Source organism: Streptantibioticus rubrisoli, from assembly GCF_024436055.1.
Classification (GTDB): domain Bacteria; phylum Actinomycetota; class Actinomycetes; order Streptomycetales; family Streptomycetaceae; genus Streptantibioticus_A; species Streptantibioticus_A rubrisoli.
In genome coordinates, this window is sequence record NZ_JANFNH010000019.1 from 57,672 (window position 1) to 100,043 (window position 42,372).

Genomic DNA, 42,372 nt, shown 5'->3' on the forward strand with positions numbered 1-42,372 from the left:
CCATCGCTGCCCCGGGGAGTGCCCGCACTCGTGGCCGCGCTGGAGCTGGAACGGGAGCTGCGGGGGCCGTTGGTGCGTCGCATCGGACCGTTCGAGACCGACTTCCTGCTCTCGCTGGTGAGCACGACAGTCAACGGGCTGTCCGATGGGATCGGCATGCCAGCGGTCGACGCGGTCAACCGGATGCTGTTGCTCGGCGAGGCCAGGGCCCGACGTCAGGTGTGGGAGGGACGTGAGCGGGACCTGTGCCCGGGTCCGAACTGCGTGCCGCACACCAGGCCGCCGAGGCACATGCGCGGCAGGGCCCGGCCGCCCGGCCCCGTCGAGCAGTGGGAGCAGTTGCTGGCGCCGTTCGCCCCGCTCACTGCGGCTTCGGTACTCGTGCTGACCGGTAGCCCTGGACGGGCGGCGGACGCGTTGCTCGCCGCCGTGCCGCGGGCCGCACGCTACGGCCGAGAGGGTTTCGCCTCGGCGGTCGGACGCGACCTGGCCCGGCGCGGCGTCGTACCGCTCGACCCGTCGGTGCTCCGCCTGCTCGACCTGGTCTCCGCCATCGTGATCGACTCCGACGTTCTCCTCGACGGCCAGCCAGTCGCCGAGCGCAGGCTCAACCCGCTGGCCGCCTCGGTACTGGTCGCGGCGCGCTCGGGCAGGGCGCGGGTCGTGCTCACCGATGACGACCGCATCGGGAATCTACTCTCGGCGGCCGACCAGATCACCGATCCCGCCGAGCCCCTCGCCGACCGGGTACGCGACCTGCAGCGGCAGGGCGAGGGCGTGCTGGCGGTCTCGGGCACGGACGCCGAGGCACTGGCCGCCGCGGATGTCGCCGTCGCGGTGCCCGAAACCCCCGGCGCCGAGGCCTCGTGGTCGGCGGACCTGGTCTGCGCGGCCGGCCTGGAGGACGTGTGGCGCATCCTGCGCGCGGTGGCGGCGGCCGACCCGGTCTCACAGCGCTCGGTACGGTGCGCGCTGGCGGGGTCCGCGTTCGGAACGCTGTTCGCCCTCGTCGGGAGGCGGCGAGGCATTACACACGCCATGACGCCTGTGCACACAGCAAGCCTGATCGCCCTACTGTGGGGGGCTACGACTGGCCGCCGCGCCACCCGAGGGCCTGCGCCCACTCCTGGCGTTTCGAGGAGCGCCAACCGGGAGGACACAAGCCGCCGCTGAGCCCGTCTTTTCCTGTCGCCGCTAAACGCTTGCTTCCTGCCCGAACCTCATGACCAGCAACACCTAGGTCAGCGCGATCGACGAGGCCGAGGAGTCAGAGGGCGCCGGTACGTTCGTACCGCCGCGAGGAGGACAAGGCCGTTCTTCCCCGTCAAGCGGAGAAGAACCTCCTGCTAGCCCTACCTGACTCGCCGTCACCTCTGGCTCCCAATAGTGCTGCTCCCAAACGGGCGAAAGCTATCCAGGGGTGATGGGCGTGACACAGGACGATCCTCTCGCCTGCGCCTCCGACGACCGTTGCGCTGTGGAAGGTCCGGGGGTACGCCTGTTCCTCCACCTCACCCACTTTGCCTCCGGCGAGGCGGGCAGCGGCATACAGAGCGGCGCGGAACGCCCGCAAGTCAGTCTTCGGGAGCGGGCCCTCCTTCGTCGCCCCCCGCGGCAGCGCCTCTGTGACGGAGCACAGGATCAGACGAAGCCGCCTTCATGTCCGCCGAACCGCGAAAGCACTGATCAAGTTCGGGACGCGTTCGATGCCGGACCTTAAGCAAGGACCTTAAGCAACAAGCTACTGTGATCCGGGTTTTCAGGCAGAGCTTCAGCGGGCGGATGTCGACGTCAGAGTCCGGCGGGGCGGCACGTCCACCGGGCCGGTGCTACCGGGCGGAAGGTTCCTCCCAACCACACGGGTCAGACTCGCGCCCGCCCCCTACCCGCGTCGGCCAACGCCTGTGCCCGCCCACCAAGTTCGGATCGCGGCCGGGGCACAGGATGGATCCGATGAACGTCTCCGGGTGGATTGCGGGTAGCGGCGCGGAGGCCTCCACGGTGGCGTTGCAAGGCATGGACCGGCCACCGACCGTTGAGCCCTTGGCCATTGGTCCATGTCATGATCATGGGGCAGCCGATCCTCCAGGGGGACCATGCCCATGCGAACCATCAGCGTCATCACCGCCGTACACAACGGCGGCCACCAGTTCCTCGGTGACGTCTACGAATCCCTCCGCGAGCAAAAGCTACCGGACGACTGGCAATGGCAATGGTGTGTGCAGGAGGACGGCACATCCGGTATTCCCGCGAACAGCCTCCCCGATGACCCCAGGATCACGCTGGGCACAGGACTGCCAGCGCGCATCGCGGTGACGCGCACTCACGCCCTCGCCCGCGCGACAGGAGAACTGATCCGGACGCTGGACGCGGACGACATGCTGCTGCCGGGTGCGCTGGAGCGGGACATAGAGACGCTCGAACGCGTTCCGTGGTGCGTGTCCGCCTGCGTCGACCTCCATGAGGATGGCAGCACCGCACCCGGCCCCTACGATCCTCCGGGCGGCCCGGTGGAGCCCGGGCGTTTCTACCGTGAGGTGATGGAAGGCCGCCTGTCCGTCCAGGCGGTCACATTCGCCGCCCACCGGCGCCTAGTGCTCGCGCTGGGCGGCTGGCAGGCGTTGTCCGGAGCCGAGACCGTGGCCCTGCTCCTTGCCGCGGAAGCCGTGGCACCCGGCGAGTTCATAGCGGAGCCGAGCGTGCTGTACCGCAAGCATCCCAACCAGACGACGGCGTCGGACCACTACTGGGAGCCGACTGAAGCGGCAACTCGAATAGAGGCCCTTTTGCAACGTGCCAGCGCGCTACGGGAGTTGGGCTGGGCGTGGCATTAGCCGTGCCGTTCTCTCCTGGTCGTTCGCTGCTTCGCGCTCGTTCGCGGCTGTCCGCCACGCGGTGCCGCCGACCCGCACGGTCGCCCGGTGGCAGGGCGGTGGCGGCGCCCGGCGTGCGCCACGTCGAGCGCGGACCAGGCCTGCGGCCCGGTCGAGGGAGGAAAGTCTGCGAGGCGCCCGGGCATAGGCGAGCCCCGCCCCAGCAGGACGCGACTGTGCACGGCCGCCCGACACGTCCGAGTATTGAAGGGTGAGGGATGACTGCCACGGACGGCATGAGCCCGGCCCGGAGGACCTGGTAAGGGCCGCGTGCGCTGCTGGCGTAGCCGATGAGCACGTCCTCGAAGCGCTACGCCGTACCCCGCGAGCCGCCTTCGTCCCCGCCACCCACCAGGCCATGGCGTACCAGGACGTGCCGGTCCCCCTCCCCCACAGCCAGGTGACCACCCAACCTTCGCTCACCGCGCAGATGGTCGCGGCCTTGCAACTCACCGGCACCGAACACGTGCTGGAGGTCGGCACAGGCTATGGGTTCCAAACCGCGCTCCTCGGCTGCCTCGCGGCCGAGGTCGTCAGCGTGGAGCGGTGGCCGGACATGGCCGAAGAGGCCCGCCGCGCCCTGGCCGGGCAGGGCCTGGAGAACGTCGAGATCATCGTCGGCGACGGCACGCTCGGCGTGGCGGCCCGCGCTCCGTACGACGCCATTGTCGTTTCTGCCGCCTTCCCGCATGTACCGCCGCCGTTGGTCGAGCAGCTTCGGATCGGCGGACGGCTCGTTCAGCCGATAGGGCCGGGAGGCCAGGAGGCGGTCGAGCGGTACGAGCGCGGTGCGCACGGCCTGGGATCTCCGCGGTTCATCACCTCGGCGTGCTTCGTACGCCTCTATGGTGAGCACGGCTACCCGCCATGAACAGGCCGCGTGCAACACACGACAGCCGCCTGCTGCTCCGCCACCGTGGTCGGGTGGTTCTGATGCCGCTCGCATCCTCACACCTCCGCCAAGCATCGGGGCTGGGCAGCGATCAGCTGTGCAGCGATCCCAAATCAACTCCGCGTCCGATGAAGGGCGTTGGATGCGGGGCTTGCAACGGGCGTTGCGAGAGCGCCGATCGCGATGCGTCATGCGTAAGGTGGTGAACCATGGCTGGCGAAAGTGATCTGCAGAAGTTGCTGAGCGGCATGCGCCCTGAGCTGAATCCGGGCCGGTATGTGTTCACCACGGTCGAGGGCCGAGTGCCGTCCGGCGTCCCCCCTGTGGTCACGGTTGCAGAGCAGGAGGGGCTGACCGTGGTCGCCCACCAGGAAGAAGCGGATGCGGCTGGGTTGGCGTACGACTACGTATCCGGGTGGATCACATTGCGTATCCACTCCGCGCTTGAGGCGGTCGGGTTGACCGCCGCAGTCTCGAAGGAACTAGCTGCCGCCGGTCTGAGCTGCAACGTCGTGGCCGGGTTCCACCACGACCACCTGTTCGTGCCCTACGAGAACGCCGACGAGGCGGTAGCCATCCTGGAGACTCTGGCGCGGCGCTCCTCCTGACCCGCCGTGCGCCGGATGGGCTGTCGAGGGGCGGCTGCTGGAGAGATGTCCAGCAGCGCAGGAGTGACAGGGAACCGAACACAGCACCCGCGGCAGGCACCATCACGGCGGCCGTCCCGCTGCGGCGCTTGCCCTCCTCCATATGCTGGTCCCATGGCCGACACACACAGCTATCAAGTCACGGTCGAGTGGACGGGCAACCTCGGTTCGGGAACCGGCAGTTACCGCTCATACAGCCGCGATCACGAGATCCTGGCAGACGGCAAGACGCCGATCGCTGCCTCATCCGATCCGGCCTTCCGTGGTGACCGGAAGCGCTGGAACCCGGAGGAGTTGCTGGTTGCGTCCGTCGCCCAGTGCCACATGCTCTGGTATCTCCACCTCTGCGCCACCGACGGCGTGGTCGTCGTTGACTACGAGGATCGCGCTCACGGGGTCATGACCATGGACGAGAGCGGCGGGGGCGGCCAGATCACAGAGGTTGTTCTGAGTCCTGAGGTGACCGTCACTGACCCATCGATGGTGGAGAAGGCTCTCGCGCTCCACGGTGATGTGCACTCGGTGTGTTTCATCGCCCGGTCGGTGAACTTTCCCATCCGCCACAGCCCTGTGATCCGGGTTCAACGCGACTGAGGCGTGTTGCCGAAGGGACCACGCCACGCAGAAGTCGTTGCGTGCTGGCAGCTTCTCACCGGCGTTTACCCTCGGGCACGTCATCGAAAGACAGCCGCCGCCCGCGGTCGATCCCACCTGCTTCGAGGACGATCACTCCCATGACTGCCGTCGACCCCTTCGGCTCTAGCCACCTCCCTTGAGTCCTGGACCTCTGCTGGAACGAGGGGTGGTTCACCTCCCCGCCAATCCGGAACTCGCAAGGCCAGCCTGACCGCACCAGGCGTGCTGGCGCTCGTCGCGGTCGATGGCAGGCGGGTTGTCGGCTACGAAAGACGGGCGCTGGCCTCGATTCGTCTGTACGCCCTCGCTACGCGCAGGCGTACCAGTGGATCGGCCGACCGCACCGCCCCATGGGCTCACCGCCCGCTGGATCGACGGCGAAGTGACGCGGGTGTGAGGCGCGCCTGCGCTTCGTACAGGTGGATGATCTCGTCGACCGAGAGCCCCTTCGTCTCCGGCAAGAACATGTAGATGAAGCCGACCGCCATGACGGCCAGGCCCGAGAAGCAGACCAGCACCCAGGCCAGGCCGATCCCGCTCTGCCAGGTGGGGAACACCTCGATGACGGCGAAGTTCGCCAGCCAGTCCACAGCCGCCCCGATAGCGGCCGCGCGGCCGCGTACCGCTGTCGGGAACGTCTCGCCCTGGATGAGCCACCCTGTGCCGCCGACACCCACCGCGAAGGAGGCGATGAACAGATTGAGCCCGACCATCACCACGATGATCTGCGCCGTACCGTGCAGACGCCCCAGTCCGAAAGCGGCGATCAGGGCTGATACCGCCATACCACTGTAGCCGCCCATCGACATCAGGCGGCGGCCGAGCCGGTCGATGTACTTGAACCCGAAGTACGTCGCACCGACGTTGAGCGCCGACATGATCGCGGTGACCTCCACCCCGGCGATCGCCGAGTCCACCGTCGCTCCGTGGCCGCCCGACTGGAACAGCGGTGCCAGCACGTGTGGGCCGTAGTAGAGCGGCACGTTGATGCCGGTGATCTGCTGGAAGGTGAAGAACCCGCAGATCACCACCAGCGCCCGGCGCACTCCCGGAGTCCAGTCGCTGATCCGGGCGTCTCCCTTGCGGGCCTGCTCCTCCACACGCAGTTGCGCCGCCGTACGTTCCACCTGCTCGATCGTCACCTCGACGCCCAGTTGCCCCATGGCCTTCTTGACGCCGGCGTAGCGCCCCTTCTCCAGCAGCCACCGCGGTGACTCGGGCATCCTCGTACGCAGTACCAGCCCGACAAATGCCGGGACGGCTCCCAGGCCGAAGATGAGCCGCCAGTCGATCCCGTAGGCGCGGTCAGGCAGGGATCGAAGGAGCACGAGGGCGACGATGTACGAGATGAGAATGCCAACGGTGATCATCCACTGCTGGAGCATGCTGAGCGCTCCGCGCCGGTCCGCCGGGGCGTATTCAGCGATGTAGGCGGTGGCGATCGCGGAGTCCGCGCCGATGGCCAGGCCGATCAGCGTACGGGCGGCGATGAGGACCCAGGCATGCCAGGTCACCGCCGACAGCAGCGCCCCCAGAGTGTAGATGCCCGCATCCGCGATGAGCAGCGATTTGCGGCCGAACAGGTCGGTCAGCGGCCCTGCCAACAGTGCCCCGACCGCCGCTCCAACCGATGCCCCGGCCACCAGGTAGCCGAGCGCGAAGCCGGTGAGGTGGTACGGGACGAAGCTGAGGGCGGAGCCGATGTTCGCCGTGTCGTAGCCGAACAGGAATCCGCCAAGGGTGGCAAGGAGCGTCAACGACCAGTAGAACGACGTCGGTGGGCGCTGGTCCAGCAACGCCAGTACGTTCTGACTGTCGCCGGACTGCTCCCCTTCGGTATGAACGCTCACAAGACAACTCCCGTATCACCTTCCTGACATCAGGAGTCCCAGAGGACGGGAAGCCATGCCGAGTGTCACCCGCACGTACTGCAAAGCAGGCGCAGACGGCGGTCGGTACGGCATACGATTCGCTTCCTCTCAGGAAACGGCCTGCGAGGGCGGAAGCGCTGGAAGGCCGATAGAAAATGAGCTTGCGTCGGTCTCCTTGCCACCAGGCGGTGGCCACGGTTCAAGGCGACACACCGGCAATCCGCGTAACGGGTTGACTTCCGGCGTGCGCACGCGCGCACCAGGCATCGCGCACGATGTCCTGCGCAGGAAGCCGCACCGAAGCCAGCAGTACCGCCCACCGGGCGTCGGCCAGGCCCACCACCGGATCGTAGGAGCGGGCGACTTCTTCCACGGCGGGGATGTACGCGCGGTCCAGGACGAGTTGGAAGCGCTCGAAGTCCGCTTGGCGGGAACGGCCGTCGGGACGCGTGAGCCCCAGCTGCTCGAGCACGAACGGCATGTCCCGCTGGATATGCGCGTTCGCGCCCAGCAGCACGTCCTGTCCAGCGTTCGTCCCGCGGCCCCGCGCCGCGTCGAACGCGATCCGCCAGGCTGCGGGAACGGAACGGTCACCTGCCCGGTCGAGACGGAGAGCGGTGAGATAGGCGTCGACGAAGCCCGTGTTCAGATCGCCTGCCAGCCAGGACGGTTCGCTGAAGTAACCCGGCTGTGCCCGCAGCGCGCGGGCGAGCTGCCGCTGGACGTGTACGTACACCGAGGCGAACGGCGCCCGGTGGTCACACGCCAGCCCGTCCCGGACCGCGGTCAGGGTGCGTTCGGCCGAGCGTACGCACGTGAGCACCGGCCCGGCGCACCGCGCCTGCCCCGCAGCGGCGGCTCCGGCGGGGCTCCCGCCGACCGCGACCACTCCCGCCAGTACGACAGCGGTCACCCGCATACCCCAACGACGCACAGGACGCACCTCCCTCGAGTCCAACGGGGGCCAGAGCGATCAGACACGGAGGCCCACCCCGGACGTGGCGGCCGGGGATACACAGACTCCGAATGAGCTCCGTCATGGAACGCTGGGTGCGGGCTCTGCGCCGCCGATATGCTCGACTGATTTTGATGGTGAATCAGCGCCATCTCCCGAGTTGGGGCAGTCAGGTAGTTTCGAGTGCAGGTTCGCATACGTCGGATCGACCGACTCGGTAGCCTCCCTCATGAATGCGCGAGAGCGGTACTGACCAGCGCGGCAGTGGCATTCCGGTCGGACGCAACACGACGTTACCTGCCATGTGCGGCATCCCAGCCGCCGCTGCGAGGGGCACCGACACCACGGCTGCCGCTCGGACGAGGTCCATGGCCACCTGGGTGCCGCGTAGCGGGAGGCGCTGGACGATGACGCCTGCGGGCGACCCGATCACGCACCCATGGCCATCCACCGGGTTGGGGCTCGATCCCGGGTGCCCCTGGCTGCACCCTCGAATCGTGCACCTACCGCGGCCATTTAGGAGTTCATCGGCCGTGGTGCCACCGTCTACGCGTCAGCCCCCAACGCCCTGACCAATTGGCCGAGTTCGCTCAACACGGACACATCCAGTTCCCGTACGCCCGGCGGCTGACGGCCGATACCGGGCGTGGTCGTGCGGCCGAAGCGCTCCCTGCCGAGTAAGCCGTCAACGTCCGGGACTGATTCCCTTAGACAACGCTGGCAGTTCGGGTGTTGGTTGAGCGACGCCCTCGACTGCTAGTCGGGTCAACAGCTTGCCAAACCAGGCAACTTAACTACAGTCGCCGTTTGCAGGGCGCGGCGCAGAGTGGCGTCGAAGACGCGATCAGACCGATGGTACGGCGCAACACTACAGCCCGCCGGGTCGCGTCCATCCCGATTCTTCGGCTGCCGTCGCAGAGCGGACAGACGGCAAGGGCCAGCGGCGGTGGTCGGGAGTGCGCTGGGATCACCCGCTGCGCGCGACGCCACGGCACTCACGCCTGGGCCCTCCCCTCACATTCGGGATACCATTGCAACACGCAATAATGCCGGTAGCGCTACAAATCTACATATTTCCGAACATACGGTGCGTTCGGCTACGGGATGATGGAACGGGGCCATGGGGCAGCAGGTGAAGAACAACGGGCGACCCCAGTCGGTGGTGCCGCCGGGCAGCGACGCCGTCGATGAAGTCAGCGCCGCCGTGATGGTCGCCTCGCGGCTCTTCGTGGCGATCTCCGCCCGCGCGCTCGCCGACATCGATCCCGCTCTGACATTGCCGCAGTTGCGAACACTGGTCGTCCTCGAGAGCCAGAGCCCGGTCAAGCTCGCCGCACTCGCATCCGTGCTCGGAGTGAACCCGTCCACGGCCATGCGCATGATCGACAAGCTTGAAGCGATCGGACACGTGGACCGCCAGGTCAATCCGGACAACCGCCGGGAGGTCATCCTGCGACTCACCGCAGACGGGCGTCGCCTCGTCCACGAGGTGCTGGCCCGTCGGCACGATGACATCGCCACGATCGTGGAACGCCTCCCCGCCCACCAACGTACCGGGCTCGTCCAAGCCCTCCGGGCGCTGATCGCCGCCGCCGACGAACCAGCCAAAGACCTCATGCTGGACGCCGCGCTGCTCACTCACCCCTAGTTCCACGCCCCCGCGGCCTGCGCGGGGACGTGCGGCCTCCGCACTGCGCCCGACCGACGCGGCCACCACGGCAAGGCTCCAACTGCTGGCTGCGTGCCTGCGCAGCCATGGAGAAGTGCATCACGCCGAGCCTGCTAGCGGCGTTCCGGGGGCACTGACCGCCCTGCGGCACGCACGTTCCCTCAGCTGGTTCCCGGTGTGGGCCGGGTCTGGATCCGCATGCCGGGGCGGCGTCGGTGCACGGTGAGGTAGCACATGCCGTCCTTGCCCGCGGTGACAGCGCGGGTGGAGCCGTGGGGAAGCCAGAACAGACCGCCCTCCGTGAGGGGTTGCCGGTCCCATGGCGTGTCCAAGGTGCCGTCTCCAGCAACGACGTAAAGGAGGACATCGAGGTCCGGCTCGACGTGGGTGTCGATGTGTTCGTCGGGCATGAGTCGGACAAGGTTGGCGTCAAGCTGCCGTCCAGGCTGAGCCAGCCGCCACACCGCTCCAGCCGACGCGGAGTCGAGGGCCGCGAGTGCCTTGACGTCGCAGAGCTGCCGCGGAAGCGGAGCGCCGCCGCTCGGGCCGAGGGGGCCGATAGGTTCGTCAGCCATCTGTTGTCACCGTCCGATGCGTGCCTAACAACCGTGCGGGCCAGCCCCCGTTGGCCTCGAACCAACGCGGGCACCGCCTCCTGGAACCCTCGCACCGAAGCGATGCAACCGCCTCCGCGTTGCCGGGGATTCACCAAAAGGCGGGAGCCGTAGGGAGCGAAGCCACGCCCCCGTGACCGAATCCACACAGCTGCCAGCCCTGTTCAAATTGGAATCTAGCATGCGTATTTGCTAGCGTCGTGGCGTGCGGTTGACGAAGTTCACTGACCTGGCACTGCGCGCTGTGATGTCCTTGGCGGTCTCGGGGCCCAATGACCGTTACCCCACCCGCGGTGTGGCGGAGGTCATGGACGTGCCGTACACCCATATGGCGAAGGCGATCGCCCGACTGCAGCACCTCGGCGTGGTCGAGGCCCGGCGCGGGCGCGGCGGCGGCCTCGAACTGACCGGCCTGGGCCGACAGGCCTCGGTCGGCTGGCTGGCCCGTGAGCTCGAGGGCGAAAGTGATGTCGCCTCCTGCGAAGGGGATGCACCCTGCCCCCTCCGGGCGGCCTGCAGACTCCGACGAGCACTACGCGAGGCGCAGGACAGGTTCTACGCCGCGCTCGACCCGCTGACCGTGTCTGACCTAGTGGCGCCGCCCACTGGCCCGGTACTGGTCGGGCTGGTGGGCCAGCGCCCCGGGTGAACTCTCGCGTGTTGGGTTTGAGAGGTTCGCAGGCCTGAATTGGAAGATCATTAGCGAGATTGTGGAGGTACGGGCGCCTTCCAGGCCCCGCGAGGTGTTCGGACCGATCCACTGGCTCGCCCAGCAGTGAGTCAACCCATCCCCGGCCGCTACGTGGCCAAGGACCGTGCGACAAGAGGGCTAACCCCACGTCGGAAGGGCGAAGAAGCCATGGATGCCACATCAGCCGCCGTAACCGCGGCGGTCACCTTCGTCTGGCTCGGAATGGTTCTGGCGATCTCCTTTCTGGAGACGCCGTTGAAGTTCCGCGCCCCCGGAGTGGACGTGCCGATCGGACTCGGCATCGGTCGCATTGTCTTCCGGGCGCTCAATGCGGTCGAGGCGGTGCTCGCAGTCGTCATCCTGGCCGCTGTCACCGTCGGTCACCCGTCTGCATCGGTGGGTGCAGCGACCGCCATCACCGCATTTTTGCTGGCCGTGCAGCTCGCCGTCGTCCGACCTCTCCTCAACCGCAGGTCCGACCGAGTGCTCGCCGGAGAGACTTTTCCGCGTTCCCGGGCCCATCTGGTCTACGTGGCTCTTGAGTTGGCCAAAGTTGCTGCGCTGCTGACCCTCGGGATCAGCGTCCTCGCGACCTGAGACGCGAAGGGTGGCGGGTCCCTGCCAGGACCGGCACCGTCTCTCGCGGGCGCCGCGTAGGCCGGGGATCACTGCGTTGGCCAGCGTCCCCGTCGCCCCCGGCCGCCTGCCACGCGGGTACCCGAATCTTGCCCCGCCCCGACAACTCCACCACGATCTGCGCGAAGTGCGGCCCGCAGTTCAGCCTTTGATGCAGCACGCGCACGCCGCGGATCGGATACGGCGGAAACCGGGGCGACACTGACTTCACGCCGCAACGCTACCCCCTGATCTGCCATACCGCTCGGGTACGTACGTCCGCTAGCGGTGGACACGATGCCCATGACGGTCCGCTCGGGCAGCACCTCTCCGGCGATCTTGTCGAGTTCCTCGAAGCTGAGAACATTCGACGGATTCCACGCCAACGACCATCTGCCTGGCTGGCGTTCAGGCGACGGGGGCAGCGGATGCCGCGGCCAACTGGCGGTGTGGGACGTTGCCTCGCTTCCGGCCAGGCTGTAGGACAGGGGGCAGCCCACTTCGGGCTGACTCCTGATTGAGGACCAGTGATGCCATGATGTCGCGACGACGGATGCTCCCATGATCTGCCCGACGCTGCGGTACCGGGACGCGCATGCCGCGATCAAGCAGCTCACAGAGGCCTTTGGCTTCACCAGGGGTGCGGTGTACGAGAGCGAGGACGGCACGGTGCTGCACGCCGAGCTGTCCTACGGCGACGGCACGGTGATGCTCGGCACGAGGGGCGCTGGTGGCGTCTTCGACGACGCGATCGGCGATGCTGGCCCAGTCGGCGTCTATGTCGTTGTCGAGGATCCCGACGCCCACTTCAAGCGCGCCCAGCAGGCCGGTGCGGAGGTCCTGATGGAACCGACTGACCAGGACTACGGGGCCCGCGACTACATGGCCCGTGACATCGAGGGCAACGTATGGAGCTTTGGCACCTACACGCCCGTGAGGGCACCAGGCTGACCGCCGCTGCCGCGCTCGGCACGCTTCGTCGCTGCTTTGCCAACTACTCGGGTCCAGTAGCGGCAAGTCGCCTGGTCCAGCAGGACTTCGACGTCTTCCTCTAGAGTGCTTCCGTCCCAACATGCCGCACATGCCGCACAGGCCGCCTACGGTCCCGCCCGGCGGCGCGCGCCTGCCACGCCCCGGGGATGACCGAGGAGCCACCGTGACCGACCTGACCTCCATATCCCTGCAGCAAGACATCGCCCGGGACCTCCAAGTGAGCGCGTCCTTCGATGTACAGCAGGAGATCGAGCGCCGAGTGGCCTTCCTCGCCGCCCAGTTGACCTCCACGAGCCTGCGCTCGTTGGTGCTGGGCATCAGCGGTGGTGTGGACTCCATGACCGCGGGCAGGCTGTGCCAGCTCGCGGTCGAGCAACTCCGTGCCGCCGGGCGGGAATCCACGTTCTTCGCGATGCGGCTACCGTACGGCGCCCAGGCTGATGAGAAGGACGCGCAACTGGCGCTCGAGTTCATTCGACCCGACCGGGTTCTGACCGTCGATGTGAAGTCCGCCAGCGACGCCGCGCTGGAGGCGGTGCTGGCCAGCGGCATGGTCTTCCGCGACGCCCACCAACAGGACTTCGTGCACGGCAACATCAAGGCCCGGCAACGCATGATCGCTCAGTACGCGGTGGCAGGCGCGCACGAAGGCCTGGTTGTGGGTACTGACCACGCGGCCGAGGCAGTCTCCGGCTTCTTCACCAAGTTCGGCGATGGCGCGGCGGATGTCGTTCCGCTCACCGGTCTCACCAAGCGACGCGTACGGGCCATGGCGCAGGCGCTGGGTGCGCCGCCCGCGCTGGTTTGGAAGACCCCGACCGCAGATCTGGAGACACTGAACCCGGGTAGGCCCGACGAGGAGGCGCTCGGCGTCACCTACGACGACATCGACGACCTCCTGGAAGGCAAGCCCGTCGATGAGGCCGCATTCGCGGCGATAGTCCAACGCTACCGGCTCACCGAGCACAAGCGGCAGCTGCCGATCGCTCCCTGAGTCGCTCAAGCCGCTGGTGTCCTCGGCCGTGACCTGCAATCCGGCGGCGACTAGCACATACGTGCCAGTGCGTATTGAGGCGACCCGCCTGCTGCCGTTGGGCCGGCCGCCGCGCCTGCTCCACCAAGCGCTCGTGTGCCACCGCGTCCGCGTACCGAACGGCAACCAGCCGACGGCGCCTCGCCTGTCGAAGGGCGACGAGCCGAGAGTCATCTGGTGGCCGACAAGGCTGATCTCGACGCCATCCGCGGTGGTGTCAGAATTCATCTTCCGGGGCGGCGAGTTGGGGATTCCCCTCCCCCGCATCGGCGCCAACGCGTGGATTGGTCGGTCCTCGCTTCCCCAGCGACGAACTCCCCTGCCTGTTCTTCCGAGAGGCCGGTTGTGGTGACCGTCTCCGGCGCCCTCACGCGTCGACCGCAACCATCCGTTCAGGAATCCGAGAGGTAGCCGTTCCATACGTGCCAAGGCCCAATTTGGGCCGCCACGGCAGTGCTCGCTGCCGCACTCGGCACGCCATGCCGCGCGCTGCGAGGCGCCGCTTGGGCGCGGCCTCGGCGTCGGATGCAACAGTCGAGGGCATCAGCGGCACCCCGAAGCCAGCGGGCGAGCAGAGCTGGCCGGTGCGACGCGGCCTCGCGAGCCCCGCCGTACCCCTTGGCCAGGGCGGATCAACGACACCGGCACGCGAAGCGCGGCAGCGGGTAGGCGTTCGTGAGTTGGGTAGCGAGCCTGCTTAAGCGCGCCGATGGCACGGTCGCACTACCGCGGCAGACGAGATTGGCCGCCACGGGGCGGTTGGTCGCACTGGCGGGTACCTCTTGGGCAGGGCAGAGTGGAAGGCATGGGGCTCCGGCAGAGCCTTGCGGGTATTCGGCGGCCATGGCAAGCGCATCATTCGCTGCTGGTGATCCCTCTTGTGCTCATCGTGCTGATCACTGTGGTGGACATTCACTCTCCGCCGGATGTCCACCTGGGTCCGGCCCTGGTCATCGCGCCCGCGATCACCGCTTCGTTCGCCGGTCCCTGGGTGACGGGCCTCATCGGAGTGCTGGCCCTGGCCGCGCAGGTGATCATCGGAGTGTTTCACGGCGGGCTACTGACGACGAATCATGTGGTGCAGCTCGCCACTTTGGCTGTGCTCTCGGTAGTGGCCGTGATCTTGTGTGAGGTGCGCGAGCGGCGCACTCGGCAGTTGGCCCAGGTGCGGACGGTGGCCGAAGCCGCGCAGCACGTCCTGCTGTGGCCGCTGCCGGAGCGGATCGGTCCGCTGCGGATCGCGAGCATGTACCTGGCTGCCGAGGACGAGGCACAGATCGGCGGTGACCTGTACGCGGCGACCCGCACCGACGGAGGCGTCCGGGTGATGATCGGCGATGTGCGGGGCAAGGGCCTGGCCGCGATCGGCGAGGCCGCCCTGCTCCTGGGCGCCTTCCGCGAGACGGCCCACCGGCACACCAGCCTGCCGGATTTGGCCGCTGCCTTGGAGGAGAGCGTCGGCCGCTATCTTGCCGATTTCGAACCGGAGGAGGAAGCCGGAGAGCGGTTCGCCACGGCCTTGCTGGTGGAGATCCCCGACGACGATCCCATCACAAGGATGACCAGCTGCGGGCACCATCCGCCGCTGTTGCTCACCCCCGGCCAGGCCGTCACGGTCCCGAGCCTGCACCCCGCGCCGCCGCTGGGAGTCGGCCTGCCGGGATACACCCTGGACGTCTTCTCCTTCGAGCCCGGCGACACCCTCCTGCTGTACACCGACGGTGTCGTGGAGGCCCGCGACACGAAGGGCGACTTCTATCCGCTCGTGGAACGGGCCACTCAGTGGACCGACAGCAGCCCCGCCGCACTGATGCACCACATTCGCCGCGACCTGCTCGCCCACACCAACGGACGCCTCGGTGATGACGCCGCCCTCATCGCCCTTCACCGCAATCGCGCGCCTCACCGGCAACGCCACCACGCGAAGACCATCCACGCTGACGGATTCCGTCACCGCCCCGGTCGCGAACCATGGAACGGTGATCGAACAACGCTGTGCTGACGAAGCCAGCTACTTCCCCGATCGCGCCTGCCCTGACCACCAGCCCACCGCGAAGAGCGTGCCTGGCAGGCGTTCTCCAGCTTCGCGGCAGTCGCAGAGTCGCAGAGGTAATCGTCCCGCGCCTCACCGAGATCGCTCAGGCCTGGCTTGGGGCTGACGGGCCGGTGAGGTGCGTCTGGGCGGCGTGCCGGAAGGCCGCTGTCAGGCGACCGCGGTCGCCTGCGCGGGTGGCGAGCACGACGTGGCCAGGTTCGACGCCTTGCAGTGGGATGGCGGCCAGGTCGGGGCGCATGTGGATGGCCGCGGAGCCTGCGGGGGCGATGGAGACGGCATCTCCGGCGGCGATGAGTTCGAGTTTGTCTTCCACCGTCTCCACCAGCGGTCCCTCGGGCGCGCGGCGGCCGTCGGGTCGTGGGTCGACGCGCCAGAACGCGTTCCACGCCTGGTCCGGAAACCGGGGCAGGGGTTCGTCGGCGATGTCGTCGAGGGTGACGTACTCCTTGCCGACCAGGCGGTGGTCGGCGGGCACGAGCAGCAGCCGTGGCTCGTCGTAGAGGACCGTCACATGCAGTTGGTCGGTGGGAAACGGCAGCCGGGCCACCACGGCGTCGACCCGGTGGTCAAGAAGGGCCGCGCGCGGTTCGTCCCACGACAGGTGCAGGGTTCGAACGTCGGCGTCCGGGTGTCGGCGACGTAGTTCACGCACCGCCGGGGTGACGATGAGGCCGGTGGTGTACCCGACGGTGAGCCGGGTGGGCTCCGCCGCCGCTCTGGCCTCCGCGGCCGCCTGGGCCGCGCTGCGCAGCAGTGCTTTTGCGCGCGGCAGGAACACGCGTCCCGCTTCGGTGAGGTCGGTGCCTTGCGGGGTGCGGTCCAGCAGACGTACTCCCAGTTGCTCCTCGAGGCGGCGGATCTGTCGGCTCAGGGATGGTTGCGCGAGGTGGAGCGCTGCTGCCGCGCGGCCGAAGTGGCGGTGATCGGCCACGACGGTGAAGTAGCGCACCATGCGCAGATCCAGGTCCGCGATGTTCTCGGCCATGCTCCGACCCTAACGCTCCGCACTGTCTTGAACCGCCTGGAAGACCGGCCTCAACTGCGGTGATGTCGATCTGGTATCACGCGGTGCGGAACGGGTCTTGGACGCAGCGGGTGCCTGGTCCGCAGGGTTGGACGCAATCCGGTGCCTCGTAGTGAGAGTGCCGGGGCGTTCAGACCCTTCGGAGGAAGTGCGCGATGTACGTCGTCATGGGAGCGAGCGGGAAGACCGGCGGAGCCGTCGCCCGCGAGCTGCTCGATCAGGGCCAGCGGGTTCGTGTGGTGTTGCGGCCGGGCCGCGGTCGTGAGGAATGGGTGAGCCGGGGGGCTGAGGTCGCCCACGCCGACGTGCGGGACGTCGACGCCCTCGGGGCCGCGTTTGCCGGGGCGCGTGCGGTCTACGTGCTCAACCCACCGGACTACGGCAGCGACGACATGCTGGCCTCGGCCCGCGCGGTCGCCGCCGCCTACGCCACCGCGCTGCGGGCCGCCGGCAGCCGAGTGGTGGCCCTGTCCTCGATCGGCGCCCAGCATGCCGAGGGCACCGGCAATATCGTCACCACCCACATCCTGGAGCAGGCCCTGGCTCCGCTGGGCGCCAGCTTCGTGCGGGCCGGGAACTTCATGACCAACTGGCTACCGAGCCTGCCGGTGATGCGCGACAGCCCTGCCCAGCTTCTTCAGCCCGCTCGACCGGCCGATCCCGCACGCAGCCGTGCCGGACATCGCGGCGGCCGTCGTGCGTGAGCTACAGCGTGACGGCACCCGCACCATCGAGCTGGCCGCCGCGGCCGACTACGCGCCCAACGACATCGCCGCCGCGTTCGCGGACACTCTCGGTCGGCCAGTCGCCCCTCAGGTCGTCGAACGCGACCAGTGGCGGCAGACGCTGGCCCGCATTGGTCTGCCACCGGCGGCGGTCGGCAGCTGGGAGGAGATGTGGGAGGGCTTCAACACCGGCCACATCCGCTTCGAGAACACCCCGGAGCGCGGCCGGACCAGCATCACCGACTTCGCCAAGGCCGCCGTCGCCGAGTTGGGCACAGCGCACTGACCAGCCGCTGACGCAACCGGCCCCTACCGCAAGCACCACGAAGGAAGCCAAGCATGACCATGAACCGCAAGACCGTGCTGATCACCGGTGCCACCAGCGGCATCGGAGCCCACACAGCACGCCTGCTGATCGAACGGGGCCACTGCGTGGCCGTCACCGGCCGCAACGAAGGCAAGCTCCGCGCATTCGTCGACGCGGTCGCGTGCCCGGACCAACTGCTGGGCATCATCGCCGACGCGGCCGACTGGGACGCCACCCAGGCGGCCGTCGACCGGACCGTGGAGCGGTTCGGCGCCCTTGACGCCGCCGTGGCCAACGCCGGGTTCACCGCTGGCGACCACCTGGGCACCACGGCCGTCCCCATCGCTGACGGCGATCCCGCCCTGTGGCCGCCCATGGTGCTCACCAACGTGCTCGGGCCCGCCCTGCTGGCCAAAGCCGCCCTGCCCCACCTGCGGGAGACCCGCGGTCGGCTGGTGCTCATCGGCAGTGTCGCCGGGCTGAAGAACGCTCCGGGCAACCTGTACTCGGCCACCAAGTGGGCCGTCACCGGCCTGGCGGAGAACATCCGCCTGCATGCCACCACCCTCGGCGTGGGCGTCACCCTCGTCGCTCCCGGCATGACCGACACCCCGTTCTGGGCCGACGGCACCGCACCCCCGTTCGCCATGCCCGCCGAACCGGTGGCCGAAGCCATCCGCTTCGCTCTCGACCAGCCCGACGGTGTCGACCTCAACACCCTCACCATCCGACCGATCGGACAACCCGTATGAACAGCGCACCGACACCCGCCGACCCCCACCCGGCACGCGCGCAGCCACCTGGCCCACCACGGCTTGGCCGACCGCGTCACCCCGCACACCGCGGAAGGCACCGGCATCCTCCCCGACCTCGGCGAAACCCCACTGAACGTCAAACCACATTCGGATAGAGGGGCTTGGCCGTACGTCGTGACAGTCCGGGTTCTCGGCGGCGTTGCGGCCAGGGAGGTGGAATCCTAGTCGCTGGTGCTGTGGCCGCGGCCGGTGACGTAGTCGCGGACCCGGTCGACCAGTCCCAGTCCGGGGGCCAGGAGCTTGTTCAGGGGCGGGGTGCTGGGAGCCTGCGGGTGAGGGCGTGTGGGAGCGGTCTTCTTCGCCTCCCTGACTTTGTCGCCGAGAAGTTCCAGGACATAAGGGTGGACGCCGTCGCGCAGCTTGGGGAAGAGGTTGCGTTCCTCGTCCTCCACATGCGCGTTGACCTCGGTGTGCAGCTGACGTACGAGCTGGTCGAAGTCACGGTCGTCGGCATCCCGTCCTTCGAAGGCTTTGAGCAGTTCCTCGATGTGGCCGTGATCAGCGATCTCCTTGTCAGCCAAAAGATCGCCGCCCTCCAAGTGCTCGCGTACGGCAGGGTAGAGGTGCTGCTCCTCGGCGACTGAGTGACGGACCAGTTCGATGGTCAGGGCGTCCAACGTCAGCTTGCGTTCCGCGCATCCCGGAGCCATGCCGTACAGCCGCTCGAAGAGGACCTCCACCTCGCGGTGGTCGGCGGTCAACTCCTCGATGACGTCGGGTTTGTGCTCCATCTTTCCTGCCCTTCCGAGAAACCTGACACCCCGTCACATCGTACGGAGCCACCAGTTCCCGCCTTGCTGGGCGGATAACGCCAGGACCGGCGGAATTGGGCCGGATGCGGGTCCGGCGCCGCGCGAGTCGTCGCCTGCCGCGTAGCGCGGACCACGATGTCGACGTGGCGCCGGACGGCGCCTCGGCCATGGTCAGCGCCGCGCGTGTTCCGGCGCGCCGACCGTGCTGCCCTGGATACGGCTGCGACGGGTGTCCCCGGCTGGCAGCGGCCCCGACCGGAACACCGCGAGCGCCGCTCGGCGGGGCCGGACGGGCTTCCGACGATAAAATGGGCGCATGTGCCAGGACCTGCTTCTGGCGTATGGGATCCCGGCGACCGCTGCCAGGCCGTCGGGGCTCGGGGATCTCACCGACAGTGAAGTGCACTACCGTCGTAGCAGGCGATCCAGCCCCACTACGCTCACCTCCGAGGGGCGCCGATGACCGTCGCCGACGGGGGACTCACCACCGCTGTCTCCTGGGACGGCGGGCAGGTCACTGTTGCCGTTTTCGGAGAAATCGACGTCGAGACCGGTCCGGGTCTGAAACAGGCTCTCCAAGCCGCGCTGGAAGGGCGGCCCGACCGGATCGTTGTGGACTTCGCCGGTGTGTCCTTCTGTGACTGCTGTGGCCTGGGTTTTCTCCTGGCGGCTCGGCAGCAGGCTCGAAGTGCCGAGGTTGACTTCACAGTGACCGGGGTGACCGCACCAACCGTTCTCAGGCTGCTCCGCTTCTTCGACCTCTGCGAGATGCTGGGCATGACAGGACCAGAACCCGGCCCCGGCGATGTGACGGGTCAGTAAACGGCGAGGTTGTCACAATTTCAGCCGCACCTACCGTGCTGGCTCATCCCGAACCGGGCATCAGGCATGACCGCGGGTGTACGAACCAGCCGCCGTTTCAATGCGTTGTGCGAGCTCAAGGTCCACATCGGTCAGACCGCGGTCGGAGTGCACCACGAAGCGCACCGTCTTGTCGCGGATGTCGATGTCGGGGTGCTGGTCGAGTTTCTGCGCATCGACCACGACCTTGTCGACGATGCGCACCGCGGTCGGAAAGTCGTGCGCCTCAACCGTCCGGCTGAGCGTGTCGCCCTCTCGCCGCCAGTCCTTGAGGCGGGCGTCGGACATACGCTCCGTGATCTCGGCATTGTCGAGCACCCTGGCCACGACGTCCTCCTGGCGGTCGGTAGCGGCTGGTAAGCACTCAGCGCGAGTGCGGCTCGCTCTCCAGCATGGTCTGGCCCAGAGGTGGCAGCAAACCGAGCGCTCCACGCGGTGCGCAGACTGGCACTGGCCGCGTCACTTGCGCGCTCACCCAGCGTGGCGGTGCCTGCCGCCGCCACGGACACTTACCGGCGCGACGTTGGCCGCAAGCGGTCCCGGGTGACCGGCGCTGAGCGCTTCGACGGTCGGCCTACCTCCCGTAGACGGTCTCGGCGAACTCCGCGATCTGGTCGTCGGTGAGGTGCTGTGCCAGGTCCGCTTCACTGATCATGCCGATCAGTCGCTTGTTCTCGATCACGGGCAGCCGCTTGATCCGGTGGCTCTCCATCTCGTGCAGTACGTCGCTGACGTCCGCGTTCGCATCAACCCAGCGCGGGGTTCCCTCGCACAGGTCGGCGCACTTGGTCTCGGCCGGGTTGCGTCCCTTGGCGATGCACTTCACGACGATGTCGCGGTCGGTGATGATGCCGCACAACCGCTCGTTCTCATCGCTGACCGGCAGCGCGCCGACATCCAGCCGCGCCATCAGTCGCGCGGCCTGATCAAGCATCTCCTCGCGCTTTATCCACTGCGCGCCGGGGTGCATGATTTCTTTGGCAGTAGTCATGGTTTCTCCTGCATGGGTGTTGGCCGTTCGCGTTTCGCTTCGTCGTATGACAGGCGCGCGGACCCCGGGAGAAGGCGATGCCTCTCGGCGCCCCAGCAGTGCTGCGGTCGTCCGGAGTCTGCGGGGGCTGTTTGCTCCGATCCCGCACCGTCGCCTACCCAACACCCGTATCGGTACCCATGTGCGTCGGCGTCAATCGGCGATCAGGGGCAGGCGTGCCGTCACTCGTGTTCACACCGAGTCGACGTACCGCAGTCTCCCGCTCAGGGGCGGCGCGCGGACGGTCAGTACACGCCGACGGCTAGCGCTTCGGCCCTCGCTCATCGCCGCCGTGACCCACTGCACGGAGCAGACCGTAGGCAAGCAGTGAGACGACCACCCAGGCCGCGGTGGCGGCGCCCAGAGCGAGCCATGCGGAGTGGTGCGGCAGCAGGACTGCGGCGACCACCGCGAACGCGAGCAGCCCGAGGGTGCCCAGTGCGGCGCCGCGGGCGTCATCACGGGCTCGCCTCAGACCCTCCTCCTTGGCGACGAGGGTCAGGCTGGCCAGCAGGATGGCTGGGAAGGCCAGCAGGGCTCCTCCCTGGAACGGTCCCACCGCGGCCGAGACGATCGCGGCCACGGCGGAGACGCCGACGCCGAACGCGAAGCGGATGAGCAAGTCCTTGCGCGGCATGCGCAAGGCCGCGCGCACGTCCAACCGGACCCGGTCGGCAGAGCCCTGCTCACCACCATGCTCACCGTTCGGCGATGAAGTCATGGCATCACGAGGAAGACGACGGCACCGGCCAGGACGATCCACACCACGATCGCCGTGGCGGAACCCCTCAGAGCCCCGAGCCTGCCCAGTGCCGGGACGCTGACGAGGCAGTACACGGTGAAGGCGACGGCGCCGATTCCCATCGCCCGTGCGGCGAGTGCCGCATCGTGGTGCCCCTTGAACGCGACCGTCACGATCAAGCTCCCCAGCGCGACCGATGGCGCCGCGGCGAAGACTCCCGCCAGGCGCTTGGGCTGGACGGCTTCCGCCACAAGAGCGAAGCAGACCACGAAAAGGCCGCCGATGACGGCCTTCAAGCAGATCTCAAGCAGAGAGTTCATAGCCTCCGAGAGCGGCCCTGGACCGCTCGGTGTACCGGGGAGGAAGCGCTGGTGTTCCCTGAGAGTATGTCACCAGCGCCCTGCTCCGCGCATGACTCGGCGTTCTCTCACTCCCGGCGCCCCGCGCCCGCCCCCCCCGACGTGAACGGACGGTTGGGGGCCTCCTTCGCGGGTACCCGATGCACACTCGACGTTCGGGAAGGTGGTGATGCCAGTGTCGAGGCATTCCGTCAAAACGCACGACGAACAACGGGACGACGCGGGCCGCGCCGCCCTCTTCGATGTCGACGGCACGCTGGTGGACACCAACTACCTCCATGTCGTCACGTGGTGGGAGGCGTTCCGCCAGTCCGGGCACACGGTGCCGATGACGGCCATCCACAGCGCAGTTGGGATGGGCTCGGACAAGCTCGTCGCCCATCTGCTGGGCGACGGGCGAGACAGCGGACAGGACGCCGAGATCGCGCAGGCGCACAAGGCGCTCTTCGCGACCTACCTCGAACGCCTGCACCCCCTGAAGGGCGCGTCTGACCTACTGCGCACGGTCAGCCAGCGCGGATGGCAGGTCATGCTCGCGAGTTCGGCGGGCGAGTACGAACTCAACGCCATGCGCTCCGCCATCGGAGCCGACGAGTACATCGCCGCGGCGACGAGCGCGGACGACGTGGACGCCAGTAAGCCCGCTCCGAACTTGGTCATGCGGGCGCTCGACCGCGCCGGGGTCTCCGCGTCCCGCGCCGTCTTCGTCGGTGACACCGTTTGGGACGTGGAGTCATCCGCCAAGGCGGGAGTGGACTGCGTCGCCTTGCTGTCCGGTGGAGTCCCGGGGGCCGATCTGCGCCGTGCTGGTGCCTTGGCCGTATACGAGGATCCCGGGCATCTGCTCGCCGAAATCGACTCGAGCCCCTTCGCGGACGCCCGTCGTTAGGCGGGCCGCTCGCATCTCGCGTCGCCGCCGCATCTCGCGTCCGGCATCCCACTTCCGTCATGTCGCGCCTGGCCGCCTCCTCCTGCCGTCGATGACGGCGGCTCGTGGCCCTTCGCTACCAGTAGTGCCGTCGGCCTCCTACGGCGTGTCCGACCGCTCCCAGGAGCCAAAGGATCGCTCCGATCACTACAAGGATGATCCCGATCGTCCACAGGATGGCGATGTGGAGCAGGAATCCCACGATGAGGCAGATGATACCGAGGATGATCACAGCAGCCTCCGATCTCTCGGACAAGCCTCTTGTTCCAACGATGGTCCCGCGAGCCTTCGGCGGCAACCCTTGCCGAGAGGCAGGCACCCCGCTGCGGCCGCTGCTGGACGAGCGCCGCCAGGGGCCGACCACGCGCACCGCGACCGAAGGCGCCGACCAACCGTTCCGCTCCGTGCTGAGCAGGCGGTTAAAGCAGGCACGGTAGTGCCGCTGGGCAGGGCGCGGGTCCCTCCGTGCTTCGGCCAGCGTGGGCGGGGTGCCGGGTCTGGCCGCCGTCGGAGAGCAGGCCGTGCTCTGCCGAAAGGTCCTTGAGCTGTTACTCGGAGCCTTCTGCGGGGTAACCGCGCCCGTACATCAGCGAGGTCGCGAGGCGATCGGCGTGGTGCGCGGCGTCTTCCGCCCGGCCGACGAACTCCTTTGCAGATCGTTGGCCATCGGCCCTCTTGGGCCAGTTGGCCGAAGGTTTGGCCTGGATTGACCGACCGCGGCCTTCGGGCCCGTGGAAGGCGGCGAAGCGCGGGTAGGTGAAGAGGCGAGCCGCGAACGGTTGCCGTGGCAGGGAGGCGATACGGGCATGAGGAAGGCAGCGGACCAGCGGACGGCTGGTACGGTCCCGATCCTTCCGACGCGCCCCGCGTTGGACGGCGCCGGATTGCGGAAGGCGTTGCGCGCGCGTGTGGACGCCGAGGTGCGGTTCGACGCGGGGAGTAGGGGAGCGTACGCCACGGATGGTTCGAACTACCGGCAGGTGCCGATCGGCGTCGTGGTGCCGCGCACCGTCGAGGCGGGCGCTGAGGCCGTCGCCGTGTGTGCCGAGTTCGGCGCGCCGGTGCTTTCCCGAGGTGGCGGTACCAGTCTCGGCGGGCAGTGCACCAACACCGCGGTCGTCATCGACTGGACGAAGTACTGCAACCGGCTGGTTTCCGTCGATGCCGAGGCCCGCACCTGCGTGGTGGAGCCCGGGCTGGTGCTTGACGAGCTGAACCGTCAACTCTCGCCGCACAAGCTGATGTTCGGGCCGAAGCCGTCCACCCACAGCCATTGCGCACTGGGCGGGATGCTGGGCAACAACTCCTGCGGCGCCTCCGCCCAGGCCTACGGCAAGACGGTGGACAACGTACGCCGCATGGAGATCCTCACCTACGACGGCAGCCGACTGTGGGTCGGGCCGACCTCCGAGGAGGCATACCAGCGGATCGTGGCGGCGGGCGGCCGCGTGGGCCAGCTCTATCAGGGGCTACGCGACATCACCGGCCGGTACCTGGGTGACATCCGCCGTGGCTTCCCTGACATCCCACGCCGGGTGTCCGGCTACAACCTGGACTCGTTGCTGCCGGAGAAGGGTTTCGACCTGGCCCGGGCGCTGGTGGGCAGTGAAGGCACCCTGGTGACCATCCTGCACGCCGAGCTCGACCTGGTGCCGGTACCGGCGGCTGAATGCGTGTTGGTGCTCGGCTACCCCGACATCTGCGCGGCCGCGGACGACGTACCCCGGCTGCTGGAGCACGCCAAGCCCTCCCAACTGGAGGCGCTGGACGGCCGGATGGCCCAGCTGATGCGTGAGGAACACGCCTACCTGGAGTCGCTGACGACGTTTCCGGCAGGCGACAGCTGGCTGCTGCTGCAGTTCACCGGCGACAGCCAGGAGGAGGCCGACGGACAGGCGCAATCGCTGCTGAAGGCGATCGGTCGCGGTGAGCGGGACGAGACCGTGGTCCTGTCCGACGACCCCCAGCGTGAGCAGGAGATGCTCAAGGCGCGCGAGGCGGGCCTCGGCGTCACCGCCCGCCCGCCGGATGACCGGGAGACCTGGGAGGGCTGGGAGGACTCCGCGGTGCCGCCGGAACGGCTCGGTGACTACTTGCGGGACCTCAAAGCCCTCTTCGACGAGTTCGGCTACGACGAGCCCGCGTTGTACGGGCACTTCGGCCAGGGCTGTGTGCACACGCGCATCCCGTTCGCGCTCAAGACCGCGGAGGGGGTGGCGCAGTTCCGCCGTTTCGTCTTCCGCGCCGCGGACCTGGTGGCCTCCTACGGCGGTTCGCTGTCGGGAGAGCACGGCGACGGGCAGGCTCGCGGCGAGTTGCTGGCGAGGATGTTCGGCGACCGGCTGGTCACCGCTTTCGCCGAGGTCAAGGCGTTGTTCGACCCGGACAACCGGATGAACCCGGGCAAGGTCGTCGCACCCCACGGCGGTGCGCACAGCGTGCATCCGGTCGACGGCCAACTGCGTCTTGGCCCGCGGTGGCGGCCGAAGGAGGGCACGACGAACTTCGGCTATCCCGAGGACGAGGGGTCCTTCACCAAGGCCGTGATGCGCTGTGTCGGCATCGGCAACTGCCGCACCCAACGCGGCGGGGTGATGTGTCCGTCCTACCGGGCCACCGGCGAGGAGGAGCACTCCACCCGCGGCCGGGCCAGGTTGCTGTTCGAGATGCTCGGCGGGCACGCCGACTCCCCGGTCACCGACCGCTGGCGGTCGACCGAGGTACGCGACGCGCTCGATCTGTGTCTTGCCTGCAAGGGCTGCAAGTCGGACTGTCCGACGGGTGTCGACATGGCCACCTACAAGGCCGAGTTCCTCTCGCACCACTACGCGGGGCGGCCGCGGCCCGCCGCGCACTACGCGTTGGGCTGGCTACCGCTGTGGGCCCGGCTGTCCCGACTGGCGCCGGGTGCGGTCAACGCCGTGTCGCACGCCCCCGGCCTGGCCCGGCTGGGCAAGCGGCTGAGCGGGGTGAGCGTCGAGCGTACGGCCCCACTGTTCGCTCGGGAGTCGTTCACGCGGTGGATGGCGGCACGTGACGTGCCCCAGCCCGAGCCGGGCGATCCAGCGGCCGTGCTGTTGTGGCCGGACACGTTCAGCGACTTCTTCCACCCGGCCGTCGCCCGCTCCGCGGTGCGTGTGCTGGAGGACGCCGGGTTCCGGGTCGCCGTGCCCGCCGCCGCGGTGTGCTGCGGACTGACCTGGATCTCCACCGGTCAACTCGCCACCGCCAAGCGGGTGTTGCGCCGCAGCATCGAGGTGCTGCGGCCGTGGATCGACGCCGGTACCCCGATCGTCGGCCTGGAGCCGTCGTGTACCGCTGTCTTCCGGGCCGACGCCGTGGAACTCCTGACCGGCGACCAGGACGCGCAGCGGCTTGCCCAGCAGTTCCGCACCTTTGCCGAACTGCTGGTCAATGACGCCCCCGAGGACTGGCGGCCGCCCCGGCTCAACCGCACCGCGACCGTGCAGACGCACTGCCACCAGCACGCCGTGCTGGGGTTCGACGCCGACCGGGAGCTGATGCGCCGGGCATGCGTCGACGCCGATGTGCTGGACGCCGGATGCTGTGGGCTCGCTGGCAACTTCGGCTTCGAGCAAGGCCATTACGACATCTCCATGACCATCGGCGAACAGGGCGTGCTGCCCGCGGTCCGGGGAGCGGCTCCCGACGCGGTCGTGCTCGCCGACGGTTTCAGCTGCCGCACCCAGATCGACCAGGCGGGCACCGGTCGTGGCGCACTACACCTGGCGGAAGCCCTCGCCATGGGCCTGGACGGTCCGCTGCCCGCCGACCGCCCCGAGAAGCTCGCCGACCGCCCTCGGCCCTGCCCACGTGCCGCGCGGGCGGCCACCGCCGCCACGCTGGTCACCGCGGCAGCCGCGACCGCGGCCACGGTGAGGTGGCTTCGGCGTATAGGCGGTTAGCCGTGTAAGGCGGGGCCTGCGCCCGCCCGCCTGCACGTTTGCTCCTGCGCGAAACCGCGCAGGCGCCTGTCGTGGCGAGGATCGGCGACACGCTCGGCAACGTACTGACAACGACCATCACGCGGCCTCATCAGCGAAGGGAAGAATCCGTGTCGACCAAGGTCTCCGACTACGTACTCGAACGACTCCGTGACTGGGGCGTGGAGCATGTCTTCGCCTACGCGGGAGACGGCATCAACGGGCTGCTCGCGGCCTGGGGGCGCGCGGACAACAAGCCGCGGTTCGTCCAGGCCCGTCACGAGGAGATGGCCGCGTTCGAAGCGGTCGGCTACGCGAAGTTCTCCGGCCGGATCGGCGTCTGCGCGGCGACTTCCGGGCCCGGTGCCATCCACCTGCTCAACGGCCTGTACGACGCCAAGCTCGACCACGTTCCGGTGGTCGCCATCGTCGGGCAGACCAACCGAAGCGCCATGGGCGGCTCCTACCAGCAGGAGGTGGACCTGCTCAGCCTCTACAAGGACGTGGCCAGCGAGTTCTGTGAAATGGTCATGGTCCCCGAGCAGTTGCCCAACGTCCTGGACCGGGCGCTGCGCATCGCCCAGGCCCAACGTACGGTGACCGCCGTCATCATCCCGGCCGACGTACAGGAGTTGGACTACACCCCGCCGCAGCACGCCTTCAAGATGGTGCCGTCCAGTCTGGGCATCGCCCAGTACGCCCCCATCCCGGCCGAGTCGGAGATCAGCCGCGCCGCCGAAGTCCTCAACGCCGGTGAGAAGGTGGCCATCCTCATCGGCCAGGGCGCCCGTGGCGCACGGGCCGAGGTCGAGCAGGTCGCGGACGTACTGGGCGCGGGCGTGGCCAAGGCGCTGCTCGGCAAGGACGCGTTCCCCGATGACCTGCCGTATGTCACCGGTGCCATCGGGTTGTTGGGCACCCGGCCCAGTTACGAACTGATGCGGGACTGCGACACGCTGCTGGTCATCGGATCCAGCTTCCCCTACACGCAGTTCCTGCCGGAGCTGGACCAGGCCCGCGCCGTACAGATCGACATCGACCCGCACATGGTGGGTCTGCGCTACCCGTTCGAAGTCAACCTGGTGGGCGACGCCCGCGAGACGCTGCGGCGGCTGATCCCGCAGTTGCGCCGCAAGAGCGACAGCAAGTGGCGGCAGAAGATCGAGAAGGACACCGCGCGCTGGTGGGAGGTCATGCAGCGGCGGGCGGCCGTCAGCGCCGATCCCATCAACCCGGAGTACGTAGTGCACGCGCTGGACCGGCTGCTGCCCGACGATGTGATCCTGGCCGCGGACTCGGGCTCCGCCGCCAACTGGTACGCCCGGCACCTGCGCATTCGCGGCCGGATGCGCGGCTCGCTGTCCGGCACCCTGGCCACCATGGGCCCCGGCGTCCCCTATGTGATCGGCGCCAAGTTCGCGCACCCCGAGCGCCCGGCCATCGCCATCGTCGGTGACGGCGCCATGCAGATGAACGGCATGGCCGAAATGATCACCGCGACCAGGTACTGGCAGGAGTGGGACAACCCGCAACTGATCGTCGCCGTCCTCAACAACCAGGACCTCAACCAGGTGACATGGGAGATGCGGGCCATGTCCGGCGCCCCGCAGTTCCTGCCCTCGCAGAGCCTGCCGGACGTCCCCTACGCCGACTTCGCCCGGTCCATCGGCCTGGACGGCCTGCGGGTGGAGAAGCCGGACGAGGTGGAGAGCGGCTGGCGGCGCGCGCTGGACGCACGGCGGCCGTTCGTCCTGGAGTTCCGCACCGACCCGGCCGTACCGCCCATCCCGCCGCACGCCACCCTCGACCAGATCGAGGCCGCCGCGGCCGCCGTCATCAAGGGCGACAGTGACCGTCTCGATGTGATGAAGCAGGGCATCAAGGCGAAGGCGCAGGAGGTCCTTCCCGGCGGCAAGCAGGGCCCGGACAAGCCGTGAACGCCGCGGGGTTGGACGGGGACGGGCCGTGCGTCGAAGCGGTGGAGGCCGCCGCCTACACCGTCCCCACCGACGCTCCCGAGGCCGACGGCACCCTCGCCTGGAACGCCACCACGCTCATCGTGGTGACGGCACACTCCGGGGATGCCACCGGCCTCGGGTACACCTACGCGCCCGCCGTCACCGCACGGGTCGTACACGAGGTGCTGGCAGGCGAGGTGACGGGTCGGCCGGTGTGGCACGTGCCCGCGGCGAACGAGGCCATGCAGCGGGCGGTGCGCAACGCCGGTCGCCCGGGTCTGGTCGCGGCGGCGATCTCGGCGGTCGACATCGCGCTGTGGGATCTCAAGGCCCGGCTTCTGCACATGCCGCTCACCGCCCTGCTCGGCGCGACGAACCGTCAGGTACCGGTGTACGGCAGCGGCGGCTTCACCACGTACGACGACCGGCGGCAGGACGGGCAACTGCGCCACTGGGTGCGGGAGCAGGCCATCCCACGCGTCAAGATCAAGGTCGGCGAGTCCTGGGGGCAGGCCGAAGGACGCGACCGCGAACGCATCGCCAAGGCTCGTAGGAGCATCGGCGACGCCGCGGAGCTGTACGTCGACGCCAACGGCGGCTACGGCCGCAAGCAGGCGATCCGCCTCGCCGACTGCCTTGCCGAGCACGCCGTCACCTGGTTCGAGGAACCCGTCTCCTCCGACGACGCGACCGGTCTCGCGCAGATCCGCGCCGCCGTCCCGGCCGATGTCGCGGCCGGCGAGTACGGCTACACGCTCGCGCACTTCGCCGGTCTGCTGCGGGCCGAGGCCGTGGACTGCCTGCAGGCGGATGTCACCCGGTGCGGCGGAATCACCGTCTGGCTGCGTGCGGCGGCCCTGGCCCAGGCCGCGGGCCTGCAGATCTCCGCGCACTGCGCCCCACACGCCCACGCGCATGCCGTCGCCGCCGTGCCCAACCTGCGGCATGTGGAGTGGTTCCACGACCATGTGCGCGTCGAGCGGCTCCTGTTCGACGGAACGCTCGATCCCGGTGGTGGAAGCGTGACACCGGGCGCTAACGGCGCACCAGGACACGGACTGACGCTGCGCGCCGAACAAGCCGCCGCCTATCGCACCGCGTGACCGCGATGAGCGACCGGTTTCGCACAGAGACGGCCGGTAGCCGTGGGTGAGAAGGACAACAACCGACGGCTGAGGGACGATGGGGTGGGACGCACGCCGAAGGCCAGTGCGACCCAGACACCAGCATGGACTGTCGCCAAGCGTTACAGAGAGCTGTGTGACACCGATGCGTCGTTCGTGTGCACCTTGTCCCAACAGTTCCTCCCCCGCACCGTCTCGACCCCACGGTCCCGAGCAGCCGAGCGGAGTTGGTCCACCGCGCCACCAGCCTGACGTGCCGGACACCTCCGCGGCTTTGCACCGCCTCTCCCGGCTACCCGACGGACCGGAGCGCGACGCTCTGCGGCAGGAGGTCATCACCGCCTGGATTCCGTTGGCCGAGCGGCTGGCGTACCGGTTCCGCAACCGTGGGGAAGCGCTGGAAGACCTTCAGCAGGTGGCGGCGCTGGGCCTGATGAAGGCGGTCGACCGCTACGATCCCGAGCGCGGCAGCTCGTTCCCGAGCTATGCGATCCCCACCGTGGTGGGTGAGATCAAGAGGCACTTCCGCGACCACCTGTGGGGGCTGCACGTCCCCCGCCGGGTGCAGGAGTTGCGCAACAAGGTGCGCGTCTCGGAACGAGAACTGCTGCACGGCGTCGACAGTCACGGGCCGACGGTAGCGGAGATCGCCTCGCACAGCGGCCTGACCGAGGACGAGGTGCTGCTCGGCATGGAGGCGATCAACAGCTTCTCGACGCTCTCCCTCGACGCCGAACTGCCCAGTTCCGACGGCTGCACGCTGGTCGACGCGCTGGGCTGCGCCGACCCCGCCACCGAGAAGGTCATCGACCGCGAGGCGGTCAAACCGTGTCTGCGGCGCCTGCCCGCGCGGGAGCGGCACATCCTGTACCTGCGCTTCTTCCATGACATGACCCAGGACCAGATAGCGCACACCATGGGCATGTCGCAGATGCACGTCTCACGGCTCATCAGCCGCACCTGCGCCCGGCTGCGCCAAGAGGTCCTGCTGGACGTGTGACACCTGCGCCCGCCCCCGGCACCCTCCCGGCGACATCCCTGTCCGCGCACGGTCGCGGCGACGGAACGCGACGGTGTGAGACTCCCTCGGGTCGCGGAACGGTGATGACTCGCGCAGGCTAAGAACTCAGACGCCATCACGGCGGCACGATCGGCTTCGGCCCGCGCCGAGGCGCTCTACCGACCAGGAGGAGAAGCCATGCGGGCTCCCAGGCGACGGTGGACCAGGGCGGTGGTGACCGGCGGAGCGGGATTCGTCGGCTCTCACCTGTGTACGGCCCTCATCGAGCAAGGTACGCAGGTGATCTGTGTGGATGACTTCTGCACGGGCTCCCCCGCCAATGTCGCCCATTTGGCCGAACGCGATGGCTTCACCCTGCTGCGAGCCGATGTCACCAAGCCGTTCGCCGTGCCGGATCCGGTGGACCTGGTGCTCCACTTCGCCTCGCCCGCGTCACCGGCCGACTATCTGAGGCTGCCGCTGCACACCCTTGAGGCGGGCAGCCTCGGCACCGCGCACGCGCTGGCGCTCGCGAGAGAGCACCAAGCGCGCTTCCTGTTCGCCTCGACCTCCGAGGTGTACGGCGACCCGCAACAGCATCCGCAAAATGAGAGCTACTGGGGCAACGTCAATCCGGTCGGCCCCCGCAGCGTGTACGACGAGGCGAAGCGGTACGCGGAGGCGCTCACCACGGCCGAGGCCGGTGTGCATGGCGTCGACACCGCGATCGTGCGGCTGTTCAACGCCTACGGGCCGCGTATGCGGGCCCGCGACGGCCGTGCCGTACCGACCTTCATCCGGCAGGCGCTTGCCGCTGAGCCGTTGACCGTCACCGGTGACGGCAGGCAGACGCGGTCCATCACCTACGTCGATGACACCGTCGAAGGGGTGCTGGCCGTGGCAGGTTCGGAGCTGTCGGGCCCGATCAACATCGGCAACGCCACCGAACTGAGCATGCTCGAACTGGCCCGGCTGGTCATCGAGTTGTGCGACTCACCATCACGGATCCACTTCGTCGAGCGCCCTACTGACGACCCATCAGTTCGCTGCCCGGACATCGCCCTGGCGCGCGACAAGCTCCAGTGGGAGCCGCGCACACCCGCCCGTGAGGGGCTGGCCCGCACCGTCGCCTGGTTCCGCGACCACCCGGAGGCCTGACCGACCGACCACCGCTGCGGGCGTCAAGCGGCCGGCCAGCGGACGAAAGGCACCACCATGCGAATCCTGGGCGTCAACGCCCTCTTCCACGACCCTGCCGCGGCTCTCGTCGTCGACGGACGGGTGGTCGCCGCGGCGGAGGAGGAGCGGTTCTCCCGACGCAAGCACGGCAAACGGCCGGTGCCCTTCTCGGCGTGGGAACTTCCCGAACGCGCCATCGCCTGGTGCCTGTCGGAGGCGAGTCTTCGGCCCCAGGACATCGATCTGGTCGGCTACTCCTACGACCCGCTACTGGCCGAGGACGCGTACGAGTTGGGGCTGGACGACCCGTGGGACCACCTACGGCAGACCTACGCCCGCGAGGCACCCGCGTTCCTCGCCGAGGCGCTTGCCGGGCTCGCCCCGCAACAGGTCTCCTTCGTGCCGCACCACGAGGCCCACGCCGCCTCGGCCGCGTACGCCGTGGACGGTGACGCCGACCCCTGCTCGGTACTCGTGCTGGACGGTCGCGGAGAGTCGACCTCCCACCTGGCCGCGCGCCGCACCGGCGGGCACCTGGAACCCCTGGCGGGCCAGCGCCTGCCGCACTCCCTGGGTCTGGTCTACGAAGAGCTCACCGAGCACCTCGGATTCCTGCGCTCCAGCGACGAGTACAAGGTGATGGCGCTCGCCGCCTACGGAACTCCGCGCATGGCGGCCGAACTGCGCCGCTACGTGTACGCCACCGGTGACGGCGGGTTCCACGCGACCGGCGTGCCCTGGGCGCAGTTCGCCCCACCGCGCGGCGGCGACGAGGCGTGGAACCAGCAGCACGCCGACCTCGCCGCCTCGGCCCAGAAGGTGCTGGAGGAAGTGCTCCTCGACCTCGTGCGCTGGCTGCACGGGCGCACCCATGACCGGTTGCTGGCCATGGCCGGGGGCGTGGCACTCAACTGCGTCGCCAACTCGCGCATCGCGCGCGAGGGCCCGTTCGACAAGGTGTGGGTGCAGCCCGCGGCGGGTGATGCCGGGACCGCGCTCGGCTCGGCGCTGCGGATCGCGGCGATCGGCGGCGACCGACCGCGTCCCATGCCCGGCGCGGACCTCGGCCGGGGCTGGTCGGACGCCGAGTTGGAGGCGTGGCTGAAGCGGGCCGCGGTCTGCTACGAGCGGCCCGCCGACATCGCGGCCACGGTCGCCGACGCTCTGGCGGACAACGCCATCGTCGCCTGGTTCCAGGGCCGCGCCGAGTTCGGGCCGCGCGCCCTGGGACACCGCTCGCTGCTGGCCCATCCCGGACATGCGGGAAACCTGGAGCGGCTCAATGACGTCAAGGGCCGCGAGCAGTTCCGCCCGGTGGCCCCCATGGTGCTCGCCGATCGGGCCGCCGAGATCTTCGACGGCCCCTTGCCCAGCCCGTACATGCTCTTCGTCCACCACGTGGCCGAGCCATGGCGCGAGCGCATCCCCGCCGTCGTACACGTGGACGGCACCGCCCGCATCCAGACGGTGGACCCCAAGCGCGAACCCCTGGTCGCCAGGATGCTGCGGCAGTTCGAACGTCGTACCGGGCTGCCGGTGGTGGTCAACACGAGCCTCAACACGGCCGGACGCCCGATGGTCGACGATCCGCGCGACGCGCTGGAGTGCTTCGGTTCGAGCCCGGTCGACCTGTTGGCCATCGGCCCGTTCGCGGTGCGGCGGGCCCGGATGTTCGACCGCGACCGGGCCGCGGGGGAGGAACTGCCGTGAGCGAGAGCGAACTCCCCTACGCGGTGGTCATCCCGACGATCGGGCGGCCCAGTTTGAACGTGTGCCTGGCCGCGTTGGCCGACAGTGTCGGACCACCGCCGCGCCAGGTGGTCATCGCCGATGACCGGCCGCTGACGGACTGTCACCCGCTGCCGGTGACGATCCCCATGGCGCTGCGCGACCGAGTGGAGATCGTCGCGAGTTGCGGCAACGGCCCGGCTGCCGCCCGCAACGCAGGATGGAGCGCCACCACACAGCCGTGGGTCGTCTTCCTCGACGACGACACGCTGCCCGGTGCGCACTGGGCCCGTGAACTGGCCCGGGACCTTATCGGGGCGACGCCGCGCACCGGTGGTGTGCAGGGCCGCATCCGGGTTCCGCTGCCCCGCGACCGCGCGCCGACCGACTGGGAGCGCTGCACCGGCTCGTTGGCCACCGCCCGATGGATCACCGCCGACATGGCCTACCGCCGCCAGGCCCTGGAAGCGGTGGGCGGGTTCGACGAGCGCTTCCGGCGAGCCTTCCGGGAGGACGCCGACCTCGCGCTGCGGGTGGAGGACGCGGGATGGACTCTGGTCGTCGGCTGCCGGGAGACGGAACACCCCGTGCGCCAAACCGACCGCTGGATGTCGGTGCGGGCCCAAGCGGGCAACGCGGACGACGTGTTGATGACGCGGCTGCACGGACGCGGCTGGTGGCGCAGGGCCGGAGCCGGGCGCGGTCGGCTGCCGGTCCACCTGGCGGTCACCGGCGCCGGAGTGGCGGCCGCCGTCTGCGTGGCTGGCCGTCGGCCGCGTACGGCCGGGGCGCTGGCGGCGGTTTGGCTCGCCGGTACCACCGAGTTGGCGTTGACCCGGATCCTTCGCGGTCCGCGCACCGCCCGGGAAGTGACGGACATGCTGCTCACCAGTGCGCTGATCCCGCCCGCGGCCTGTGGTCACTGGCTGCGTGGCTGGTGGCGCCACCGCGGCGTACGACCGTGGCGGGCGGCCTCGCCCGGCGGTGCGAGCAGTACCGGTACGGCGGCGTGCACGCGTCAGCCCGTCGACAGGCAGCGGGTGCGCGGATGATGACGGGCTCGCGAAGGCCGATGGCACCTGGCTGCGGGCCAGCAGCGGCGGAACGGGCGGCACCGGCCTGCCCGGACACCGATGCGCCGCTGGTCCTCGCCCACCGCTCCGCTTCCAGCACTCGCCGCGCCGTCTCCGCCGCGCTGCCGACCGCGGTGCTCTTCGACCGTGACGGCACACTCATCGAGGACGTGCCGTACAACGGTGCCCCCGAGCGGGTGCGGCCGGTGCCCGGAGCGCGCCGGGCGCTGTCGGCGCTGCGCCGCCACGGCATCCTGCTGGGGGTCGTCAGCAACCAGTCCGGCATCGCCCGCGGACTGCTCACGCGCGCGGACGTCGACGCGGTGCGGCGGCGGGTGGAGGAGTTGCTCGGGCCGTTCGACATCTGGGTGGTCTGCCCGCACGGTCCGTACGACGGCTGCCGTTGCCGCAAACCCGCCCCGGGGCTGATCCACACCGCCGTGGCGCGGCTGGGCGTCGAGCGCCAGCGGACCGCCGTGATCGGGGACATCGGGGCCGACGTCGACGCCGCTCGCGCCGCCGGTGCCCGCGGCATTCTGGTGCCGAACGAGCAGACCGACCCGCGCGAGGTGGCCGCCGCGGCAGAGACGGCCCCCACGCTGCTGACGGCGGTACTGGCCCTGCTGGGCGGCGAGCCGGAGGCCAGCCGATGAGGACCTTGGTGCTCCGCCTGGACAATCTCGGCGACGTACTGCTCGCCGGTCCCGCCGTGCGCGCGGTGGCCGCCGGATCCAGCAGCGTCACCATGCTGTGCGGGCCCCAGGGAGCCGCCGCCGCCAGGCTGCTGCCCGGCATCGACGAGGTGCTGGTGTGGGAGGCGCCCTGGGTCGGCTACAACCCGCCCGAGGTGTGCCCCGAGGACGTGCGGGAACTCCTGCGCGTCCTCACACTGCGCCGCTTCGACCGCGCCTTGGTCCTGACCTCGTACCACCAAAGCCCCCTCCCCGCGGCGCTGTTGCTGCGTCTGGCCGGGGTACCGCGGATCGTGGCCGACAGCGAGGACTACCCCGGCAGCCTGCTGGACCTACGCCACCAAAGAGCCGCCGGACGGCACGAGGTACAGGCGGCGCTGGACCTGGCGGCGGCCGACGGCTTCCCGCTGCCGCGCGGAGACGACGGGCGACTGAGAATCCTGACCCCGCCTAGCGCCCGGCCGCTGACGGGTTCCGGGGCCTATGTGGTGGTGCACCCCGGCGCGTCCGTCCCAGCGCGCATGCCCAGCGCGGGGCGGATGGCCTCGGTGGTACGTGCCCTGACCGCCGCGGGTCACCGGGTGGTCGTCACCGGCGGTCCGGACGAGGTGGCGCTCACCGCGGCGGTCGCCGGCGGTCGCGCGCTCGACCTGGGCGGCCGTACCGGGCTCGCCGAGTTGGCCGGGGTGCTCGCCGGTGCCGAAGCGGTCGTCGTCGGCAACACCGGACCGGCACACCTCGCGGCGGCCGTGGGCGCTCCCGTCGTCTCGTTGTTCTCCCCCGTCGTGCCCGTCGAGCGCTGGCGGCCCTACGGGGTGCGGCATGTGATCCTCGGTCAGCAGAACGCGGCCTGCGCCGGGAGCCGGGCCCGCCGTTGCCCTGTGCCGGGCCATCCGTGCCTGGACTCCATCACGTCCCAGGAGATCGTCAGGGCCGTGGACCGGCTTGTCGCTTCCCAGAACCTGCACACCAAGCCACCACCAGCGCGGGAGGTGACCGCGTGAGAATCCTGCTATGGCATGTTCACGGCTCCTGGACGACCGCGTTCGTCCAGGGACCGCACAGCTATCTGCTCCCGGTGACACCGGACCGGGGGCCGGACGGCCTCGGGCGCGCGCACACTTTCGCCTGGCCTGAGTCGGTCAGGGAACTGCCACCGGACCTGCTGGCGGACGCCGAACCGGACGTGGTGGTGCTCCAGCGCCCCCACGAGGAGGAGTTGGTACGGCGATGGCTGGGACGGCGCCCGGGCAGGGACATCCCCGCCGTCTACCTCGAACACAACGCGCCGCACGGCCAGGTGCCCGACACCCGCCATCCGATGGCCGACCGCGACGATGTGACACTGGTCCACGTCACTCACTTCAACCGGCTGTTCTGGGACAACGGCGGCACCCGCACCGAAGTCATCGAACACGGCATCCCGGACCCCGGTCACCGCTACACCGGCCGCCTACCGCACGCGGCGGTGGTGGTCAACGAACCCATCAGACGCGGCCGCACCACCGGCACCGATCTGCTGCCGCGGTTCTGCCAGGCAGCGGTGCTCGACGTGTTCGGCATGTGCACCGAGGGCCTCGCCGCGCACCTCGGCCTGCCTGCGGACCGCTGCCACACCAGTGACCTTCCGCAGGCCGGGCTGCACACCGCCCTGGCCGAGCGCCGGGTGTACGTCCACCCGGTGCGCTGGACCTCTTTGGGGTTGTCCCTGCTGGAGGCCATGCACCTGGGCATGCCCGTGGTCGCGCTGGCCACCACCGAGGTGGTACGCGCGGTTCCCGCGAGCGCGGGGGTCGTCTCCACCGACCCCGAGGAACTGGTGGCCGCCGTGCGCACCTATGTCCGTGATCGCGATGTCGCGGCCGCGCACGGCACCCGGGCACGCCAGGTGGCACTGGAGCGGTACGGGCTGAAGCGGTTCCTGTCCGACTGGGACCGAGTTCTGGAAGAGGTGAGCCGTCGATGACGCAACTGAAGGTCGCCCTGGTCTCCGAACACGCCAGCCCCCTGTCCGCGCTGGGCGAGGTGGACGCGGGCGGGCAGAACGTGCACGTGGCGGCGCTCGCCGGGGCTCTCGCCGACCGGGGACACGAGGTCACCGTCTACACCCGGCGCGACAGCAGAACCCTGCCCACCGAGATTCCGCTGCGCGACGGTGTCACCGTGCACCACGTACCAGCGGGCCCACCACGGCGAATACCCAAGGACGAACTCCTCCCCCACATGGGGAAGTTCGGCGTCTACCTGGACCGCCACTGGTCACACCACCCACCGGACCTGGTGCACTCGCACTTCTGGATGTCCGGTCTGGCCGCCCTGCGCGGAGCCCATGACCTCGGCGTTCCGGTGGTCCACACCTACCACGCCCTGGGCACCGTCAAGCGCCGCCACCAAGGGACGGCCGACACCAGCCCGCCGAACCGGATCAGCCTTGAGATCGCCATCGGGCGCGCGTGCCACCGCATCATCGCCACCTGCCGCGACGAGGTGCGCGAGCTGCACGCCATGGGTATCCCCACAGAACATGTGCGCGTGGTGCCCTGCGGCGTGGACGTCAACCGCTTCGCCCCCCATGGCGACACGGCGGAACGGCACGAATGGCCGCGGCTGCTCCAGGTCGGGCGCCTGGTTCCGCGCAAGGGCACGGACCTGGCGATCGCCGCGCTCGCCCAGGTTCCGGCCGCGGAACTGCTGGTCGCGGGCGGCCCCCCGCTGGAACGGCTGGCAGGCGATCCGGAGGCCCGACGGCTGGCCAAACTGGCCGCCGAAGCCGGGGTCGGCGACCGGCTGGTCATGCTGGGCGGCATACCGCGCAAGGACATGCCCGCCCTAATGCGCAGCGCCGATCTGGTGCTGTGCCCGTCGGTGTACGAACCGTTCGGCATCACACCACTGGAGGCGATGGCCTGCGCGGTGCCCGTGGTCGCCAGTGCCGTCGGCGGCCACCTGGACACGGTCGCCCATGGCACCACCGGACGGCTGGTCACCCCGGCGAACGCCGTCGAACTGGCCAACGCCATCAGGGAGTTGCTCGGTTCCCCACGGCTGCGGGCCGCCTATGGCGCTGCCGGACGGCGCCGGGTGCTGCGGCGGTTCAGTTGGGACCGGGTGGCGGCGGCCACCGAACGCGTCTACGACGAGGCCCTGGTCAACGCCCCGCGGGGACCGGCCATCCGTACCCAGGCCACCGACACCGGGACGGCACGATGAATCCCTCCTTCGACAACACCACGGGCATCCGGAACGCCGAACGGCGCTGCGCGGATCCGGCCGCCGAGCACTGCCTCGTCCTGCAAGGCGCCCTGGTGGAACTGCGCCGCGAACACGCCCCCCTGCTCACCGGATGGGGGCGGCTACTGGCGGGCGTCCTGTCCGGTGGGGGTCGGCTGCTGGCCGCGGGAAACGGCGGCAGCGCCGCACAGGCACAGCACCTGACCGCGGAACTGGTCGGCCGGTACCGAGCCGACCGCCCCGCGTTCTCGGCGATCTCCCTGCACGCCGAAACCTCCAGTGTCACCGCCATCGGCAACGACTACGGGTTCGAGGAGTTGTTCGCGCGGCAGGTGGCCGCGCATGGCCGCCCCGGTGACGTGCTGGTGCTGATGTCCACCTCGGGGCGCAGCCCCAACCTGCTACGGGCCGCCGACGCCGCGCACGAGCGCGACCTGGTGGTGTGGGCGATGACCGGACCGCGTCCCAATCCGCTGGCCACCCGGGCGGATGCCGCACTGTGCGTCAACGCCGAACACACCGCGACCGTGCAGGAAACCCATCTGGTCGCCCTGCATCTGCTCTGCGAGGCGTTCGACGCTGCGGTGGCCAGCGCCGCGGCCGACGAGACCATCTCCGTGCGCCCGCTCGGCGGCGCCGCGGACCACCAGCCTGATCCGGCAACCGCGGACAGGAGGTGATCACCGTGCGGGCAACCGTATGGCACGGCAAGCGCGACGTACGCGTGGACACCGTCCCCGATCCCGCGATCAAGGAGCCAACGGACGCGATCGTGCGCATCACGTCCAGCGGACTGTGCGGTTCGGATCTGCATCTGTACGAAGTGCTCACCCCTTTCATGACCGAGGGCGACATCCTCGGACACGAGCCGATCGGCATCGTGGAGGAAGTCGGCCCCGCGGTACCCGGTCTCACGGCGGGCGACCGGGTCGTGGTCCCGTTCCAGATCGCCTGCGGCACCTGCTTCATGTGCGGCGAAGGCCTCCCCACCCAGTGCGAGACCACGCAGGTCAAGGAAGAGGGGACGGGCGCCGCGCTCTTCGGGTACACCAGGCTCTACGGCGCGGTGCCCGGCGCGCAGGCCGAGTACCTGCGGGTTCCGCAGGCGCAGTTCGGACCGATCAAGGTCCCGCACGGGCCACCCGACGAGCGGTTCGTCTACCTCTCCGACGTCCTGCCCACCGCCTGGCAGGCGGTGCGCTACGCCGGGCTGTCCGAGGGCGGCACGCTCGCTGTTCTGGGGCTGGGCCCGATCGGCCGCATGGCGTGCCGGGTCGCCTTCCACCTCGGCGCCGCCGCGGTGATCGGCGTGGACCGGGTCCCCGAACGGCTCGACGGCGCTCGCCAGGACGGCGTGACCGCCCTGGACCTGGAGACGTTCGACAGCCAGGGCGCCCTGCTCGACGCGGTGCGCGAGCTGACGGCGGGCCGCGGTCCCGACGCGGTCATCGACGCGGTGGGCACCGAGGCGCACGGCGGCCACGCGGGCGCGCTCGCCCAGGCGGCCGTCGGGCTGCTGCCGCACAGCTGGGCGGCGTGGCTGACGCAGAAAGCGGGAGTGGACCGGCTGAGCGCACTGCACCTGGCCATCGCGATGGCGCGCCGGGGCGGCACGATCTCGGTCAGCGGGGTGTACGGCGGTGCGGTCGATCCGCTGCCGATGATGACCATGTTCGACAAACAACTCCAGCTGCGCATGGGCCAGGCCAACGTCCGCCGCTGGAGCGATGAGATCCTCCCCCTGCTCACCGACGACGACCCCCTAGGCGTCGATACGTTCGCGAGCCACCACATGCCGCTGGACGACGCCCCCAAGGCCTACGAGATCTTCCAGAAGAAGGCGGACAGCGCGACCAAGATCCTCCTGCACCCCTGAACGTCGTCGGCGTCCCGCGTCCTTGATAGTCGCGTCCTTGATCGTCGGCAGCGAACAGGGCACCGGCTCGGCTCGCGCCCGCCACGCCGGGCCAGCCGTGCCGTCGCCGCACGTCACCGTGCCGTGGTGCGGACGACCGAGGCCCGGGAGACGTCGGCCATCGAGTGGCGTGCGGCGAAAGCCGTCCGCTGGAACCCCGCGCCGGTGCCCCGGCTGAGCACCTGGCCCAGCAGGCGTTCGGTGGTCATCGCGTCGTCTTCGGGCAGCGTCCGCCAGACGTGACGCAGCAGCGCCCGCAGCACCTCGGCGGCGGCGGCCGGGGTGTGCGTCAGCGGGTGGAGCAGCCGCCCGTACAGACCGAAGCGGCTGGCCCGCCAGGCAGCGAGCCGCAGGACCTGGGCGGAGACGGGGTCCGCGGGGCGGCCATCGCGCCAATCCCGCGCCGCGGTCTCCACGAGCCCCCGGACGAGTGCCGCCACCAGAACCGCGTCGTCCGCCTCCAGGCAGACATCGGGAACCCGGACCTCCACCGTGGGACAGTGGTGGGACAGCCGCGCGTCGAAATAGATCATGCCCGTGTCCAGCAGGGTGCGTGTGCGCAGCAACTCGCCGACCAGTGCGTGATAGGCCTTGCTCGAACCGAAGAGCTCTGTGGGACCGGAGGTCGGCCAGCGGCTCCACACCTGGTACCGATAACTGGCGTAACCGGTATCGCGGCCGTGCCAGTACGGCGAGTTCGCGCTCAGCGCGATGAGTGGCGCCAGCCATGGCCGAATGCGGTCGATGACCGCGACTCCCTCCTCGTCCGACTCCACCTCGACGTGAACGTGGCAACCACAGCTGAGCTGCTCATGCGTGGTCAGGCCGAACGTCTCGGCCATCCGCCGGTAGCGCCGCGACCGGCTCAGCGTGGGATCGACCCCCAGTGGTGAGGTGGCCAGCGCCGCCACCTCGGCGCCCACTTCGCGAGCGCCGCGCGACAACGCGGCGCGCCCCACGCGGATTTGCTCGGCGAGTTCCTCCAGTTGAGCGCACGGCCGGGTGGCGACTTCCAACTGCTCTGACTGAAGTTCCGCCTGGAACCCGTTCGCCTTCCCGGACAGCTCCATGACCTGCCCGCCGACCGCCTTCGCCGCGCCGGAGTCCGGGTCGACCAGCAAAAGCTCCTCTTCCACACCCAGGCGGCGCACTTGGCATCCGGCAAACGCGCGTCCACCACGACGGCGCAGGAGCGAATGCTCACCCATGCCCACTCCTGACCACTCAAAGGGGGCAACGTTCGGCTCATCGAAAGCCACGCACAGTGATCGGCTGTGCGTGAACCAGTCATCGCATTTCCATGATGCTCCCCGAACGCCGCCTGGCTGCGGTGGTCGGCTCGGGTCGCGATCGCGGCGTGCTGCCCGCAGGCTGGGTACTCGGGCGCCGTGGACGGCGCCGTGAGCGGACCGGTCTTTTGCTGGTGCTTCACCCCGGACG

Annotated in this window: 41 protein-coding genes (1 of these 41 cut by a window edge); 30 read left to right on the forward strand and 11 right to left on the reverse strand. The window is 69.4% G+C overall.

Translation table 11 applies throughout. The features are described from left to right. The 5 genes from NON19_RS17430 to NON19_RS17450 form a co-directional block, all read left to right on the forward strand. Nucleotides 1–1,173 carry the 3' portion of a heavy-metal-associated domain-containing protein gene (locus NON19_RS17430; RefSeq protein WP_255929111.1) on the forward strand. It extends 558 nt beyond the left edge of the window, so 1,173 of the gene's 1,731 nt are visible here — the last part of the coding sequence; its start codon lies beyond the left edge, outside the window; it ends in the stop codon at nt 1,171–1,173. A 929-nt stretch (nt 1,174–2,102) separates the two neighbouring features. Then, nucleotides 2,103–2,834 (forward strand): glycosyltransferase family 2 protein, encoded by a 732-nt coding sequence (locus tag NON19_RS17435; RefSeq protein ID WP_255929113.1) that lies wholly within the window; start codon nt 2,103–2,105, stop codon nt 2,832–2,834. Between the two features lie 250 nt (nt 2,835–3,084). Continuing rightward, entirely contained in the window at nt 3,085–3,744 is a 660-nt protein-coding gene (locus NON19_RS17440; protein WP_255929115.1) for a protein-L-isoaspartate(D-aspartate) O-methyltransferase, read from the forward strand. 230 nt (nt 3,745–3,974) lie between these two features. Then, the gene (locus tag NON19_RS17445) at nt 3,975–4,373 is read left to right on the forward strand and encodes an ACT domain-containing protein (RefSeq protein WP_255929117.1); all 399 of its coding nucleotides are present in this window, start codon (nt 3,975–3,977) and stop codon (nt 4,371–4,373) included. Between the two features lie 153 nt (nt 4,374–4,526). Beyond that, nucleotides 4,527–5,006, forward strand: a complete 480-nt coding sequence (locus NON19_RS17450; RefSeq protein ID WP_255929118.1) for an OsmC family protein — start codon at nt 4,527–4,529, stop codon at nt 5,004–5,006. A 398-nt stretch (nt 5,007–5,404) separates the two neighbouring features. Here NON19_RS17450 and NON19_RS17455 read toward each other — a convergent pair whose 3' ends face one another. Together NON19_RS17455 and NON19_RS17460 are read right to left on the reverse strand one after the other, a co-directional pair. Further along, on the reverse strand, nt 5,405–6,898 hold the full coding sequence (locus NON19_RS17455; RefSeq protein ID WP_255929119.1) for a sugar porter family MFS transporter: 1,494 nt from the start codon (nt 6,896–6,898) through the stop codon (nt 5,405–5,407). A 220-nt stretch (nt 6,899–7,118) separates the two neighbouring features. Further along, nucleotides 7,119–7,832 carry a DUF5995 family protein gene (locus tag NON19_RS17460; protein ID WP_255929120.1) on the reverse strand — a complete coding sequence of 238 codons (714 nt, stop codon included), beginning with the start codon at nt 7,830–7,832 and terminating at the stop codon, nt 7,119–7,121. A gap of 1,162 nt (nt 7,833–8,994) precedes the next feature. Between NON19_RS17460 and NON19_RS17465 the strand changes: the two genes are divergently transcribed. Next, the gene (locus NON19_RS17465) at nt 8,995–9,522 is read left to right on the forward strand and encodes a MarR family winged helix-turn-helix transcriptional regulator (RefSeq protein ID WP_255929121.1); all 528 of its coding nucleotides are present in this window, start codon (nt 8,995–8,997) and stop codon (nt 9,520–9,522) included. A gap of 182 nt (nt 9,523–9,704) precedes the next feature. Here the strand turns inward: NON19_RS17465 and NON19_RS17470 are convergent, their stop codons facing one another. Further along, nucleotides 9,705–10,118: a cupin domain-containing protein gene (locus NON19_RS17470; RefSeq protein ID WP_255929122.1), complete on the reverse strand. Its 414-nt coding sequence runs from the start codon at nt 10,116–10,118 to the stop codon at nt 9,705–9,707. Between the two features lie 244 nt (nt 10,119–10,362). On the opposite strand from NON19_RS17470, the gene NON19_RS17475 reads away from it, so the two are divergent. The 5 genes from NON19_RS17475 to NON19_RS17495 all read left to right on the forward strand — a co-directional run bounded on the left by NON19_RS17475 (nt 10,363) and on the right by NON19_RS17495 (nt 15,491). Then, nucleotides 10,363–10,806, forward strand: a complete 444-nt coding sequence (locus NON19_RS17475) for an RrF2 family transcriptional regulator (protein ID WP_255929123.1) — start codon at nt 10,363–10,365, stop codon at nt 10,804–10,806. Between the two features lie 210 nt (nt 10,807–11,016). Further along, on the forward strand, nt 11,017–11,445 hold the full coding sequence (locus tag NON19_RS17480; RefSeq protein ID WP_255929124.1) for a hypothetical protein: 429 nt from the start codon (nt 11,017–11,019) through the stop codon (nt 11,443–11,445). A gap of 579 nt (nt 11,446–12,024) precedes the next feature. Beyond that, on the forward strand, nt 12,025–12,414 hold the full coding sequence (locus NON19_RS17485) for a VOC family protein (protein WP_255929125.1): 390 nt from the start codon (nt 12,025–12,027) through the stop codon (nt 12,412–12,414). 205 nt (nt 12,415–12,619) lie between these two features. Beyond that, nucleotides 12,620–13,450 carry an NAD(+) synthase gene (gene nadE, locus NON19_RS17490; protein WP_308213702.1) on the forward strand — a complete coding sequence of 277 codons (831 nt, stop codon included), beginning with the start codon at nt 12,620–12,622 and terminating at the stop codon, nt 13,448–13,450. A gap of 844 nt (nt 13,451–14,294) precedes the next feature. After that, nucleotides 14,295–15,491: a PP2C family protein-serine/threonine phosphatase gene (locus NON19_RS17495; protein ID WP_255929127.1), complete on the forward strand. Its 1,197-nt coding sequence runs from the start codon at nt 14,295–14,297 to the stop codon at nt 15,489–15,491. Nucleotides 15,492–15,627: 136 nt separating this feature from the next. Here the strand turns inward: NON19_RS17495 and NON19_RS17500 are convergent, their stop codons facing one another. Next, the gene (locus NON19_RS17500) at nt 15,628–16,530 is read right to left on the reverse strand and encodes a LysR family transcriptional regulator (RefSeq protein WP_255929129.1); all 903 of its coding nucleotides are present in this window, start codon (nt 16,528–16,530) and stop codon (nt 15,628–15,630) included. Between the two features lie 194 nt (nt 16,531–16,724). On the opposite strand from NON19_RS17500, the gene NON19_RS17505 reads away from it, so the two are divergent. From NON19_RS17505 to NON19_RS17515, 3 genes are read left to right on the forward strand one after another with little or no spacing between them, the layout of a single operon-like run. Then, the gene (locus tag NON19_RS17505; protein ID WP_255929131.1) at nt 16,725–17,273 is read left to right on the forward strand and encodes an NAD(P)H-binding protein; all 549 of its coding nucleotides are present in this window, start codon (nt 16,725–16,727) and stop codon (nt 17,271–17,273) included. Then, on the forward strand, nt 17,266–17,580 hold the full coding sequence (locus tag NON19_RS17510; protein WP_255929132.1) for a Rossmann-fold NAD(P)-binding domain-containing protein: 315 nt from the start codon (nt 17,266–17,268) through the stop codon (nt 17,578–17,580). Before NON19_RS17505 ends, NON19_RS17510 begins: the two co-directional genes overlap by 8 nt. 59 nt (nt 17,581–17,639) lie before the next feature. Further along, nucleotides 17,640–18,353, forward strand: coding sequence for an SDR family oxidoreductase (locus NON19_RS17515; protein ID WP_372514172.1), 714 nt, complete (start codon nt 17,640–17,642; stop codon nt 18,351–18,353). Between the two features lie 224 nt (nt 18,354–18,577). On the opposite strand, the gene NON19_RS17520 is transcribed toward NON19_RS17515, so the two are convergent. Then, a complete protein-coding gene (locus NON19_RS17520; protein WP_255929136.1) occupies nt 18,578–19,147 on the reverse strand; it encodes a hemerythrin domain-containing protein in 570 nt (189 codons plus the stop codon). A 480-nt stretch (nt 19,148–19,627) separates the two neighbouring features. Between NON19_RS17520 and NON19_RS17525 the strand changes: the two genes are divergently transcribed. Beyond that, nucleotides 19,628–19,990: an STAS domain-containing protein gene (locus NON19_RS17525; RefSeq protein ID WP_255929138.1), complete on the forward strand. Its 363-nt coding sequence runs from the start codon at nt 19,628–19,630 to the stop codon at nt 19,988–19,990. 60 nt (nt 19,991–20,050) lie between these two features. On the opposite strand, the gene NON19_RS17530 is transcribed toward NON19_RS17525, so the two are convergent. The 4 genes from NON19_RS17530 to NON19_RS17545 form a co-directional block, all read right to left on the reverse strand. Beyond that, complete coding sequence (locus NON19_RS17530) at nt 20,051–20,356, reverse strand: 4a-hydroxytetrahydrobiopterin dehydratase (RefSeq protein WP_255929140.1); 306 nt, start codon at nt 20,354–20,356, stop codon at nt 20,051–20,053. 247 nt (nt 20,357–20,603) lie between these two features. Next, nucleotides 20,604–21,020 carry a CBS domain-containing protein gene (locus NON19_RS17535; protein ID WP_255929142.1) on the reverse strand — a complete coding sequence of 139 codons (417 nt, stop codon included), beginning with the start codon at nt 21,018–21,020 and terminating at the stop codon, nt 20,604–20,606. Nucleotides 21,021–21,321: 301 nt separating this feature from the next. Next, a complete protein-coding gene (locus NON19_RS17540) occupies nt 21,322–21,780 on the reverse strand; it encodes a DUF3147 family protein (RefSeq protein WP_255929143.1) in 459 nt (152 codons plus the stop codon). Further along, nucleotides 21,777–22,121, reverse strand: coding sequence for a DUF3147 family protein (locus NON19_RS17545; protein WP_255929144.1), 345 nt, complete (start codon nt 22,119–22,121; stop codon nt 21,777–21,779). Before NON19_RS17545 ends, NON19_RS17540 begins: the two co-directional genes overlap by 4 nt. A gap of 214 nt (nt 22,122–22,335) precedes the next feature. On the opposite strand from NON19_RS17545, the gene NON19_RS17550 reads away from it, so the two are divergent. Then, entirely contained in the window at nt 22,336–23,049 is a 714-nt protein-coding gene (locus NON19_RS17550; protein WP_255929145.1) for an HAD family hydrolase, read from the forward strand. A gap of 115 nt (nt 23,050–23,164) precedes the next feature. On the opposite strand, the gene NON19_RS17555 is transcribed toward NON19_RS17550, so the two are convergent. Beyond that, nucleotides 23,165–23,320 (reverse strand): DUF6131 family protein, encoded by a 156-nt coding sequence (locus tag NON19_RS17555; RefSeq protein WP_255929146.1) that lies wholly within the window; start codon nt 23,318–23,320, stop codon nt 23,165–23,167. Between the two features lie 40 nt (nt 23,321–23,360). On the opposite strand from NON19_RS17555, the gene NON19_RS17560 reads away from it, so the two are divergent. The 14 genes from NON19_RS17560 (at nt 23,361) to NON19_RS17625 (ending at nt 40,893) form a co-directional block, all read left to right on the forward strand. Continuing rightward, on the forward strand, nt 23,361–23,525 hold the full coding sequence (locus NON19_RS17560; protein ID WP_255929148.1) for a hypothetical protein: 165 nt from the start codon (nt 23,361–23,363) through the stop codon (nt 23,523–23,525). A gap of 369 nt (nt 23,526–23,894) precedes the next feature. Next, entirely contained in the window at nt 23,895–27,014 is a 3,120-nt protein-coding gene (locus tag NON19_RS17565; protein ID WP_255929150.1) for an FAD-binding and (Fe-S)-binding domain-containing protein, read from the forward strand. 149 nt (nt 27,015–27,163) lie between these two features. Next, nucleotides 27,164–28,969 carry a thiamine pyrophosphate-requiring protein gene (locus NON19_RS17570; protein ID WP_255929152.1) on the forward strand — a complete coding sequence of 602 codons (1,806 nt, stop codon included), beginning with the start codon at nt 27,164–27,166 and terminating at the stop codon, nt 28,967–28,969. Further along, nucleotides 28,966–30,093: an enolase C-terminal domain-like protein gene (locus NON19_RS17575; protein ID WP_255929154.1), complete on the forward strand. Its 1,128-nt coding sequence runs from the start codon at nt 28,966–28,968 to the stop codon at nt 30,091–30,093. Before NON19_RS17570 ends, NON19_RS17575 begins: the two co-directional genes overlap by 4 nt. Nucleotides 30,094–30,259: 166 nt before the next feature. Next, a complete protein-coding gene (locus NON19_RS17580) occupies nt 30,260–31,114 on the forward strand; it encodes a SigB/SigF/SigG family RNA polymerase sigma factor (protein ID WP_255929180.1) in 855 nt (284 codons plus the stop codon). A gap of 198 nt (nt 31,115–31,312) precedes the next feature. After that, nucleotides 31,313–32,272: an NAD-dependent epimerase/dehydratase family protein gene (locus tag NON19_RS17585; protein ID WP_255929156.1), complete on the forward strand. Its 960-nt coding sequence runs from the start codon at nt 31,313–31,315 to the stop codon at nt 32,270–32,272. Nucleotides 32,273–32,329: 57 nt separating this feature from the next. Further along, a complete protein-coding gene (locus NON19_RS17590) occupies nt 32,330–34,003 on the forward strand; it encodes a carbamoyltransferase family protein (RefSeq protein ID WP_255929158.1) in 1,674 nt (557 codons plus the stop codon). Further along, nucleotides 34,000–35,073 carry a glycosyltransferase family 2 protein gene (locus NON19_RS17595; protein ID WP_255929160.1) on the forward strand — a complete coding sequence of 358 codons (1,074 nt, stop codon included), beginning with the start codon at nt 34,000–34,002 and terminating at the stop codon, nt 35,071–35,073. The genes NON19_RS17590 and NON19_RS17595 overlap by 4 nt, the downstream gene beginning before the upstream one ends. 20 nt (nt 35,074–35,093) lie before the next feature. After that, nucleotides 35,094–35,747, forward strand: coding sequence for a D-glycero-alpha-D-manno-heptose-1,7-bisphosphate 7-phosphatase (locus tag NON19_RS17600; protein ID WP_308213703.1), 654 nt, complete (start codon nt 35,094–35,096; stop codon nt 35,745–35,747). Next, complete coding sequence (locus NON19_RS17605; RefSeq protein ID WP_255929162.1) at nt 35,744–36,790, forward strand: glycosyltransferase family 9 protein; 1,047 nt, start codon at nt 35,744–35,746, stop codon at nt 36,788–36,790. Before NON19_RS17600 ends, NON19_RS17605 begins: the two co-directional genes overlap by 4 nt. Continuing rightward, nucleotides 36,787–37,752 (forward strand): glycosyltransferase, encoded by a 966-nt coding sequence (locus tag NON19_RS17610; RefSeq protein WP_255929164.1) that lies wholly within the window; start codon nt 36,787–36,789, stop codon nt 37,750–37,752. The genes NON19_RS17605 and NON19_RS17610 overlap by 4 nt, the downstream gene beginning before the upstream one ends. Beyond that, complete coding sequence (locus tag NON19_RS17615) at nt 37,749–38,996, forward strand: glycosyltransferase (protein WP_255929166.1); 1,248 nt, start codon at nt 37,749–37,751, stop codon at nt 38,994–38,996. Before NON19_RS17610 ends, NON19_RS17615 begins: the two co-directional genes overlap by 4 nt. Continuing rightward, entirely contained in the window at nt 38,993–39,697 is a 705-nt protein-coding gene (locus tag NON19_RS17620) for a D-sedoheptulose-7-phosphate isomerase (protein ID WP_255929168.1), read from the forward strand. The genes NON19_RS17615 and NON19_RS17620 overlap by 4 nt, the downstream gene beginning before the upstream one ends. A 5-nt stretch (nt 39,698–39,702) precedes the next feature. Continuing rightward, a complete protein-coding gene (locus NON19_RS17625; RefSeq protein WP_255929170.1) occupies nt 39,703–40,893 on the forward strand; it encodes a zinc-dependent alcohol dehydrogenase in 1,191 nt (396 codons plus the stop codon). Between the two features lie 113 nt (nt 40,894–41,006). Here the strand turns inward: NON19_RS17625 and NON19_RS17630 are convergent, their stop codons facing one another. Next, nucleotides 41,007–42,140: a carboxylate-amine ligase gene (locus tag NON19_RS17630; protein WP_255929172.1), complete on the reverse strand. Its 1,134-nt coding sequence runs from the start codon at nt 42,138–42,140 to the stop codon at nt 41,007–41,009. Nucleotides 42,141–42,372: the final 232 nt, after the last annotated feature.

Coding starts and splice junctions, on each gene's coding strand:
- NON19_RS17435 (WP_255929113.1), top strand. CDS start 2,103: ATGCGAACCATCAGCGTCATCACCGCCGTACACAACGGCGGCCACCAG.
- NON19_RS17445 (WP_255929117.1), top strand. CDS start 3,975: ATGGCTGGCGAAAGTGATCTGCAGAAGTTGCTGAGCGGCATGCGCCCT.
- NON19_RS17450 (WP_255929118.1), top strand. CDS start 4,527: ATGGCCGACACACACAGCTATCAAGTCACGGTCGAGTGGACGGGCAAC.
- NON19_RS17465 (WP_255929121.1), top strand. CDS start 8,995: ATGGGGCAGCAGGTGAAGAACAACGGGCGACCCCAGTCGGTGGTGCCG.
- NON19_RS17470 (WP_255929122.1), bottom strand. CDS start 10,118: ATGGCTGACGAACCTATCGGCCCCCTCGGCCCGAGCGGCGGCGCTCCG.
- NON19_RS17480 (WP_255929124.1), top strand. CDS start 11,017: ATGGATGCCACATCAGCCGCCGTAACCGCGGCGGTCACCTTCGTCTGG.
- NON19_RS17485 (WP_255929125.1), top strand. CDS start 12,025: ATGATCTGCCCGACGCTGCGGTACCGGGACGCGCATGCCGCGATCAAG.
- NON19_RS17495 (WP_255929127.1), top strand. CDS start 14,295: ATGGGGCTCCGGCAGAGCCTTGCGGGTATTCGGCGGCCATGGCAAGCG.
- NON19_RS17500 (WP_255929129.1), bottom strand. CDS start 16,530: ATGGCCGAGAACATCGCGGACCTGGATCTGCGCATGGTGCGCTACTTC.
- NON19_RS17505 (WP_255929131.1), top strand. CDS start 16,725: ATGTACGTCGTCATGGGAGCGAGCGGGAAGACCGGCGGAGCCGTCGCC.
- NON19_RS17515 (WP_372514172.1), top strand. CDS start 17,640: ATGAACCGCAAGACCGTGCTGATCACCGGTGCCACCAGCGGCATCGGA.
- NON19_RS17520 (WP_255929136.1), bottom strand. CDS start 19,147: ATGGAGCACAAACCCGACGTCATCGAGGAGTTGACCGCCGACCACCGC.
- NON19_RS17525 (WP_255929138.1), top strand. CDS start 19,628: ATGACCGTCGCCGACGGGGGACTCACCACCGCTGTCTCCTGGGACGGC.
- NON19_RS17535 (WP_255929142.1), bottom strand. CDS start 21,020: ATGACTACTGCCAAAGAAATCATGCACCCCGGCGCGCAGTGGATAAAG.
- NON19_RS17540 (WP_255929143.1), bottom strand. CDS start 21,780: ATGACTTCATCGCCGAACGGTGAGCATGGTGGTGAGCAGGGCTCTGCC.
- NON19_RS17545 (WP_255929144.1), bottom strand. CDS start 22,121: ATGAACTCTCTGCTTGAGATCTGCTTGAAGGCCGTCATCGGCGGCCTT.
- NON19_RS17560 (WP_255929148.1), top strand. CDS start 23,361: ATGGTCCCGCGAGCCTTCGGCGGCAACCCTTGCCGAGAGGCAGGCACC.
- NON19_RS17565 (WP_255929150.1), top strand. CDS start 23,895: ATGAGGAAGGCAGCGGACCAGCGGACGGCTGGTACGGTCCCGATCCTT.
- NON19_RS17580 (WP_255929180.1), top strand. CDS start 30,260: ATGCGTCGTTCGTGTGCACCTTGTCCCAACAGTTCCTCCCCCGCACCG.
- NON19_RS17585 (WP_255929156.1), top strand. CDS start 31,313: ATGCGGGCTCCCAGGCGACGGTGGACCAGGGCGGTGGTGACCGGCGGA.
- NON19_RS17590 (WP_255929158.1), top strand. CDS start 32,330: ATGCGAATCCTGGGCGTCAACGCCCTCTTCCACGACCCTGCCGCGGCT.
- NON19_RS17600 (WP_308213703.1), top strand. CDS start 35,094: ATGGCACCTGGCTGCGGGCCAGCAGCGGCGGAACGGGCGGCACCGGCC.
- NON19_RS17605 (WP_255929162.1), top strand. CDS start 35,744: ATGAGGACCTTGGTGCTCCGCCTGGACAATCTCGGCGACGTACTGCTC.
- NON19_RS17615 (WP_255929166.1), top strand. CDS start 37,749: ATGACGCAACTGAAGGTCGCCCTGGTCTCCGAACACGCCAGCCCCCTG.
- NON19_RS17620 (WP_255929168.1), top strand. CDS start 38,993: ATGAATCCCTCCTTCGACAACACCACGGGCATCCGGAACGCCGAACGG.
- NON19_RS17630 (WP_255929172.1), bottom strand. CDS start 42,140: ATGGGTGAGCATTCGCTCCTGCGCCGTCGTGGTGGACGCGCGTTTGCC.